This is a genomic window from Peribacillus sp. NPDC097225 (genome assembly GCF_044761955.1).
GTDB lineage: Bacteria > Bacillota > Bacilli > Bacillales > DSM-1321 > Peribacillus.
This window is the reverse complement of sequence record NZ_JBIWDJ010000004.1, coordinates 173,014-230,684: the sequence shown is the minus strand read 5'-3', so window position 1 is coordinate 230,684 and position 57,671 is coordinate 173,014. Positions and strand designations below refer to the sequence as shown.

Genomic DNA, 57,671 nt, shown 5'->3' with positions numbered 1-57,671 from the left:
ATATTTTTGATACTTGGAAGCCTTTTGGCAATATGACTACGGCTGGATGGGTAAGACATTTATGTAATGTCTTCGAACTTAATACTAAGGAAAGACAGGCGTGTATATGTTTCATTTAAATCCAAACGTAAAAACTGCTATTAAAGCGCTAATGATTACACCAAAGGCTTGGGATTTTATTGGACCTTCCCTAAATAGTGCAACAAAAAGGGAAAAAAATACTGTGATGGGATGTTTGAGACTACTCATTGTGGTAGGGGAATTATCACGGTGGTATATGAGAAAGTTAGTAGAACATGACTATTTAGCTGATCTGACTACACAACTTGCGGTACCTGAAGAAAGTGTAAGACTTAGAAGTTTCATACGAGAATACGAAATTGAGAAAACGATAAAAATGACGAAGGATTGAAATAGGGTACCGGAAAACGTGTTCCCGTGGGGCACCCTCTGGAATTAGTGAACAGTAGCTTGATGATAAAAAGTTCTGTCGAGAATAAAAGCTCTGGCTTTTTCTTTATCAATAGAACGTTTCAAGTAGAAAGATAAACTTATATTATATAGGTGAATTGTATGTAATAGAATCTACCAAGCCCTAACTCTTCCATGGAGTTAGGGCTATTTTCATTGAGGAGGAAGTATATGAGAGTTTATGGTATGCAGCCAATTAACCAATCAGAACTATTAGAAGGAGGAGTTGTCATGAAGATACAACCAGCTAAACGAATAGACATTGTTCGGGTCAAGCTAATAAAGGAATCGAGCATATTGTATCGAAATCGAAGGATATCTGCTCCATCGGATGCGTATGAACTTGCAAAAGAGTTTATGGAGGATTTAGATAGAGAATATTTTGTCGTTGTATCCCTGAATACTAAAAATGAGCCTACCTGCATTAATACGTGTCATATGGGAAATATTAATTCGTCGATTGTATCGGTAAGAGAAGTTTTTAAAACGGCTATTCTTTCAAATAGTACCTCCATAATGTGCTTTCATAATCATCCCTCTGGAGATCCAGAACCATCAAGAGAGGATGTGGAGGTGACAAAGAGACTGAGAGAAGCAGGGAGATCATAGGCATTGATTTATTAGATTAACTCATCATTGGGGATGGGCAGTATATTTCTCTTAAAGAAAAGGGTTATCTGTCATGACCAGAGATGAACTGGTTCTGTGAAACCCTTCTACATGAAGATTTCATACAACAATGGATTAGGTAAGCCTTGAAGAATCTTTGAAGCCATTAACGCCTCATCCACTTCCTCATGATAGAGTTCGTACCCTTCGGTGCTTATTTCCTTTAATTCAACTAGTAGGCCGACATATACAAAATTTATATAAAGGAAATAAAATACTTTAGTAAAAATTTTACAAAAAATAAATAAGTTAGTTATAAAGTTTCTTACTAGTTACTTACAAAAAAATGTTTTATATTGGAAATTTTATAATATGAACGAAAAAATGTTTTAACTTCGGAATAGATGGGAAGTACCTGTAATGATGGATATTATTTACACTTTTTTGTAACCGGTGCTATGATGATGGTGTGGGGGTAGGTTTAAAATGTAATAGCGGTAATGAAAACTCTATATAAAAAAAGTAGAATCATTTTTTATTTGTATATGAAATGACTCTTCACAATGAAACCTTCTCTAGAAAACTACCATAATTGTTACAGAATTATGGCTAAGGTTAAGCGATAAAAAATTGGCGAGTTTTTTTATGTTTTGTTGGTGGGTTATCTATTATTCTGTGTATAAAAAAACATCAGAGTCTTAAGGACTACAATGGTTTTTTCAACTTTTTAATAACCAAAAGACACCTTTCATTAGGCCTTAATAAGTACCTTGTTTTCCCAATGTATTATACTAGTAAAATAAATAAAAAATGTAAAATTTAAAGGTAATTAATTCATTTTATGTTACTTAAAATCAAAAAAAGCTAAAAAAGTGGTTACAAATTCTATTTTTAATGTATAATGAAGCTACAAAAGGATAAAGGAGGAAGATAAATTCAAAAATATGGGCATTTAAGCTATGTGCTATTTTATGGTTATTAGTAGGACTTTTATCCTATGTTAGAATAGTATTTTGCGAATTACTTATGACCGATGAATCAGTAGAGTGTTCTGGTAACCATCCTGTACGGATGCCCATTCGATTCTAACAATCTAATTTTACTGATCGCACTTATATAGTTTTAACAACTAAACAACCTACTACAATCTATGATTCCGAAAGGGGAAACATTAATAACATGAAAAAACAAGCAATCAAAATTACAACAGCAGCAGCAATTGCCGCTTCAGCATTCGTAGCAGTAGCACCAACACAATCAGAGGCAGCAACTAGCTCAGTTGACAAAGCCATTACAAAAGCAACGAACCAAATGGCAAAAGCTTATGATACGTACCATAAAGCAGCTAAGAACGAAGGAAAGCTTCCTGCAACTGGAACAATCAGAAACCAAGTGAAATTGGCTAATGAGTACTATGCTGCAGCAACAAAAGAAATCGCTAAAAATGGCGGAAGCAAAACTAAAAAAGCCGCTTACACTAAAACATTAAATGAAAAAAAATACTTCCTTGATCGCGCTGAAGCATATTTAGCAGCTGTTAACACAAACCTTAACCCAGCTAAAAATGCATTCAATGAAGCCGTTGAAGGCGGAAAACAAAAAACTGTTTTAGCTGCACAAAAAGCATATAACGATGCAATCAAAGGATTCGAAGCAAAAGTAGATAAAATCTACGGACCGGATGCTCGTAATCTTTTAAAAGAAAAATATGCTGAACCAGCTCAAAAACTAGCTGACTCTGTAAACGATGAAATGAAAGTTTACAATGCATACAAAGACATTGAACAAAAAGATCTTATTGAAAAAGACCTTGAAGCTGCATACGAAACAATTCAAAGTGTGAAAGATCAAGCAGATAAAATTGCAAAATTAGACACTAAATTAGCTGAAAACATCACAAAAGCAGTTGAGAAAAACAACGCAGCATTCGAAAAAGCTGTTAAGGCTACAGTCGCAATCGAAGGTATCACTGACGGAGAAACAACTGAGGAAGAAACAAAAACAATCACTGTTAAGGCTACAAAAGGCTCTGAAATTAAAGTAACACTTAATGGAAAAGCAGTAGCAGCTAACGAAAACGGATCTTATACTCTTAAACTAGAAGAAGGATCAAACAAAGTTGCAGTTGAATCAACTGTTTACGGTGTGAAAACTGAGTTAAATAAAGAAATCACTTCTAACCAAACGCCAAAGGTTAAGAATGTAAGTGCGGTAAACGCTAAAGAAGTTGAAATTAAATTTAACAAAGCTATTAAAAAATCAACAGTATTGAATGGAAGTAATGAAGTTCAAAATATTTCTTTTAGCCCAGTTGGAAATGCAACTAACCCAAGTACGTTAACTGGTTCTTTATCTGCTGATGGTAAAACATTAACTGTTTCAGCAACTACATCTTTCTCTGGTAGCTATACAGTTGTAGCAACCGACGATATTAAAACGACTGACGAAGTGAAAATTGAAGATTACAAAAAAGTTGTTGATTTAGAAGATTCTGTACGACCAACAGTAGGACAAGCTGTATATAACAGTAATAATATTGCAACATTCTCATTCTCAGAACCAATTGATGTTGCTAGCAATGCAGCTCTTGCTAATGCTTTAACTCTTAAAGATGCTTCAGGTGCAACTTATACACCAACAGTAGTGCTAGCTGCTAATAAAAAGTCATTCACTTTAGATTTAAATGCAGCGACTTTTGAAACTGGTAAAGCATATACTCTTACAGTTACTGGCTTAAAAGACTTTGCTGGCAACTTAATAACTCCAAACCCGCTTTCTGTTAGTGTTGAGAAGAAAGTTGTAGATAACGTGGCTCCTACAGTATCTTCAGTAACTTCTAATCAAGCTGGTTATGTAGTTGTTAAGTTCTCAGAAAAAGTATCTGTCAATGCTAATAAAGAAGTAGCATCAGTTGGTGGAGTTACGGCAGACCTTGATACTAATGCTTCATTAGATGAATCTGGGACTGTCCTTACAGTTCGTGACTCTTCTTTTAACGGTACTAAGGATATTGCAGTGAACACATTCACAGATGTAGCTGGTAATGCGGGTACTGCTAGAACTGTTCTAGTGAATTTCCCTGTCGATTCAGTAAACCCGACTGTATCTTCTAGTGCTGTAAAAGTGATCGATAACAAAAACTACTTAGTTCTTACTTTCTCTGAAGATGTTACTGTAACAAATGATGCTGGAAATATTACTGGAACTTATGTTACGGAAAATGGTGTTGAAAAGAATGTAACTTCAATTGACACTTCTGTAGCTGCAAACGTAAGCCAGGTAGCTGGAACTAAAAACCAAGTTAAAGTCCTTATTGATTCACAAGAAAAGGGTAAATACAGTGTATCTCTACCAGCTGGCTTAGTAACAGATGTTGTTGGTAATGGTAATGCTATTGCTTCCTCAACTTATACTGTTGGAGCTAATACTTCAGAAACTACAAAACCAACAATCGTTGCAACTTCAGTACAAAGTGGAGACAACAATACTATTACAATAGAATTTAGCGAAAAATTAGCTACTTCTTCACTTAACCTTAACAACTTCCTTGTTGAAGGCGCTACGGTAGCTGAAAAAGCTGTATTTACTGATACAGACCAAGATACTATTAAGTTAACACTTAAAGAGGGTGCAATTAAGACTTCTGGAACGTATAACTTTACAGTACAAAATGTAGCTGATATTGCTGGAAATGTAATGGTTCCTGTAACACAAGCAGAAGGATTTATTGATAATGATGTTCCTGCGTTAACTGCAGCTACTCTTACTTCAAATGATGTTACTGGAAATACTTCAGCCATTACATTAACTTTTGACGAAGCTATCCTTCCAGCATCAATCGCTGAAGACACAGCTGTAGCTGACTTTGATATCTTTGTTGATGGTGTAGCTCTTGGCACAGCTAATGTAACGGAAGAAATGGGTTCTACTACAAACAAAGTAACTCTTACTATCGATCGGGCGCTTACAGCTACTGAAGCTGCGAAGACAATTACAATAAAGCCTGCAACTGGTTTTGATGTAACTGATTTAGAAGGAAATAATCTTCCAAATTTCACGTCTGTTACTGTAACTAAGTAATAGAGAAGCTGTTTGAAAAGCTCCGTAGAGAGAAATCTCTACGGTAGCTTTTTTTTCTGTTATATGGAAATGTACTTAGTCATTATCCGAAAGTACACAAGGAAGCACATCTTTCAAACGAATACAGGAACATCAAAGGAAGCTCTGCCGAGAGAAATCTCAGCAGGGCTTTTCTTTTTGCTTCCATATTCCCTTTATATTTCTCTTGCATTTTAGTGTATAAAACTTTTCAAAGTGTTTATCCTAACTACTCATAATGATGTTTTCTTAAGAATAAGTTAACAAGTTTATGAGTTAACATTCTCTGAATCTGTTGATACCGCTGTTGCAGCAGATTTTACAGATGACTTTATAATTAAAACTGGTTCCACTGAAATTGCTTATGCAGTTGCTGCTCCAAGCACAGGTGATACTGCTACAGATAATATTGTAATCTTAAGCTTCTCTAGCGTTTCTATAGCTGCAAGTGGAGTAACTATTGCAACAAACTCTGATTCAACTAAGATTGATCTTGGTGATATCAGCACTTACAATAAAGTAGCTAGTTTCAATGTATCTGCACAATAATTAACTGCCTTAGATAAAATTATTGCGTGAAGGGCCGAGAGACTGGTTCTCTTGTCTCGGTAGATATTAAATAAGGAAAAGGCCCCGTGAGATTTGAAATCTCTACGGGGCTTTTCTTTAGAGTTGTGTACTTGTACTAAAGGGATTATAGAAACTCGTTCAGGAGACTTAGAAGGGCCCTTCTAATTTTGGGCAGCGTCTCACGAAAAGTATGAAATTACGACGAAACTGGGTTATGCAGATTTAAACACGAAACGAGTTTATGAAAGATTCCAATTAAGGGATCTTTCACAAAAACGTATTAATTGTCCCTTAGACGCTTCAAAGCCTCCCAATGTTTTCGAGTATAAATTGCTTGTTACATGCTCTGAATCATATTTCTACAAGATTAGTACAATTAGATAAAAATCACTTTACTTGAAGGTATTTTATTAATATTGTAAGGAGGAAAGCTGATGAACAGTATTATGCAAAGACTACATAGCAATGATTGCTATGCATTAAATTTCTTTTCTAATTAGAAAGTAGTTGTACCAACTTTGGTATTAAAAAGAGGTGTCATTTCATCTCTAATTGAAGGTTTTATAAACAAGAAACTAAAAGCTATATAACTATAGTTACCAATAGAATACAAAAAGATGATCCCGGTTGATTACTGGGATCATCTTTTTAAGTTGTTTAGGGCTAACAAGGGGAACCGTTCTTTGAAAGATTATTCACCAGCGTGTATCGTATACTTTCCATTTTGCTTTTGAACTAGATTTTGAGAAAAAGACTTTTTGTTCGACGTTGCTGTACAATTCATCCGGATAATATTTTTGAGATACCAATAAATATTCTTTGTCTTTTTTCTTATAGTATTTAACTTTCACTGGGTAAGCTCTTTCATAGGCTTTGGCTTCATCCCAAATGAATCCATACATTATATAGTAATATGGAAAATCCGTTGGTATAGGTGCATAGAGTGTGTTTCCAGATTTATCTTTTCCAGATTCCCAAAAATCATATTTAATAAATTTATTAATAAAAGCATCTGTAAAGGATGGTGATAACTTTGCTTTAATCTGTTTTTTTGTATAAGGCTTATCAAGGCTATTCTGTAATCTTATCGCCTTGTCGGTGATCTTTTTAGCTTCTTTTTTTGACAATGTTTTATAGTAGCGTAAGTAGTCATTCGAGGTATAGCGTGACTTCCCTTTGTAGTTGAATTTTGCCCAGCCACTTTTTACGGAAATAACTTTGATTTTATCTTTATCGTACAATTTCCCAATGGACTTGTACTTATTACCTGGACCACTTCTGACATTTAAATACCCTGATTTTATATCAACGTATGCCGTTTTTCCACTAGTTGCTTTTACCTCTGACCAAGGGGCGAGTGTAAACACTGAAGCCAACAATAAGGAGAGTATAATAACGATTTTTAATGATTTATATGTTTTCATTTGTTCCTCCTTGGTAAAAATACCAATTAATATAAGTATATAGTACTACTATATATAGTGGGTGTAAATAACTATTTTAGTATTATTTACATAATAATTCTAGAGTTTAAGGATAAAGGTATTTGAGCGATACAGAATACAAGAAAAAATAGGGAAGGGTAAAGTGCATTACATAGGATTGTATCCTTTGTTGATTTTCAAAAAGATAAAAAAAGAGCACTAATATGGCGTGAGGAATTGAAAATATTATTGAAAGCAATTTCTATCATTTCCCTTGCAGGAGGTTAACTCCAATTAGGCGGTAAATGTCCCATGTAGAAGCCATAAAATATTAGCAAAAGGAAGTACAAAAAGGAATGCTACTTTTGCATCTCCTTTTCCCTGTGTTCTATTTTATTTCACATACCCTTATTTCACACCATTTGCCCGAATCAACTTGAATAATTAAAAGGGATTATCATTCCTTTTTATGAACCTTTGTTGGAGAAATCTCTGCAGGGCTTTTTTTATGGGCAAATTCCTTGAAACTAGTACATTCTGTCTACTGGAAACGACATTTTCTAGAACATCGACTCTTTTAACCCAAATATTTACACATCAAAACCGAAAATCTCATTTTATTGTATAATGAACCTACCTATTTAAATTTAGGGAAATAAGTGTACCTAAGGGGTTAAAAAAATGAAAAAAGTATCGGTCATAATTGCTGTATATAATACGGAAGAGTTTTTAGTGGAATGTTTAGATTCTGTGATGAATCAGACTTATAGGAATCTTGAAATTATATTGATTAATGATGCGTCGACTGACCATTCTGCAACGATTTTGAATGAAGTGGCCGGACGCGATGAGCGGGTTATTTGTATCCAGAATGAAGGGAGAAAAGGTGTAGGGGCAGCCCGGAATCTTGGTTTGGATCAGGCGACGGGGGAGTTTGTCTATTTTCTTGATAGTGATGATTTCATTGCGCTTGATACGATTGGTCGTTTGGTCGAGAATATTGGCGAGTACGAGATGCTTACGGGTAAACGGATTCGTTTGAAGAATAAGGAAGATAGTAAGATTGATAATATGGTCGATGAAGAAGTGGACGATGGCATGGAAATCGAAGAAGGAGAAGAGAAGGTAGAGGATGCTCATGTGCGTTTACGCAGGGGAGTTCAACGGACATTCCGTGGGATGTCTGCACTGCATATCCTTTTCTCTCATGATTTCATCAAAAAGAACCAACTTCGTTTTTCAGAGAAAGTCGATTGCTATTCCGATTTAGCTTTCATTACGCCAGTCATTAAAAAATTGGATACCTTTCCGTTCCTGACGCGTTGTTACTATTTTAAGCGTCGGCGTAATGACCCCATTTCCAATCCTGCTTTGATGCAGTTGGATCGGGAGAAGAAGGTCTCGGACTTTTTGCTGATCTATAATCATCTTCAAGATCTATATGGCACCGATGAACGGGTATCTTCTTATTTAGATTGGCTATTTTTGAATATTTACCGCAAGCAGGTCATCATGATTTTTTCTGATAACAACCGGATTGGTGAATTCTTCAATGAACTGGCAACGGCTGTGGAAAAGGTGGATCTTTCAAAGACAAAGAAACTGAATGTCGTGGTCAAACGAGAGTTGAAGCTGTTGCAGGAAAGAAAAACCGATTCGTATAAAAAGCTGATTGGCTTCCACCATTTTGCGCGCAATACGAAACGGGCCGTGAAAGGCAGACAGAAGTTGTACATTCAATTATACCGTTCTGTCTTCATGAACAAGCCATTAAAAGAAAAGACGATCGTATTTGAAAGTTTCCTAGGAAAAAACTATTCAGACAGTCCGAAGTATATCTACGAATATATGGTGAAGAACAACCTGGATTATGAATATGTATGGATATTTAATGAACCAGGGAAAGAACTGCCTGGAAATGCGAAACAGGTAAAGCGGTTCAGCTTAGCCTATTACTATTACTTGGCGACCTCTAAGTATTGGGTGAGCAATTCCCGTCTGCCGCTTAAATTGAACAAGCGTGAAGGCAATGTCTATTTGCAGACATGGCACGGGACACCATTGAAGAAGCTGGTATTTGATATGAATGATATATATTCGGCGAACCCGAATTATAAGAAGCATTTCTTTAATCAATCTAGACGCTGGGATTATTTAATCTCCCCCAACCAGTATTCGTCTGACATTTTCAGGAGCGCCTTTAAGTATGAGAAAGATATGCTGGAATTTGGCTATCCAAGAAATGATATTCTCTATCAAAATGACAACGAAGAGTATATCTCCGGCTTAAAAGAGAGACTTGATATTCCGCGTGATAAAAAGGTGATTCTCTACGCCCCGACTTGGCGTGACGATGAGTTTTATGAACCGGGAAAATACAAGTTTGCCCTGAAAATGGACCTTAAGAAAATGAGGGAGCAGTTGGGTAATGACTATGTGGTTCTATTGCGGATGCATTACTTTATCGCGGATGAAATCGATACGGAGGGCATGGACGGGTTTGTCTATAACTTCTCGAAATACGATGACATTGCTGAACTCTATTTGATTTCCGATCTATTAATCACGGATTATTCTTCCGTTTTCTTCGATTATGCGAATTTGAAACGGCCGATTTTGTTTTTCACCTATGATTTGGAGAAATACCGGGATACACTGCGAGGCTTCTATATTGATATTGAAACAGAGGTGCCAGGTCCATTAGTGAAAACCACGGATGAAATCATTGATGCCGTGACGAATATCGAACAAGTGAAAGTGCAGTATCAAGATATTTATGATGATTTCTATGCTAAATATTGTGCGTGGGATAATGGTAAAGCTGCTGAGAATGTGGTGAAAACCGTATTTGGTACGGATGTGAAAAAACCTTAATTAAGGTAAATTTGTCGGTTTCCTTTTTCCTCTTAGAATTCTGCCTGAACTGCCGATAGTACTACTATAGGAATCTTTTTTAACTTAGAAACTAGTATAGGGATGAGGCTGAATGAAGATGAGAGGTTTGAAGTATATATGCATGGCTTTCTTTATCATGTTCATTACATTTCCCGCGCATGAAGCAGCGGCAGCGGAAAAGTCTACAGAGATGAAAGTGAAGCTGAAAAATTACTTGGGCAACCAAACCACTGTGACAATAATGGCTACAGGGGACTATCGAATGTCTGATGGAAAAGACTTTATTAAGAGCGGCGAAGAGCTGACTGTTAAGGTGGAGTCAGGCAAGCTAGCAATCTACAAGCTGGCCAAAAAAATCGGGACATATGATTCTTTTACCGCTATACCGGTTAATGATGCGTCTCTTCTTAATGTAAATAACCGCCCCTACCCGGGATCAATGGAGTTCACTATCGAAGGGGGTTATATACGTCCTATCAACTATGTTCATATTGAGGAGTATGTAAAGGGCGTTGTACCAAGGGAAATGCCGGCACTATGGCATATCGAGGCCTTGAAAGCCCAAACGATTGCAGCACGTACCTATGCTCTTCGTTACCAATCTACCGTGATTGATGATACGGTTTCTTATCAGGTATATGGGGGAGCCGACGGTCATCCTCATTCTAATTTGGCGGTAGAACAGACAAAGGGGCTTGTCATCAAGCATGATGGAAAGTTGATCGAAGCGCTATTTTCTTCGAGCAATGGCGGGATGACGGAACTGAATTCTAATGTCTGGACCAGTGGCGAGCCTCTCGATTATCTGGCCATTAAAGAGGATCCTTTTGATTCGAAAACAAAGTGGTCCATTGAGTTGGATAAACAGCAATTCGATCTTTCCAATAAGGATTTATCGAAGCCAGCAGATTGGTGGACAAGCGTGAAAGAGAAGGACACCACGGTTGTCCCGAATTTGAAAAAGTGGCTTCAAAGTCACGGCTATAGCAAAAAGGACATGAAGATCACCGACATCCCCGTTTTATCCTTATCGGATAAAACGAGTGGAGGACGGGTCACGAAAGGTTCCATCCAATTGAATTTCCTTGTGAAGGATATTGTAACGGATACGGGGGAATTGGTGCCTCAAACGCTTACCCTCACGAATATTGAGGCTTCGAAAATCCGTGAGATGGTGGGAACGGACAAGATGAAGAGCTACCTAGCATTGGATTCGAAACAAGGGAATCCTGACAAGATTGTGTTGGAAGGGCTAGGCTTTGGACATGGCGTGGGCATGAGCCAATATGGCGCGAAAAATAGAGCGGAAGCCGGTCAAACCTATCAAGAGATTATCGGGTTTTATTACCCAAACACAACGATAGTGAGGGAATATAGTGATGGTGGTGCCGGACCTGCCGCAGAGCCTGTTGTCAATAAAGATACGGCCGCTCCGAAAATCACAAGCATCCTTACATCAGGGAATTACAGCACCGAAAAGGCGAGCATTTCATATAACCTAAACGAGGCTGCGGTCGTTACGGTCCAAATCGCGGACAGCAAGGGGAAAGTGGTAGCTACCCCGACCAAAGGTAAATCGCTACGAAAAGGTAATCAATCGGCTACGTGGAATTTTGCGAATGTCAAGAACGGTACGTATACAGCAACCATCACCGCGATTGATGGAAGTAATAACAAGAAGTCAGTCTCTACAAAAATCACCGTCAAGAAAACAACGGGAAAAGTGACAGCTACGGTTTTGAACATGCGGGAGAAGACGAACACAACTTCCAAAGTCATCGGCCAGCTGAAGAAAAACCAAACCGTTACGATACTAGCACAACAAGGGAACTGGTATAAGGTGAAACAAGGAAACAAAAGCGGGTATGTTTCCAAGGTCTATATAAAAAAATCATAATATGTGACACCATTCATAAAACTGAATGGTGTCTTTTTGTTCGTTTTTTTAGGATTAAATGGAACATTCATAGTTATATATGCTTATTTCATCAAGAAAAGTGATATTATAGGTAAAGTGTTAAAAAAATACTTTGTTAATCAAAGGGATTTTTAGGGAAAAGGATATAAAAAGGGGAGTTAGCATCATGAGGAAAAAAGTTAGGTTATTTTGTATCGCCGTTATGTTATTAATCAGTGGAGGATTACCGATGCATTCGGCAGTGGCGGCTTCCAAACCGACCTATACCATATCACCGGCCAGTAAAACATATAAGAATAAGATGATGAATTTTTCTACATATAACACGCATACAAAGCATTATTACCTATTGCGTTCATACCTTGAACAGCTAGAGAAAAAGGGCGGCGGAACGCTAGTTCTGAAAAAAGGGACATATACAATCAGTAATACGCTCTATGTTCCTTCGAATGTGACGATCAAGATGAAGGATGGTGTGAAGCTGGTTAAAGGAAATAAAACGGGTACGAGCCAGTTCGTTGCGGCCAAATCCATGTTCCAACTGATAAGGCCATCAAAATCCTCCAAGAAGGGGGTATATGGTAAACACAATGGTGAAAAGAATATCTCATTTATTGGGGAAGGCAATGTAACAATCGATATGAACTATATAAAAGATGGAATCGCCATCATCATGGGGCATAACAAAAACGTCAATGTGGAGAATATCCAATTCAGGAATATGTATTCCGGCCACTTTATTGAGATGGATGCTTCGGATCATGTCATGGTCCGCAAAAATACCTTCATGGATTCCAAGGCTTCCCAGAATGTAAATAAAGAAGCCATTAACCTTGATACGCCTGACAAAAGTACACAAGGCTGGAGCCAAACTTGGAGTAAGTTTGATAAAACGGCCAATAAGAACGTGACCATTGAACATAATACATTCAAAAACCTGGATCGTGCAGTGGGAACCCATAAATATTCCGAAGCCAAATACCATGATAAAGTAGTGATTCAAAACAATAAAATTGAGAAAACGCGTAGCGATGCGATTCGCGTGATGAATTGGTCGAATGCCCAGATTAGGAATAATACCATCAAGAATGTGGAAAATGGCAAGGAGGACACCCGAGGTATTTTAGTCAGTGGGGCAATCAACCCAACCATTAAGAATAATACCTTTCAAAAGGTAGGGAGGACCGTCCAGTTAATGGCTTGGAAGAATTCGGGACCCGGTTCGGAATATCGGGTGACGTATAATGAACTGAATCAACAAAATAAACTAGACCTAACGAACAATGTAGCGAAGGACACAGCTGAAATGTTTATCCGGATCAATTACCAATACAATGAATTCCTTTTAAGTACCGAAAGGATTTTCCTTGTAACCAAATAGACTTTACACGAAAAACCGCCAGTGAAGGGAACTGACGGTTTTTGGTGATTACAATTCTTTTGATTTGGTTCGTTCTATGCTTGCTTGTGAATGAAAAAGACGTTTAGTAATCGTTAAGGGAGGCACGACTTTGTAAACAATAAAGGATACGACCATACTGATTAGTGCACCGACAGTGATATCAGCAGGATAATGGACACCTACCCCTACCCGGGAAAGTGCGACTAGTACGGCTACGACCAACCATAGAAAACGGTATCGACTTTTACTGAATAACCAGAAGGTCATACAAAAGGAAAAGAAGAGGATGGTGTGATCGCTAGGAAAAGAATTATTGATATCTTTCTCTATCAATTTATTTACATCATCCAATACGGCAAATGGTTGGTAATTTGTATGAAGCTTGCTCACTAACTTGCCGACTACCTCGGCAAGAATGAATGTAAGCCCTGCACAAACGACCATGACCCGATTTCTCCCGTTTCTTGTAAAAAAGAAAAGAATAACAGCCATGGCTAAGAAGTACATGGAGTATTCTGCGAAAAATATGAATAGAGGATTCAGGAAAGCATGCTCTTTGCCTAAATCATTAATCATCCTAAATAACGTGATATTCAATTCCAAAATGGTCTTTTCCTTTCTATGTAAAACTTGATATATGAATCATTATAATACATGTTCGATCCCTTTTGGCTAAAGCATGAAATATAAAAAAACTAGGGCTGACTATGTATCAACCCTAGTTTTGGGATAATTGTTGGCCTGGGGTAAAGGGTACGCCAGCCACTTTGGCAATGATTTGTGAGATGTCCGTATTGTCGAGTACGCCGTCGAATGCCTCACTTCCAGGTCCGGTTGCAAAGACAGGTACCATATTGGCGGTGTGCCCTCCTGTCGAACTGGCTGCACGTATACTTCTGTCCGCTACTCCAGCTTTATAATGCTTGGCGATGGTACTGCCAATTTCCCAATCGATGCTGTGCTGCGGGTAGACAAGCGTTCTATTGCTTCTTACGTGATCGATGAATTGTTGAGCCTCTTCAGGTGTAAGAGAGATATGGGCATAGTTCTTGAATGCGGAAATAACGCTTTTTGGTTCAATCTTATTGTCTTTATCAAAGGTAAGCTGCTTGGCCATATACTGAGTGGATACTTTGATTTTTTTCAATGCAGCGATATCCATCGTTTCCGAAGCGGAGATTCCCATCGTTTCATGGTCAGCCAACACGACTATCAAGGTATCCTTCCTTATTTTTGCCCACTCCACAGCCTTCTTTACCGTCTGGTCAAATTCAATCGTTTCGTTCCAAATTCCTGTATAGTCTGCGGCATGTTCCGTGGAATCGATACGCGCCCCTTCCGCCATTAAAAAGAATCCGTTGTCACTTTGAGATAAGACATCAAGCGCTTTTGCCGTCATTTCGGAGAGCGTGGGCTCCTGTGAGTGGACTACTTCTCTATCCAGCTTGAAGTTCATATAGGTAGGGTGGAATAGTCCTAGCAGTTTTTTAGGGTGTTGAACGGAAGCAAGTTCTTCCTTATTTGCCGTAAACGCATAACCAGCTTCTTTAAATTTGGAGACCAGGTCGACGCCATTTTGCCGTTCCTCTTCGAAATAGGAAGCTCCACCGCCAAGAATGACATCAATCCGGTGATCAAAGAGCTGCCGGGCAATCTGGGAACCACCTGTCCAGCGATTTTTTACGCTGGCCCCGAAAGCCGCAGGGGTGGCATCGACGACCATATTAGTGGAAATGAGCCCAACCTTTTTTCCATGTGCTTGAAAGGCATCAAGAATGCTATCCACCTCTGTACCAGCCGAGTCAACCCCGATTGATTCGTTATTGGTCTTGATGCCAGTGGCGATGGCTGACCCTCCGGCTGCTGAATCGGTCACATAATTATTAGCGGAGTAGGTGCGCATCAGGGCGACATGTTCTAACTTTTCCATATGAAGCACCCCGGATTTACCATATTCGAATTGGCGCGCAATTTCGATGGCCCCTACACCCATGCCATCGCCAATGAGCAGGATTACATTTTTGGGAGGCTTTTGAGCTTGTCCATGAATCGGGTTAGCCAGGCAAATGAGGAGGAGGGATAGTAGTGCTAGACCATACGGGCATATGAATAGTTGAATGCTTCTGATTTTTTTAGTCATGTGGAATCCTCCATTAGATGTATGTTTTTCTATTATCTGTAGAAACCCATAAAAAAACCTTCCTGAATTTCAGGAAGGTAAAAACTTTTATGCTGCAACATCTGCACGTTCTGAATTTCTACCGGACTTGAACCAAATAACAGCCAGGGAAAGGGCAGCGAACAAGACAAGGAATATGGCAAGAACGCTGACGCTTGACCAGAATAAATCATAGTTATTAAGAGTGATGATAGATTTAAAGCCGTTAATCGAGTACGTAAGTGGTAAGAAATTACTTAATGTTTGCAATCCTTCTGGAAGCATATGAACTGGTAAGCTTGAACCTGTTGTGGATAGCTGTAAAACCAAGAATGCAAAAGCGATGAAGCGCCCGATATTTCCAGCTAAAGCCACTAGGAAGAACACGATGGCCAAGAAGGTTAAGCTGATGAATACCGAGAATAAGATTAACATGATCCCGTTTGTAAAGGTTGATTTTAAATAGAAGGAAGCGAAAACAGATGCGATGAGCGCCTGGGCTATCGCAAGCACTGCCATGTTTCTGAATTGGATCGCGTACCATCTAAATGCGGAGCCCTCTGTCACCGCTGGCAATTGTAAGTTGAAGAGACAAGCCATGACCAAAACCCCTACGAATAATGCTAACGAAAGGATATATGGAGCATTAGCATAACGATATCCAGGGAATGTATTGATGGACTTTCCACTTAATTCCACTGGTGCCGCAAACATGGCAATGTTCTTTTCATCCGTGTTAATGGCACTTAATTTATCAGCACCGCCAGATAAGCCGGTTGTCAATGTCTTACTGCCATCTTTGATTTGTCCGACACCACCGTCTACTTGTTGGACACCATCGGATAAAGTGCCCCAACCTGTTTTCACGGTTTTCGTGCCGTCACTCACTTGCGTCATTCCGTTATCCAGTTTGTTTGCACCAATTGTAAGGTCGTTCCATCCCGCTTTCACAGTTTGGTTACCTGCAGCAAGCGTGCCCGTTCCAGCGGCAAGCTTACCGGCACCTTCCGCTAGAGTACTTGTTCCAGAAGCAAGGGTCTTTGTACCGTTAGCAAGCGTGCCAGCCCCGGCTACAAGATCCTTACTGCCTTTAGCGAGAGTTCCGGTTCCAGCTGCAAGGTCTTTACTTCCTTTTGCAAGTGTTCCGGTTCCAGTCACAAGGTCTTTAGTGCCGTTAGCAAGCGTTCCGGTTCCGGCTGCAAGATCTTTACTTCCTTTAGCGAGCGTGCCAGTGCCAGCTACGAGGTCTTTACTGCCAGAAGCCAATGTTCCAGCCCCGGTAGCTAATTCTTTACTACCGGATGCCAAGCTTGCTGTGCCGGCCGCAAGAGTGGAGGTGCCTTGTGCCAATGAACCCGTTCCTGTTGCTAGCTGACTAGCCCCAGCAGATAGGTCTCCTGCACCTTTAGCTAAGTTCTGTGTTCCTGCGTACACTTGTTTTTGTCCTGCTACTAAGGTATTTAACCCAGCTTCTAAAGTGTTGGCACCTGTTGAAGCATCGGCTAGACCACCTTTTATTTGAGCAGCTCCCGATACTAAACCAGGCGTTTGGTTAGCTAATTGCCCCAATCCGCCGGCGACCTGTTGACTTCCTGCTAATAGCTTTTGGAAATCCGGACTTGCCTTAAGCTCAGGTACTTGCTCAGCAAGTTGGGCCAAGCCTGTTGCAACACTACTAGCGGCTGGAGATAATTGTTTCACCGCAGAGTTCACGCCATCAGCACCTGTAGAAAGCCCTTTGCTACCTTCAGCAAGAGTGGCAATACCAGCCTTCAACGAATTACTTCCTGTCTCGGCACTTGTTAAACCATCTAATACTTGCTTCGCGCCACCTTGCAAAGTAGTGGCTCCAGTTACTAATTCTTTTGTTCCACTATTCAATTTTTGAGCGCCGTTATTCACTTCACTTGCGCCACCTTGCAGAGAAGCAGCACCAGCATTTAGAGAAGTGGCCCCCTCATTTAATTTCTGGGCTCCAACATTGACTTGGTTGGCCCCGCCATTAAGCTTTTGGGCCCCATCATTGACTTGAGTAACCCCACCGTTTAATTGCTGAGCCCCGGCATTTAGAGTAGTAGCGCCCGTATTCAATTTTTGAGCGCCATCGTTAACCTGACTAATACCGCCATCGAGTTTTTGGGCCCCATCATTGACTTGGTTCGCACCGCTATTCAGTGCTTGAGCCCCATTATTAAGCTTGCCTGCTCCGGCGTTTAACTCAGTGGCCCCAGCATTTAATTTTCTAGCCCCACCATTTAAGGTCTGAGCTCCATTGTCTACCTGTTTGGCTCCATCCGCTAATTTGCCGATGTCTCCCTGTTTACCAGAAAGAGAGCTGTACATGACGCTCGTTCCAGCTTTTAATTCTGCCGCTCCACTTGCAAGTCTTGCGATGTCTGGTGCCTTTTGTTTCAAGGAATCAAGGATTTGAGCGGTACCATTTTTCAGTTCTCCGGCTCCATCATTGATTTTTTGAGAACCATTCGCCCCATCTGTGAAACCGTTTTCAATATCACCCAGTTGATTGAGCAAGCTCGTTGTATAAGTGGCGGTCACCTTATCAGCCAAGCTTTCCCGAATACGTTCTGTAGCACTTTTGGTTACTTGGGCAGCCATGAAGTGCAACCCTTCATTCTGAGTATAGATCAGTTCGGGTTTTACCGGATTTGCATCCAAGACCGTTGTTACATTCTGTGAGAAATTTTCCGGAATTTCAATGACCATGTAGTAATCGGTATTCTCTAACCCTTTTTTAGCGGTCTTTTCATCAACGAATTCCCATCCGAGGGTATCGCCAGACCGCAACTCAGCCACTAAATCATTGCCGACATTAATGGGCTTCCCGCCTGAAGTGCCACCTACATCCTTATTGACGACAGCGACAGGTAATTTGGATAAATTGTCATATGGCCCCCATTTTGCAGTTAGAATGATTGCTGCATAGATGAATGGGATTAATAAGACAGCAATGATGGCAATAATCCATCCCGTCCTATTTTGGGAGCCACCAAACTGAAATCCTGAATCTTTCATACATAACCCCCTACCTATAAAATTTTATAAAAGCTGATTGGGAGCCGTCCAATCAACTTTTATAAGTATATTCTGACTATTTATTCTAATTCCTTCTTATTAATGACAACTAAAAAAGGGATTTTGGGTAGTTTTTAGGATAAAAGTATCATAAAATAGTAATATTTATCATGGATACTAGAACCTAAAGTCTGATTTATCTTAGATTTTCGCTAAAAAGTGAGTAGTGAATGGACATTCATTCATTTTCTAGGAACGCTCAGTTTGTCAAAATAGGTGCTTATTTTACAAAGTGCAAAGAAACATTACTGTAAAAAAGTAAAAAAAATAAAAAATATTTCTATAGAAAGCGTATCAAATCGTATTAATGTAAGGAAACTGCACTTCAAAAATGATTAAGGGAGGTAGGGCGGAATGAGTCGATTGATAGGACATAACATCTATTTAAGTATATTTATGGTAAATTTGAACACGGAGTATATTATAATAGGAGAAGAAGAAAGGATTGAAGGGGGTTAAAAGATGCATAGTCAATCAAAACGCAGGCACAGGTTAACTTTACTTATGACCATCATGCTTCTGGCAAGTTCATTATTCCCGATTGAAACCTTAGCGAAGAAAACTCCGACGCCAATAGCAAAGGAAAACTGGAAGGTTTCCCTTAATGGGGGGGCATTATTTGAGCCAATCGTTCAAAAGGATGGGTCGCTGTTAGTTGGGAGTTATCAAAAGGTAGATGGTAAATACAAAGAAAATATCCTATCACTATCGAAAACGGGAAAGAAAAGTGGGAAATGGAAACTGACTGCCGAGAAGATTGATCTGGGTGGTACTTCGACCGCCCCGACTATCCTAGCCTTGAATTACTCAAAGGGTAAGATTACGGGTTATAACCCAAAAGGGCAAAAGCTGTGGACTCATAACATCGGTCAAGAATTGCAGATTCATCAGGTAGATGAAAAGGGAAATATCTATGTAAAGTCAACTAAGGGGACATTATATAAGATTTCTACAAAAGGAAAGCAACAATTCAAGCTGGAGGCCGGAGAAGGAGAGTTTCATATTTTCAGTGGATCCGTCTATCATCTTCACTCAAGTGGGATAAACACAACGGTAACGATGTACACGAGTAAAGGGAAAGTGAAGTATAAGATATATCCTTTGGCAAAAGAGGATAATGAGGTCAATTTAGTGAACGTTTCACTAATCGGTTCAGGAAACCATGCCTTTATGAAAGCCACTTATTGGGATGGGGCGACAGAAGATATCTATCATATCCTTTCCGTTTTTGATGAGAACGGAAAACGAATCCGTACAGTCAAAATGGGTGGTGAGCTGGTCAATAAGGTTTTTGAATATAAGAATGATAGCATCTTCTTGGATACGCGCTATTATTACAAAATGAATGCTAAGGGAAAACTTATTAAGAAAACAAAAATGCCTAGTATGGACGATACTACAATCCAACATGCCATGATGACGGACAATGGGGAAGTCTATGTCGAAAGAGGGAAGAAGCTGTTTAAGTTCAAAGCCAATGGTTCAATCGCTTGGTATAAATCGATTACGGGGTCCCTTATGAATGGTTTGGTCATGAACGGCAAGGTTTATGTGAACAATTATCATGCTGAAGGGAAAAGAGATCGGACAGATGGATATGTCACGGTTCTTGATAGCAAAGGAAACGTCATCTCAAAAATTTCGGTAGCTCGTCATATATTCGGAGAGTATGGAGAGACCTTCATTACCGGGGACTTGAAAAGGAAAACTATTTATATCACCAATCATCGCTTTGATTATAAAAAAGACGACTTTAGCAAAATGGTCATCACTTCGGTCAAGCAATAGTATTGTTCAATAGATGGAAAAACGAAAGCTGGCACTCATGGACGGAGAGCCAGCTTTCGTTTTTTTATAGGGTTTTTGACCCGAGATATTTCGGCTTCCAATAGGAGTTATCCATACTTGCTATGCTGACTCCTTTTGAAGTGGCCGAATGAATGAATTGATTATCACCTATGTATATCCCAACGTGTGATACACGTTTACCGCTTTTGAAGAATACAAGATCGCCGGGTTCAGGTTTGGATGTTTTCAAGCCGACTTGGGAATATAATTGCGCTGCCGTACGTGGCATCGTTATATCCTGTGATTCTTGAAAGACATAATAGATGAAACCGGAACAGTCGAACCCTTTCGGAGAGGTCCCACCCCATTTATAACGGACACCCTTGTATTTCTTTGCTGTTTCTAGTAACGCTTCATTATCTATGTTATATACACCAAGAGCATTGAAGGTAGAGCGGTTGGTTATACCACTTTTCTTTATCTTATGGTCTTTTTGAAAGTCCTTTACTGCTTTGGTCGTTGATTCATTGTAATGATTGGAATATGAACCAGAAGGTTTAAAATATCCTTTGAACTTCAGAAGCTTTTGAAGCTGGCGGACGTCGGAATGTTTCATTTCAGGTTCAAGAGTTTGGTCCCCTATGTTAGCGGAAGCTTGATGCTGTAATGGCGATATCAATATGGCGGCAGCGACGACAAGGCAACTTAACATTTTCTTCAATGGATTTTTCCTCCTGAAACTAATATAAATTGGTAGTTATATAGTATTATAGTCATGTTACAATAAACGACATTTTATATTACATTTCTGTTACAAAGGTCGAAAGAAGGAAGAAATCAGCTAAAAAAACCTTTTATTCTAGTTATTACTTATTGTAGGTAATTAATGCTAAGTCTCCAATATATAACTATATATGATATAATTACACTAGTTTTTAATTGAAAAAATAGGAGAGAGAACCCCATGCTAACTAGTATGAAAAAGTTCTTTAATGAGAGTTCTAAAGACTTAAAGCGGATTTATAAGCTTGTAGATAATGTGAATGAATTAGAGAATAAATATGAAAAATACTCAGATCAAGAATTAAAGGGAATGAAGGACCATTTCAAGGATTTACTAGCTTCTGGAAAGTCCTTGATGGATATCCAGGCTGAAGCCTTTGCTGTAGTCCGGGAAGCTTCTAAACGCGTGTTAGGTCTTAGACACTATGACGTTCAGCTTATAGGTGGTTTTGTTCTGAATGAAGGGGCCATCGCCCAAATGAATACGGGTGAGGGGAAAACCCTTGTAGCGACCTTGCCAAGTTATTTGCATGCATTGGAAGGAAAAGGCGTCCATATCATCACGGCCAATGAATATTTGGCAAGCCGGGATAAAGACCTGATGGGCGAGGTCCATGAGTTTTTGGGCATGACAGTCGGTTTGAATATTTCTCAGATGCTTCCAAGTGATAAGCGGGAAGCCTATGCAGCCGATATTACGTATGGGACGGGAACGGAATTCGGTTTCGATTACTTGCGTGATAATATGGTTTTCCGAAAAGAGGAAAAGGTGCAAAGAGGTCATCATTTTGCGATTGTCGACGAGGTTGACAGTATTTTAATTGATGAAGCTAGGACCCCTTTAATTATTGCCGGACAATCAAGCGAAGGCGCTGAGTTGTTCCATATCACAGCGCAAATCATGAAGACATTTAAAGAAAAGGTAGATTACGAGATTTCTAACGAATCGAAGGCAACCTTTTTAACAGATGAGGGTGCAACAAAGATTGAAAAGGCATTTGGAATCGATAACCTATACGATATAGAACATCAAGACCTTCTGCACAATGTAACGCAAGCGCTTAAAGCGCATGCCATCTTGAAATTGGATGTGGATTATATCGTCAAGGATGGAGAGATCTCCTTAATAGATAAGTTCACAGGCAGGGTGATGGAAGGCCGTAGCTTTAGTGAAGGACTGCATCAAGCCATCGAGGCGAAAGAGGGCTTGGAGATTTCCGCAGAAAATGAAACGCAAGCAACGATTACGATTCAAAACTATTTCCGTTTATATCATTCGCTTTCGGGGATGACTGGGAGTGCCATGCCTTCGAAAGGGGAGTTCTGGGAGACATATCAACTGCCTGTTATCGAAATTCCAACCAATAAACCGATACAGCGTGTGGATGAACCGGATCTAATCTTTAAAGATGAGTCAAGTAAGCATAAAAAGATCGTTGCAGAAGTGAAACGGATCCATGCACAAGGTAGACCGATCCTAATCGGTACTACATCGATAGAACAGTCAGAAAAGCTTTCTATCCATTTGGAGCGGGAAAAGGTTCATCATCAAATTCTTAACGCGAAGACGGAAGCGGATGAGGCAAAAATCATCACCAAAGCCGGGCAAAAAGGACAAGTAATGATTGCAACTAACATGGCAGGAAGAGGAACGGATATCTTGCTGGATGAAGATGTGAAGGAATTGGGCGGGCTCCAAATCATTGGGACGGAGCGTCATGAAAGCAATCGAATCGATATGCAGTTACGGGGCCGTTCAGGACGTCAAGGGGACCCGGGTTCTACCCAATTTATCATTTCCTTGGAAGATGATCTGTTCTCCTACTATGATGAAGAAGAAACTGAAAAGTACATGAAGAAGGTCAAGACGGATGATACTGGATTGGTATTAAGTCCGTCTCCGGAGAAGTTTGTGAAAATGGTCCAGGAAACGATTGAGCAAACTCACCAATCAAGCCGTACCCATTTATTGAAATTAGAGCATCCTTTGAATGAGCAAAGCCAGATTATTTATTCGATGAGAGATCGGATTTTAGATATGGAACCTGATCAGATGTTTACAATCTTAAAGGAATATATCCAAAATTATATCCACCAAATTGTCATGATGCATTATTCCACAGAGATAGAAGAACCGGATGTACAAGCTGTTATTGATGAACTTTCTCTTGTGATCTTATCATTAGATTGGCAGGAAAGTGATTTGCAGAATTTAAATGGTTCTGAAATTGAAGAGAAAGCACTTGCTGCACTTGCCGAGATGGAACCTATATTGTTAACGTTACAGGAAGATGCGGAGTGGGGGAGCCAATTACGTGCCTACATGTTACAACAGATCGACACGAACTGGATGAGTCATCTAGACGAGATGAATAGGGTGAAGGAAGGAATCGGTTTAAGTGGCTATGGCCAACAGGATCCTTATATGCTGTTTGACAAAGAAGCGCTGAGCCAGTTCAATAACCTATTAAATAAAATCCAATCAGAGATTAGTATTCACTTTATGGAATATGTAAAAAGTTCGCAGGATGAGGACGAAATGGAGGAGAATCATTAATGGGTCTATTCGGGAAAAAAGATAAATTGAAAGTAACGGAGAAAACAGTTAATACAGCCTCAGCTGAAGAGGCTATCTCGACTGAGGAGGATGCGGTATATACTTCACTGGTATTCCATGAGGATTGGGAATCTTCCAAACAAGAAGAATATGTTTTCAAATTTCACCATCAACAATTACCTTCATTAAAACCAAACCAGATTTCAATTTCTGGCGTCAAATTAACGAGGGTTGAAGATGATGTAGTCATCTTGGCTTTTCTACGTAATACATTAGAAAGAGCTGTTAGCTTCGAGGTCATTGATTTGCTATTGCTCGATGAGAATGGAAAAACATTGGCCAGGAAGGCGTTCGATTTATCAACGATGGGAGAAATCCCGGCGCTTTCAAGTGTGCCATGGCGCTTCCTGTTCGAAGAGCCTGATATCTTGGATAGGGCTATACCTGATGAAGGTTGGAAAATCGCTTTTGAGCTGAAGAACCAGAAGAGAGAGCATGAGCTAGACTTGGCCCCCCTTTGGAAAGAACAGCTTCCAGAGGCTCAACAAGAGAACTTGAGAAAGCTAGTTGCAGGACTTCCGAAGCTTAACGAGGGCGAAGTGAACTTCATGGGTCTGGAAGCTAAGTTCAAGGATAACGAACAGTTGGCTGTAACGGTTTTGATCCGAAACGGTAGTGAAAAACAAATTAAGATTGAGAAGCTTCCTCTGGTTGTAGAGGATGGCAATGGAGATCAAGTGTGCCAAGGTGGGTTCTCTCTCGATGATTTCGAAGTGAAGGCCAATACGAGTAAGCCATGGACTTTCATTTTCCCAGGAGAGCTTGTGAAAAAGAAAAACCCTGACCTATCCCGTTGGAAAGTATATCCGCCAAGTTCTGTGTGACGTATACGGAATATAGGGCTTGATTGAATGTTTTTGAATGACTCCGCTATGATAAGTGGGGTCATTTCTTTTACTTCATAAGAAAAACCCGAAATAGGATACTCTCATGGAGAGTGTCTTGTTTCGGGTTTGCTTACTTTATAAGAGTTTTATAGAGATATTTTTAAAGGAATTAAGAAAAATCAGGCCAATTTTTTTGACTTTGATCTCCATCAATTTGAACGAGGGTACGATAAGTAAAGGGTAGAAGTTCACTTTCTTCTTTCCCAGTATACGGAAGGGCTAATTCAAAAGGAATTAACTCGAACTCTTCTTCAGTTTCGGAGATAAGATAAGCACCTATAATTTGGCCGTTATTTTCCATATTCAACGTCAAGAATGCTGGATAGTAAGTCTCATCACTTGCCTTCAATACGGATTTAGCAGTAACCAGATTATTTTCTTCTTCCTCGACATCAGGATTACTCGTTTTCTCTAAAGTTTTTACAGCCCAACCTTGCTTTTTGTAACCGCCAATAATTTTAGGAGGATTCTCCTGCAATTTCTGTAAAAGATTATTCGTTTCTTCTTGATTAGTCATTTATTACTTGTTCCCTCCAGTGAAAGTTCAATGTTATACCAATACTATAAATATACTTCTAATAATTCAATCATTTCTTATTATACCTATCTTTTCCTAATTGGTAAAATACCAATTAGGAAGAACTTCTAATATTCTTCTGGTTTTTTACTACCAAATTCTTTTATATGGAAAAACATCAATAATTTGATAGAATTTTTCGGTGTTTTTTCATAGGAGTCAGAAAATTTTAGAGATTTATATGGAATAAAAATCACGTACCTTCATAAAAAAGAGGAAGAAGTTTTCCAGATAGTGAGCGGATTTGGTGACTCCAATTACAGTGGAAAAGATGTTAATCAAACGATTGATTAATAGAATGAAAGGGATTTAGCATCCATGGTGGAATGAGAAAAAGGGCGAACTGGTAAAGTTCCGCCCTTTCTTCATTAGATTCCAAGATGTGCTTTTATACGATTTTGAGCTTCTAGTTTTGTTTCGTCGGAAACGATATTGTACCAAAGACCATCGATTCGTTGGTCGTCACCCGCTAATGTGAATTGATCTATTTTATTGAGAGAAGATTTGTAGTTCTTCTGGATGCTTAACATTTCATTAAAGGTCAAATTGGTCTCTACGTTTTTGCCGATTGCGTCAAGGATATCATCGTAATTGGTCAGTGTGGACAAACTTGCGCCTTTTTTGATGACGGCTTGGATAACTTGTCGCTGTCTCATTTGGCGTCCATAATCACCTCGTGGGTCTTCCTTGCGAATCCGGGAATAAATTAACGCTTCTTTTCCATTCAAATCAATGTTTCCCTTTGCAAAGCTGTACTTTTTGTAGACGAGGGCCATATCATTATTGACTGTGATGCCGCCAACTGAATTGACGATGTCCTGAAACCCTTGCATATTCATCTTGACATAATAATCAATCGGTATATCCAAATAGGATTCAACGGTGTTAATGGCCATGGTAATGCCACCATACGCATAGGCATGGTTCATTTTCTCTGTCGTGCCTCTTCCGATGATTTCCGTACGTGTATCACGAGGGAGGCTCAACATTTGAATCGATTCTTTCTTGGGATTTACGGTCATGACGATCATGGTATCCGAACGTCCGCTATCATTTTTCCTTTCATCTACCCCAAGTATGAGTAATGAAAAGGGATCCTGCTTTTTAAACGTTATATCTTCCACGCGTTTATCCGTTTTATGTTCTGTTCCCTTCATGGTGTTAACCGCTCCTAACAAGGATTGGTATACGGATGCTGCATAAGCACCGCCACCGATGAAAAGGATAAGAAGGATGAACCCGAATATTTTTAGTGATTTCCGTTTCTTTTTCTTCTTATTGCGATCGGATCTCATGTTTGTTCCTCCTTGTTCTGTTTCCGCTACTCGATGGAAAGGTGAAAAAAGGCCTAATTAGTATATCTAATATACCTTTTTTTAGTAAAAAAAAGAATAGTATCTTTTTGTATTCGCAGATAATTTTTACCTATATTCATCTGGAAAAGCGAAGGGATCAAGGTAGAACAAGATTCCCTTCGCCATTTTCCCATGAATTTATTTAGGCAACTTATCTTTTTCGGTTTCTTCCACAGATTGTTCTTGTTGCACTCGTAATAGTTCATTTTCAATCGCTTGTACCATGCTAGCCAATTTGGTCTCCGTTTTTTCGAAAGAATGAGTGGAAGGCAATGTCTCGTATTTCATGAGATTCTCTTTGGCCATATCGTAGTGCCCTTCGTTTAACTGATTTTCCGTTTCTACTAATAACTCATATCGGGCAAGATCATAACCGATATCCTTATTGTTACTTTTTGCAGGCGTGACAAATTTGGCCGTGGCCAGTTTTCGAACAGTCTTTCCGAACAATTTATTGATCTGATTTTCGGTAGTATCGGTCTGTTTGACCAATTTGTCATGAGCAGTAAACGTTGTGCTATTCAGAGTACCTGCTGTTAGGTATCTTGTTAGTTTCTTATTTGTTTGAATAAGGTCGTCTCCAGCATGAATAGCATTCATGTAGGCCAGAGAGTTATCACGATAGGATTTAGTCGTTTTTAAGGCTGCATTTGGCTTTGTACGGTATTTTGCGGGAAGCTTGGCGATGGCCTTTTCTTGCTTTTTAATTTCTTTATTCGTTTTATCGTACAGGGACTTATGGGCGCTGGTCACTTTCAATTTGCTTTCGCTTTTAATGTCGGTAGAGTAATAGTTTTTCAGTTTTGCGGCTGTCTTATTGTATGTTTTGATTTGCTTGGTCACTTTATCACTGGCTGTAGCCTTGCGGGAATCGAAAAGCTTGTACCCTTCTTGTGCGGTATATAGGCCGATACTTGCATTTTGACTCCAGATTTTGGCGTAATTCCTAAGAGGGACATGTGTTTCCCCGACAGCAGGAGACACCTCGATGGTGAAGGCTGGTTTCTTTTCCACAGTAGAGAACCAGTCACTGAAACCACCGCCGAATGATTTTGATTTAACCAGGCTATAGCCGGTGATTTTACTCAGTTTGCTTGCATAATGGGCGTCTTGTGTATAGCGACTTCCCGTTTGCTGATACTTCCAGAAGATGATTTGTCCACTCGAATGGTAGGAAATCGCGATTTCTGGATCAATTTTATCTACAAAGGAAAGGATGGCTTTCGTTTCGGATGCGGCAGCCACCTTTGGTCCATTATAATTTTTATAAGAGGGACTCTTAGGACCGCCAAGGTTTTTCCAGTTCGGACTATATTGACGGTTTAAATCGACGCCTTTTCCGTTGGCTTTCCAGCGTTTGAAGTTCTTGCTGCCACCATTCATTTTAATGATTTTTGCATGGTCCTTGGCTGCAAAGCTTTTCAGGCCAGATTGCTGTAAGGTCACTCCATCCGGGTTGACCATTGGTACGAACCAAATCGTTGTATCGTTCAGGAGTTTTTTGACATTGTAGCCGTTGACGCCGGTGTTGTTTTTATAGGCTAATGCATATTTATCTATCATATTCATATTAAGATTGGTTGTAATCCACTCACGGGCATGGTGGGACCCATTGAGGAAGACCGTGGATTCCCCTTTTCCGAGAGAGACTGCATAAATGTTCCGGCCATACTCGGATTTCCCGATGATTTCTTGTTTGATGAGGCCAGGATACGCCTTTTCTAGTTTCTTGATATCCTTTTGCATGTTGGCATAAGAGTAGGTTTGGTTAGGGTTAACAATGGATGATGATTGCGCGTAAGTAGATTCGGAAAATACGAAAGTCCCAAACAGTAAGAGGAGAGATAGTAGAAATATATGAAATTTGGTCATGGTGCGCCACCTTTTCTAGTTAATATTAACCATATTACCATAAAAAATATGTAAAAAAGCATAAAAATACCAGACTACCAAAATTGTAGTCTGGTAAAAAGAGATTATAAACTTCTATAGCCTACGATTTTGCTTTTGTAATAAGTGTGGGAAACGTTGTTAATTTCTATTCCGTTACTTGATGAAGCATGGATGAATTGTCCACTCCCTAAATAGATGCCCATATGATTGACGACGGATTTACTAGATCCGGTTGCAAAGAAAATGAGGTCGCCGGCTTTTGGCGATGACACTTTTTTGCCCATATCATAATAGGTGGAAGAGGATAGTCTTGATACTTCATAACCTGCTTTTTTAAACGTATAGTAGATGAATCCGCTACAGTCAAATCCTGAAGGGGAAGCTCCTGCCCAAGAATAAGGGGTACCGATTAACTTTTTCGCCTCGGAAATGAGGGTATCCACTTTATTGCCTGAATCTGTTACTTTTTCAGGAGTTTCCACTGTTGAAGCTGGGTTTGCCGATTTAACCAAGGATAATTTTTGACCGATTCTAATGATGTCGGAGGTTAAGGAATTGAATGATTTAAGGTCAGCTACTGTTATGTTTGCCTGCTTAGCGATCTTTGATAGAGTGTCGCCCTTTACAACGATATATGTATTCGAAGTGACGTCGGCTTTAGGTGTTGAAACGTTCGCTGGTTTGGCATTGCTCGGTAAATCGATGGTCGTGGTTGTTTTCGTGCTGGATACGATCAGTTTATCACCGGCATAAATCGTATCGGAGTTAAGGTTGTTCAATTTCTTTAACTCAGCAAGCGTAAGATTATGTTTGTTGGCGATTTTTGTTAGTGTATCTCCAGGCACGATGGTATAGGTGGAGTTTTTTGTCTTTTCTACGGAAACAGAAGCTGTTGATGCTTTTGTTTTGGTTGTGGTTGTTTGGGATTTAGATGTAATTATTTTTTGATTAATCTTTATCATGTCTGATTGTAAGTTATTAAGTAGTTTTAGCTCTTTTACGGTCGTTTTGTGTTTTTGGGCGATTTTGCTTAAGGTATCACCGCTTTTTACTGTATACGAATTGGCAAGGGCTGGAGAAACAAAAGTCGAAGATAGGACGGCTAATGTCGAAATTGCAACGATACTCTTTTTCACGTAATTCCACCTCTAACATGTCTTTTTCCCTATTCTAACAAACTAAATGGAAAAAATTATATTACATTTGTGTTACATGGATAAAATGGGATAAATTCACTGGTTTATTTTGTTGGAAAATGGTAATTATCCTCCTGTGATTTTCTCCTATAATATGAGTTCTTTTTCATTTACATAAAAAGGGGGACCTGTCTCGGTCCCCGTCATTTTCTTTTGTCGACTACTGTAAAAGGGTTGCTTTTTATGGTGCGGGTATTTCCAGCTTCATCAGCAAGCTTCACCTGGAAGCGGTAGTTTCCTTCCTTGGCAAAGGAATTATTGGTGACCCGCCCATTCCATGCAACTGTATGATTACCCTTTTGATAGGGTTGCTTCGTTGCAAGCTTTTTCACGGTGACACCCTTTGAGTCAATGATGGAAGTGGAAGAAACCGCCGCTTCCTTTATCTTTATTTTCGTACGGATGGAAGACGTCCCCGTCATATTGAAAGTGGTGCCTGAGTTTTCCAAGGTAGCATTCGGGGCTTTGCTATCCACCATGATCGTGAACGACTCTTCTTTTCCCATTCGCTTATTGACATCGGCCAGGGATATAACAAGGGAGTAGGTTCCATCCTTTACTTGCTTGTTGCTGGTGTTTTCCCCATTCCATATAAGTGAATTGTCTCCACCTTTAAATGTTTTGGATTTTGAAAGGGTATCTATCTTTTGCTTGTTCCTATCCACGATGAAGGCTGTTACTACTGCACTTTTATTAAGAAAAAAAGGGATTTTCACCTGTTTGCCAACCACAGGCGAGTAGATGAGGGACTTTTTGCCGAAAGCAAGGCCAGGCGTTACCTCATCTTTTACCGTGACATACGTGCTCTTGGAAACACTATGTTTCTTGTTGGAAATCTTCACAGTGACTTTCACTTTCCCGGAAGGAGCATAGGAACCATTATCCAATTTCCCGTCCCACTTCGTTGAAAAGACCTGCCCGTCCGACTTTTTATTCGTCACAAGTTTCCGGATGGGTTTATTGTTGGCATCATGAATGAAAACGGATATACTCGTTCCCTTTTTTGCCTTGAACGAAAGGGAAAGGGAATTCGTTCCGTCTTCGATCAGTGTTTGGCTTGATGTCGTCAGCTTTGATAAGGGTCCTGGAGTATGGGTCAATGCGTTATAGGCATCGACACGGCCATATCCATAGAAATCATCTCGGCCCATTACTCCAAGGTCCTTACTGGATGTTTGTAAGATATCTGTCACTTCTACTGGAGTAAGGAATGGGTTCTTCGATAAAACCAATGCGGACACGCCGCTGACTACTGGAGCTGCCATGGAAGTCCCACTCATGACATCATAGGAATTCCAAGGAACGGTGGAGTAGATATCCAGACCAGGTGCAGCTAAATCGATAGATGTACCATAGTTGGAGAAATCAGCTTTCTTATCTTGTTTTGTTGTGGCGCTGACGCCTAATACATGATCTAACGCCGCCGGGTACTGTTCAGTCTTTGTATCTTCATTTCCGGCTGCAGCTACGATGAGTATCCCTTTCTTCCACGCACTTTGTATGGAGTAATCCAATACCTCTGTATAATCTTCCATTGTCAGGCTTAGATTGATGATATCGGCCCCAGATTTAACGGCATAATCGATTCCGTCGATAATCGTAAAAATATCCGCCTCATTTTCACTGAATACGTTGACCGGAATAATCTTGACGTTTGGGGCAATCCCAGCGATTCCCTTTCCATTTAGGGAAGCACCGATAATGCCGGCAACATGGGTACCGTGGTCACTCGAAGGTAGCGTTTTGTTGCTCCCGGTAACAGCATTGAATGGCATGATGATGTGGTCCTTCAGTTCGGGATGAGTGGCTTGGATGCCAGCATCAATGACGGCCACTTTAATGTCTGGCGAGCCTTTGGTTAGGTCCCAAGCTGTATCCATATTGATTTTCTTTGCGTACCATTGTTTGGAGTAACCCGAATCTGTAGGAATATAGCTCGTCCTCACTTTATAGTTGGGCTCTACCGCCTCTACCTCATCCCACTTTTTAAGAGAGGTGATAGCCTCTTGCCTATCCATTCCTTCATGGAGGGAAATGAGGGTGAAGTTTCCGTTTTGGATGGTTTGGAGTTCTTTTGCTTGAATGCTCTGTAATATGGATTCTTTAACGTTATAAGTAGTCTCCCTATCGAACTTAATGATTAGTTGTTCAGTTTGATAGATTGTGGTGGAAGGAAACGTTTCATTTTGATTATCATTCGGCTTCGAATTCATTTCGGAACCATAGGCATGTGACCAGTCCGTCGAAAAGAATAGAAGGATAAAGAGCATGGGAATGCATTTTTTCATTAACATATTCCTCCTGAGTTGTTCTAGAAGATTCATAACTAAATAGTATCATGGATTGAAGCGTAACCTAGTATTTTCCTTTTGAGAAGTATGTCGAATCACCTCTAAAAATGTCTATGAGTGATTCAACCTAGGTGGTTAGTACCCTATTTATGCTAAAATTACTCATTTTTCTTAACAATTTATGTATATATACGATATTATTAACAGTATATCGATAAAATTGGACTAGGAGTGAGTTAATTATCAAAACAAAGTGGTTAATGGTTGGCGTAGTTACCTTAGGATTGGTGTTATTTTCAAGCGGAGGATTTTCAGGGACGACTGCTGAGGCAAGCAGTGGTAAATGGAGCGTAACGTATTATCCGAAACTTAACTTCAAAGGAACCGCCGTCAAGAAGACGGTAAGTGATATCAATTTTGCCTGGGGCACTAAATCCCCGGCAGCAAAGATTCCGGTCAATAAATTTTCCGCTAAGTTGACGAAAACGCTTACGGTCAAAGAGGGCGCGAAATACCGTATTTCCGGAAAAGCGAATGACGGTGTCAGAGTCTATGTAAATGGTAAGAAGAAAGTAGACTATTGGAAAGACGGTTCTCATTCATTTAAGAAGGACCTTATGTTGGCAAAGGGAGATCATAAGGTGGAAGTGCAATATTATGATCAAAAGGGCAATGCCTACTTGAATGCCGACGTTGAAAAGGTACCGGAGACCATCCCAACAGACAAATGGACGGGCTTGTTTTTCCCAAGTTCTAACTTCACGGGAACGCCAGTAAGTACCACGGCTAGCAATCTGAAATTTTCTTGGGGTTCAAAAGCCCCCGTTGATAAAATAGCAAAAGGTACATATTCGGCCATCTATCAAAAGAAAGTGGTCGTGAAAAAAGATACGAAATACGTGTTAATGGGGAAAGCGAACGATGGCGTCCGCATTTATGTGGATGGCGTAAGGAAAGTAAACGAGTGGAAGGATGGCACGCGTAACTTCGAAAAGAACCTCACGTTGAAAAAAGGGACTCATACGATAAAAGTAGAATACTATAATAAAAGTGGAAGTGCGCAATTACAAGTCGATCTTAAGGAATCGGAAAAGGTTACACCGTTAGAAAGATGGGCAGTGACCTTATATGGTAACCAGGATTTGACGGGGAACAAGGTCTATCAAAGTGCCGCTACATTGGACTATGATTGGGGCACGAAAAAGCCAGCCACTGGAATCCCGACCAATCATTTTTCAGCAATATTCGAGAAACGGACAAAGCTGACAAGCTCGGGTACGTATATCTTATCAGGCGGTGCTAATGATGGGATACGGGTATATGTAGATGGAACGAAAAAAGTAGATCAATGGAAAAATGGAACACATCCTTTTAACATAGAGATGAAATTGGATGCAGGCATTCATGTCATCAAAGTGGAGTACTATGACAATACGGGGTTTGCTAAAGTTAAGGTTGATTTAAAAGAGAAATCGAATATAACCAGGGCAGCAAAGTCCGGGTATAATGTGACGTTGGATTCCGCCCTGTCGAAGCAAATGTCGACTAACCCGCAAACGGATAAAAAATATGAAGCCTTCATCCCTGCAAGCAGCGTGAAACTTGCCTCGACGAAGACGAGCGGGACAACGAAGGAAAAGGTCAACATCATTACAACGGACTCCAGGAAATTAGGTTCGTTATCGAAGAACGCGAAGGTGACGATCCAAGATAATAAAACGATCGATAAGAAGAAGTATTATAAAATTGCAACGGGATGGGTTAGTGCTTCCAAAGCTGATACGAAGTATTATATGGATCCGAGTAACTTTACGAAATCGGATACGTCCTATTATCAATTTGCTAAACTATCAATGTTCTCCGCACTGAATGAAAGTGAAATCAATCAAAAAATCCTCCATGATAAGGGGATCTTGAAAGATCAAGCAAGTTCATTCTTAGAGGCTGGGTTCAAGTATGGCGTGAACGAAATCTATCTCATTTCCCATGCTAATCTTGAAACGGGCAGAGGGTCCTCAAGGCTGGCTAAGGGAATCAAAGTGAAAACGAAAAAAGACAGCAAAGGCAACATCGTTTATGCAGCCAATAAGGAAAAAGAGATAGTTGTATTGGCGGATGATGCGAAGGATTATGAAGCCAAGGTTTACAATATGTACGGAATCGGTGCCTATGATAGCTGCGCTTTGGAGTGTGGTGCAAGAAGGGCGTTCAATGAAGGCTGGACAACCCCAAGCAAGGCCATCGTGGAAGGTGCGCAATTCGCGGCGGAAAACTATATTTATGCCGGTCAGGATACGCTTTATAAAATGAGATGGAATCCAGATCAGTTGGTGGAGAAAGGGTATGCCACCCATCAATATGCCAGTGATATTGGCTGGGCCGTTAAGCAGACCAAAAATTATGTAGAGCTTTATTCTCTACTCAATAGCTATACGGTCGTGTATGATGTTCCGAGTTATAAATAAACGAAAAAAAGGTACCACTCGGGTACCTTTTTTTTCGTTATTGAACATTGGAAGAGGCGATATACCAAGTCGTTTTCGAACCTGATACTTGGATCTTGTACCAATTGAACAAGTTGGCGGCATTATTGTCTTCGATGGAGCTTTCTACAATTTTGAATGTCGTTCCCTTTTTAAATGTTTGCTTTTTGGAACTGGTTGTCGAAGGCTCATTTCTAAATAGCGTATCCTTCTTTAACGTGAATGAAGCTCCTTTTTTATGGAGCTGGGTGGATTTTGTTTGTTTAGGTGTTTGATAAGACAGCTTATTTTGGAAATTCAGGATGCTGTCGCTAACCTTGATATCCACATCATCTTTGGTGAAGATATACGGATTTACAAAGGCTTGTTGATTAATCAAATGATAGACCTTTGCCTGATAAGGAGCCTTTGCAGCCGGGTGGTTCCGTTCGGATAGACCGTTATAGGCCATGATGGCAAAGTACCAGTTTTCAAGAATGTCTGTTTTATAGCGATTGACCTTAGGCAAAACAGGCCTCTTCGCATTAGCATAGTCCCATTTTTTTAGTAGGATTTCCACGCCGGCCTGAATATTATACTCCGTATCATACTTTACTTTATCCCAATCATAGCTTTTGTCTTCTTTGGATTGGGGCGTGATCTGCATGATTCCGTACCCATTATCCGAACTTGTGAACACGTCGCCGGCATTCGTGAATTGGTGCCACTTTCCATTCTCCGTTTTGGCAATGGCTTTAACAACCTCAGGTGGAATGTTCTTTTCGATTGCCTTCTTCGTTAGCAAGGTTTTTAATTCTTTCGTGCTTAGAAACATGTCGGACATGATGGTCGTTAGTTTTTGCTCCAATAAGTTTCTTTCAGAAGGAAGAGCTTTTATCTTTTTCATAATGGAATCATGAATTTGCGGGACCTTTGCATCTGACTTTCCTCGGGAGATAAGGCCATCTACCTTATCATAGTCAGATTGGAGGGCAACCCATTCGCCAAGTTGATCTTTCTTCGGGAATTTCTTCTTGGCAAGGCCGTTCTGAATTGCGCTGAATTCCTTCTTTAGCTGTGCTTTTTGTTTTGCATTGGAAATCGTATCGATATGGAGAATGACCTTTTTATAATATGGCAGGATCTTTGCGCTAGTGGCATTCATATTTTTCTTGGTATCGTTAATGGCCTGTTTCACGGTCGAAACCGTTTGTAGCGCACTTTTATGCTTTTCGACAGGCTTGATATACAGTGATTTCATTTTTTCTTTTGTTTTGGTTCCTTTTACCTGAGTGACCTTAATGGATTGCTTATCAAAGGTGGCTATAAGGGAAAGGTATGCCGTATGAGCGGATTGCGTGTAGGGCCCGGTTTTCAAAGCCTTTTCTAGTTTCATCCGTTTTTTGTCTATTTCTTTTCCGGCTTTAACCGCGGCGATATAAACCTTTCCGGTGTCCACTTTTGTCTTCACTTTCTTGAGGCGGTTGTTATACTTTGTTTTCGCCTTGCCGTTGGATAGCTTATTGACTTCCTTTAGAGCTGTCGCATACTTGGTGTTTGCCGATTTATATTCTTTCTCAGGCAGGTTTTTCCCGGTCGCTTTACCAGGGAGATAACTCAACGTATATAAAGTGGACGCTGCCTTTTCCGCATTGGCGACTGCGGTCTCTGTTTTGGAAACGGCATGCGTTGAACTTGGCTGTACAATGGCAACGAAGAGAAAAAGGGTACAGAGGGTAAGGAAAAGTTTTTTAGCTTGTATCAAGAAATGTAACCTCCTAGTAAAATAGTCTATGTTACTAGTATTCTACCAGAAAATATATGAATTTACATAAAAAACCACCCTTGTATTTAGGGTGGTTGAAATAGTCTATTTTTTAGGAAAAAGGAAGTCGACCAGATTTCTGCTCGAATCCCCGTTTGAATACTGATTCCATTTTTGCTTGAAGGGTTCGACTTTTTCTAACTGGTAATCAGCTGTACGAATTTTCTCGAGAAGTTCTTCTGTTGTTGTGACGATGGGCCCTGGCATCGAGGACTCGTAATCTTCCCAAAACCCACGCTCTTCTTCGTATTCTTGCAAGTCATAGGCAAAGAAAATTATGGGCTTTTGTAAAATGGAAAACTCAAACGGAATCGATGAGTAGTCCGTTATGAGAAGGTCGGTGCTTACGAGAAGCTCGTTTACGTGAAAATCGCCGGTAACGGGATACACGAATCCAGGAAATTGATGCATGACATCATGTTCAGCTGTTACAGCTGGATGAAGCTTGAGTAGTACCGCATAGTTCTCTTTTTGTAGTTCTCTGTAGAGCAATGCTAAATCGAGAGCAACCTTTCCCGAGTTTAAGTCGGCATTCCGAAAAGTGGGGGCATACAAGATGATTTTCTTATTCTCAAGTTCGGGATATTTGGTCAACAGTGCCCGTCTTGCATCCTGTTTTGCACGTTCATTAAAAAAGAAGTCGGTACGCGGAATTCCTGTTCTGATTATATGGGAATCCGGCAACTGAAAACTTTCCTGATAAATCCCGGCCATTTTATCTGAACCGGTCGTGACATAATCGAATTGTTGATAGACGCTTAAAAATCGTTTTCTGGCCCTGGGGGAACGATCTACAATCGAAGGGTCCTTGGCACCGAATTTCTTGACGGCACCGGCCGCATGCCAGACTTGTACACGGCTTACGGGCTTTTTGAATGTTACCGCCGAAAGAAAACCAAAATAGTTATCCATGATGATCCATTTGGATGTGGCCAGGTGATAAATGGATCGAATCATGGCTGGGATATGTTTCGTTTCAAACGGAAGGACGATGGTTTTCCCATCGTCCTTTACGTGTATATGGCTACTTGATTTAATTAATAAGACTTTTTGAATGGGAAGGTCCTGCCTGTCCATTTCTTCAGCAATATGTTGACAGTTATCTCCGAAAGAAGTGACAAAGGTCGTTTTCTCTCTTAATGGAAATAGCTTGAAAATGGAGAATAGGACTTTGAAGCCTAATAAATAAATCTCTATTGCGATCTCCCTAGCCATTGGTAACTTTTAAAAGGTCATCTTTGATTTGGGAAGTGGATATTCCGATTGTTCTTGGAAGGTATACGACTTCACAAACTTCAGCCAATTCATCGAATTTGCCTTTCCAGTCATCTCCCATGACAAAAACATCTACGCCTTCACGAATGATATCTTCTTTCTTTTGTTCCCATGTGTTTTCCGGGATGACTTCATCCACGTAACGAATGGATTCTAGGATCATTTTTCTGTTTTCAAAGCTATGGTAGGATTTTTTATCTTTTAATGCATTGAATTCATCCGTAGAAATTGCAACGATTAGATAATCTCCTAAGTCTTTAGCTCTCTTTAGTAGATTAATATGTCCCCAGTGAAGTAAATCAAAGGTTCCGTAAGTAATAACTTTCTTCATGTTTGTTCCTCCTATTTAACGAAAATTTATATATTTACTCTGAATGGTCGATATTAAGAATATAGTGAAAAAGTAGCTTATCATTTATGGGCCATTTGATGGTCGATTTAATTATACCGCATTAAATTTACAATTGGACCACAAAATTTTTACAATCCTGTTGAATTTATAATATCCTTGGTCAATTTGGATATCATTTTACAGTTAAATCGGATGTTATTCAAGGATTACTATTTATTTCACGACTGATCAACCGATGATGATGGTACAGTATGTATACTTTTCCTATAATATTATATTTTCTTTCTTGTGGAATGATAAAAGTGACTAAACTTGTGTAATGTATGTTTGAATTTGGGTTAGTGAAATCCTATAATAATAATACTTAATGCTGGCATGTAATTGAGAGGGGAAATTCTTCCGTATGGAGAGTAATGTTTTGAAGAATAGAAAGACGATGAGTGTGCACTTGGATAATGGCGTGTATTACCTGGAAGTGGCCATTGAGCATACTTTTTTGGAAGGTATAGAAGATTTCTCATTTATTTTAACGAATCGGTATAACGAAGATGATATCATCAACTTGGAATTTGTGAAAAAGGAACAAACACATGAGTATCATATATTTGAGGTGACGGTGCCGTTCAGCTCACATACGGATAAATTTCTTGATGGTGAAATGTGGGATCTTCATATCGTTAGGAAGATAGAGGAAGATGCGGTCAAATCTAGAATAAGCTCTCAAAATCGGCAATTAAATATGCATTCCATCGTTCTTGAGGATCGTAAGAAAATGTTTTATCCTTTCTCGACTAAAAAGGGGAACCTTTCCTTTTATGCGAATGACTATAAACTCTTTTCCATGTTCGATGCACTGAACCTGCAGAAGGACGGTACCCTGGAGTTTTCCGGTTTTTTTAACTATCCACCTTTATTTCAATTGAAGAAGTACGAGTTCAGTCAGATTAACATGCTTGTTCGGAATAATAGAACCGAAGAGGAAACGGTGGTCCCTTTGCAAAATGTGGACCGTATAGATTTGGTTGAAAAGTACAGTGGAAGTCATCTACCGAAGAATATCGGTTTTAAAGGCTCCGTTAATCTCCTTGATCAGATAGACTATGACGAGGCCAAGTATTTCTCTTTTTACGTAGTGCTTGATTATCAAATCGATGGCATTCATGATCAGCTAACCAGTTTAAGGATGAAATGTAGCTCGCTTGAAAATCTTCCGAGCAGAAGCATCCTGACACAGGATGGGAAAAAGGTTCAAGTTAAAATAAAAGCAACAAAAATTTCGAAATATTTCTCTCTATCCGTTTCACGGTATAACTTCAAAACCGAGGTCGTCCAAGGATTGAGAAACAAATGGGTGAGGACCCGCCGAAGCAAGCGCATTAAAAAATGGTACAAAGCTGCGTTTGCCGTCGTCAGCCGGCTCATACCGGCCAATAAAAAGTTGGTGGTCTTCGAAAGCTACCATGGTAAGCAGTATAGCGATAGTCCAAGGGCGATATATGAATACATGAAGGAACATCATCCGGATTATACAATGATCTGGAGTGTGGACCGGGCTTCTATGAAGTATTTTGCTCAAAAAGACGTCGAGTATGTCAGACGATTTTCGATGCGTTGGCTTTTCATCATGACAAGGGCAAAGTATTGGGTCAATAATGTCCGGTTCCCGCTTTGGATCCCAAAGCCCAAGCATACGGTTTACGTCCAAACCTGGCATGGTACGCCGCTTAAACGACTGGCGATGGACATGGAAGAAGTGCATATGCCTGGAACGAATACGAATAAATATAAAGCGAATTTCCTGAAGGAAGCGAGCAATTGGGATTACTTGGTTTCCCCGAATGCTTATTCAACGGAAATATTCAAACGGGCGTTTCAGTTCGATAAGGAAATCATCGAGTCGGGTTACCCACGTAATGATTTTCTTCATACCTGTAATGATGAGGAAACAATCACGGAACTGAAAAGGAAATTCAATCTTCCGCTTGATAAGAAACTTATTCTGTATGCCCCGACTTGGAGGGACAATCAGTTTTTCCAGAAAGGGAAGTACAAATTCAATCTGGAACTGGATTTGGCAAGAATGCGGGAAGAACTTGGTGACTCATATATCGTCATTATGCGTATGCACTATTTAGTCGCCCAAAATATGGACCTCACTGAATTTGATGGCTTTGCGTATGATTTCTCTCACCTAGAAGATATTCGGGAGCTTTATTTGATATCTGATATACTGGTAACCGATTATTCCTCCGTATTTTTCGATTATGCGAATTTAAGAAGACCGATGATTTTCTTTACGTACGACATTGAGGATTATCGTGATAATTTACGGGGCTTTTATTTTGATTTTGAAGAAAAGGCGCCCGGTCTTTTAACGAAAACGACCGAAGAGCTTATCGCAGAGGTTAAACATATGGAAAGCAATCAATTTAAGTTAAGCGAAAGATTTGAAGAGTTTTATCAGAAATTCTGTTATTTGGAATCCGGGCAATCTGCTAAACGTGTTGTAGAAGAAGTGTTTGAAAAGGGCACGAAACGAAACGGATAGTATATCGAAGGAAGAACGTGAATAAACCGGCTGTCTACCAGCCGGCTCTTTTTATGAAAGGAGAAGGGTATGTCATCGATAGTAAGAAAGGTGAAGGGGTTACTCACCAACGCATATAAATTGGCTTTCACTCTGGCGGGGAAAGTGCTGCCGGTCGATCAAAAGCTTGTTATTTTCGAAAGCTTTTTAGGAAAACAATACAGCTGTAATCCACGTGCAATATATGAATACTTGCAGAGTAACCATCCTGAATATAAAATGTATTGGAGTGTCGATAAAAGGTATACGGCACTGTTTGAAGAGGCGGGCATTCCCCACCTCAAACGGTTTTCGGTAGGATGGTTGCTTAAGATGACGCGTGCCCATTATTGGGTGACGAATAGCAGGATGCCGCTATGGATTCCCAAGCCGAAGCATACCGTATATTTGCAAACCTGGCATGGTACGCCATTGAAGAAACTTGCGTCAGATATGAAGGAAGTCCATATGCCTGGGACGACGACGGAGAGCTATAAAGAGAATTTCCATGCTGAATCAAGCAAATGGGATTATCTGATTTCTCCGAATGCCTATTCCAGCGAGATTTTTGCGCGCGCTTTTAATGTCGACACCTCTAAAATTCTGGAAACCGGTTATCCACGCAATGATTTACTGTATAATGGGAATAATCGTGTTACAATCGACTCATTGAAACAGAAAATAGGGGTACCGGTGGAGAAAAAGGTCATTTTATATGCCCCCACTTGGAGAGACGATGAGTTTTATAGCAAAGGAAAATATAAGTTTGAAATAAAGCTGAATTTGGATCAAATGAGACAGGAATTAGGGGATGAGTATGTCATTTTACTCCGTCTTCATTATTTGATTTCCGAGAACTTGGATTTGTCGGCTTATCAAGGCTTTGCTTACGATGCATCGAGTTATGAGGATATTAGCCATTTGTATCTCATTTCAGATTTATTAATAACGGATTATTCATCGGTTTTCTTTGATTACGCAAATTTACAGCGACCGATGTTGTTCTATGTATATGATATTGAAAAATACAGGGACAAGCTTCGCGGGTTTTATTTCGATTTTGAAGGGACCGCACCAGGTCCGTTAGTAAGGTCGTCGGATGCTGTCATTGAAAGCATCAAGGCGATGAAATTGGAGAAGCCCGTAGAGTTGGATCAGTTCCATGAGAAGTTTTGTGCACTCGAGGATGGTCAGGCTTCACGCCGTATCGTAGAAAAAGTGTTTTTAGGAAGGTCTGTGTAATATATGAGTTCAGCTTTGACCGTTTTAAAAGAACAAATCAATAATTTTTATTTGGTTAGACGCTTGTCAGCCTATGAAATGAAAAGTGCCAACAGCAATAACTACCTGGGAATCCTCTGGGAAATCATCAATCCGATGATTCAGATTGCGATTTATTGGTTCGTGTTCGGATTCGGGATCTTCAATCGTCAAGATGTGGATGGCCATCCGTTCTTACCATGGCTGATGGCGGGAATCGTTGTCTGGTTCTTCGTGAACCCAGCCACGACCCAGGCGTCCAAATCGATCTATTCGAGATTGAATATGGTGTCCAAGATGAACTTTCCCATGAGTGTCATTCCTTCTTATGTTATTTTTGCGAAGTTGTATCAGCACTTTATGTTACTGGTAGTCATCATCATCCTTTTAGCGTTCACGGGATATGTCCCGACGTTTTACATCATTCAACTGCCATATTACATCGTTGCGACGGTAGCGTTGCTGTTTTCGTTCGGATTGATCACCTCGACGTTATCAACTGTCATCCGTGATGTACACAATATGATCCAGTCATTGATGAAAATCTTGTTTTATTTAACACCCATCCTTTGGATACTAGATGCCACCCAGCATCCGACAATCGTCAGTATTATGAAGCTGAATCCCCTATACTATATAGTAGAAGGGTATCGCGCTTCGTTGTTGGGGGAATCATGGTACTTCATCGGTCATTGGGAATACACACTTTATTTCTGGGCAGTCGTACTCGTCTTCTTTTTGATAGGTTCCTCGCTGCATGTTAGATTTAGAGATCGCTTTGTTGACTTTAAGTAAACTGGAAGTGAGATATTGGAAAAATCGGTAATTGTCAAAAACGTAACGAAGAAATATAAATTATATAATAAAAACTCGGAAAAGCTTCTCGACCTCCTTTTGCCCAAAAGCTATGGGGAAGAGTATTATGCGCTGAGAAACGTTAGCTTTGAAGCGGAAAAAGGTGACGTCATCGGATTTGTCGGGGTCAATGGCTCAGGGAAATCCACGTTATCGAATATCATTGCCGGAATCGTACCGGCAACGGATGGAAACGTCGTGACGAATGGTAAGACGGCGTTGATCGCCGTTTCATCCGGTCTTAATAATCAATTGACCGGGAGAGAAAACATCGAATTGAAAATGCTGATGCTCGGATTCGATAAAAAGCAAATCCGTGAGCTGGAGCCTGAAATCATCGAGTTTTCGGAACTGGGTAAGTTCATCAATCAACCGGTAAAATCCTACTCAAGCGGGATGAAGTCGCGACTTGGATTCTCCATTTCGGTCCATATCGACCCGGATATCATGATCATTGACGAGGCTTTATCGGTCGGCGATAAAAACTTCGCTGAAAAGTGCTTGGAAAAGATGAATGAATTCAAGGAAAAAGGCAAAACGATGTTCTTCGTCAGCCATTCAATCGGTCAGATGAAGAAGTTCTGTTCGAAGGCATTGTGGCTGGAATATGGGGAAGTTAAAGCATATGGCACGATGAAAGAAGTCATGCCACAATATGAAACGTTCTTGAAGGAATATAAAGCGATGTCCAAAAAGGAACAAAAAAAATATCGCGAAGAGCAAATGGAAAAACGCAGTCAAGCAACAGTATAAAAAACAGGCAGGCTCAAAACTTGGGTCTGCCTGTTTTTGTGTCGAGCACTTCTTGATACACGTCCATAAAATGCTTGGCGGCTGTTAGATGAGAGTATTCCAGCTCGATTTTTTCTCTGGCTTTTATGGCGAGCCTCTCGCCTTGGGAGGAATCGTTAAGCAGCATTGTAATGGCTTGAGCGAGTTCCACGGGATTCTTTTCTTCCACTAGCAGTCCGTCTTCCCCATCTGTAATGATTTCTTTAAGTCCGCCGATCATGCTGGCAATGACGGGTGACCCGGAGCCCATTGCTTCTAAGGCTGAAATGGAGGTGGCTTCTTCCACTCCGTGTGAATGGACACTCGGGATGAGGACGATATCAGAAGCGCCATACACGTTATTCATATTCTCATAGGGAACAGAACCGAGGAAGAGCACGGACTCTTGCAGACAAAGCTTTGTTGCCGTTTCTTCAAGCTTGCTTTGTTGCTCCCCTGTCCCGGCATAGACTAACACCGTATCAGGATGCTTTTTCAGCACTTCTGGAAGAGCGAGGAGGGGGTAGATGACACCGTTTTTTTTCGTCATCCGCCTTGGGACGAGAAGCACCTTTTTATGTGAAGGAATTCGAAATCGTTTTTGCGTGTCTTCCAGGTTGGTGGTTTCGGGTTTGAAAGCAGTGACATCAATGAAGTTTTTGATCGTGGTGGCCTCGACATGTGCAGCATGGCCGATGTATTCCTTGATGCGCCGGTCGACCGTCACGACTTTTGCCGCTGAACGATAGGCTTTTCTTTCATACTCTTGAAGCAGTAAGTCCTCCTCGCTGTTCTCGAAAATGGCGCCCCTGCTAATTGCCTCAAATGAATAATATCCATGCACCGTTTGGATCGTCGGGATTCCGGCTTCAATGGAAGCAAGGGTCGCAAAGATATCCTGGGCATGGATGATGTCGTACCTTTTCGTTGATTTTTTAATGGTTGCAGTCAATAATTTCATCCGTTGCCGGTCGTTAAACAGCTGTCCGCTCCCTTTTTTCATTGAATTCAATAGAAAGCCAGGGGCTTTTGCAAAGAGCGTTTTCCTGAATGCCGGCAAGTGCGAGAAGGATAAAATATCCACCGTATGTCCCATCGATTCTAAGCCGCTTTTCAACGTCGTGATGTGACTGGACAGGCCTCCCTCATGGGGATAGGAAAATATCGTTGTCATCAAAATGTTCATACGATGATCCTTTCTTTTGAATGGTGAGTATCCAAATTCTTTAATTTCTTGAACGGATGTTTCTTAAAATCTGGAGGCTGCTGCTTTTAAAAAGGAAGGATAGAAGGAGATAACCTCCGAATACGAGAGCGGTGATCATACTCAATTCAAGGAAAATCGGAAACTCTATACTATATGGATGAAGCCATGAAGCGATTCCATAGAGGATGCTACCCATGACCAAAAGCTTGCCCATCTCTTGAAGAATGTCAGTGAATAAGGATGCATCCGCTTTTGTCGTGTTCACGTGTAGCAAGCTGAACAGGAAGATACATTGGAGGAGCATCGAAAGGCCTGTTGCAAGGGCGATTCCTCCGACACCGAGAAAACGCGATAGCACCCAGCTGAGCAGGATATTCAGTAAAACGGCACTCAAGCAGGAATACATCGCCATTTTCGTTTTTTTCAAGGCGTAAAAGGCATTCATCAAATAATCCCTCGCTGCAAAAAAGGGAAGGGCTGCCGCATAAAAGAAGAAAGCGGCATAGGTGGTGTCTGTTGCGGACGCATCAAAGGCACCACGTTGAAAGGCAAGTGCGATCAAGCTTTTCCCACTGACCAACATGACGACCATAAAGGGGACTGATAAAAAGGCAAGTGCCTTCAGCCCTTTTAAGGTAAGAGTGAGAAAAGCACGATAACTTTCAAGGGCACGACCGACGATGGAAGGATACAGTACGGTAATGATGGGTGTAAGGACAATGCTCAGTGGCAGCCAAAGCAGCCGGTTTGCATAGTTAAGGGCCGACACGCTTCCTGACTCAAGTGAGGTCGCGATGATCCGGTCGACGACACTATTCAGCTGGAGTGCCAATGCCGCGATGATGATCGGGTAAAACATCGACAATGCCTCAATGATTTCCCGTTTATGTGATTTGAAAGAAAACACCAAGTGAAAATGGTCCTTTTTTAATGCCGGGAATTGAATCAAGAATTGACTGGCGGCCCCGATTAAAAATCCCCAGGCCAATCCTTTCACACCAAAGAGTGCTGCGAATAAGACCGTGGCTACAATGATCACCGTATTGTGAGCCGTTGACGTGAAGGCGGGAAGCAGGAAACGCTGATTGGCTTGCAGGATTCCTGTTGCCATGTAGGCAAGTGTGAAAAACAGTAAACTTGGCAGCATGATCCTAGTCAATACTTCCGTTAATTCGAGTGCAGAACCCGTGAACCCTGGGGCTACCATCCAGACGAGCGGCTTTGTGAAGAGAAGGCAGAGGAGGGTCAGGATGATGGCAACCATCACGAAAAAGGAGCCCAAAACACTGATGAACTCATCGGCTTTTCTTGGGTTTCTCTCTTTTTTCTCCAAATAGATGGGGATGACACCCGCTTGAAGGCCACTGCCGAGTGCGGTAAATAGTATGGTCGGAATAAGGCTTGCGACAAAGAAGATGTCGGCCGTCGATGATGCACCGAAGTACGCAGCGATGATGGATTCCCGCCCAAAGCCCAGGACTTTTCCAATGGCACCGATGATGGTGACGATTCCTACCGATTTAACAACATGTGAAAGTGCAGGCATAGGTTCAATCCTTTGAAAAGATGTCCTTTTGTAAACAAAAGCCTAAACAACTATAAAAGAAGAGCGTAAATGTCTTATCTTCAAGGATATTATAAAAAAGTCCGGCTATAAGCGCTGCCAGCAATAGGCAGATGGTGAAAGTGGCCGCCGACCGGTTGCTGCTGTGAAGTAGTGTGCGATAGGTTAAAAAAACAAATCCGAAAACGGCCGCCAAGCCGAGCAGGCCGGTCTGGACCAGAACCTGGATGTATTGGTTATCTGTATACATGTTTTCGCCAATTCCGTATTCCTGATAAATCGGCGATGAAAAGGAAAGGGTGGCGGAATCTCCGAAAGTCGCAAGCCCTGTACCGATTACAGGATGGTCCATGAAAATTTCCAGTCCTTTGATCACCACATATAACCGACCCCACTCTGCACTCTGGCTTAAGCTCTCATCAGAATAAATCTCCGAAAACCGCTTGGAGAGGGCCTGATCATCTTCGGGAGGCAAGCTCCCTATCATCATGGTGTCGACAGGAACGGAAGCGGACAGCTCATCATTGCTTGATGTGAATGAAATGGGAAAGTAGATGAGAAGCAGGCCGCAAAGGAATGAACCCAACCCATATAGAAAAAACGGTTTGTTTTTTGTCAGGATGATATACAGGAGAGAGGCCATTCCGAATGCAATCATCGTACCCCTGGAATAGGTGAATAATAAGGTCCCGAATATCAGGGCGGACGAAAGAAAAATCCAGACTCTATTTTTTTTGGCAGCTTGGAAGAGAAAGAAACTAAAAAAGAACTGAATCCCTAAAAATAAGGCAAATACATTGGGATTGGCTGCTGGTCCATAAATTCTCATGTTGTTTATCGGAGGGAGATCCCATGCGCCCCAACTGTCAGGAATGAGAATCGTGCGCGAGAAACCTTTCTCGATTAAACCGTGAATGGAAAGTGCGACCGCAAATAGGAGCATCCCCTTTAAAAAGAGTAAGATATCCTTTCTTTCTAGATGTAGTTCACCGATAATGTAGAGGAGCAAGAAGGTCACGAGCAATGCCCGTAGTTCAAATAGAATCGGAATGAGATCCACACCGGTAATGAATGCGGCGATCACACCGACTAAGCAGAACAACAAAAATGGAACTGTAAAATGATAGTTTGCGGTTGACCACTTTTTATTCTTCACTCTTTCAATCAGCGTAGAAAGAAATAAGATGAGGATGATGAGGTCACCGGTATAGGTTAATCCGTTGTTTAGTTCCATGAATAAGGGTCGGGCAGGGAAGTACATGAATAGAATGAATAGCAGATGTTTTTTATGGATGAATGCGAAAACGACCAGCGTTGCGGTTGCGGCGTAGCCGACAATCGGATTAGGCATGGCTAAAGGGAAGAGTAGGCACGCGATCAGAATGGGCAGTGAATATTTTTCAAGAAGCTTCAATGACGATAAACCACCTTTGCATGAAGGTTCCGTTATAAGATGTGTATGAGAAAAACATTGAATAATTCCTGACCCTCTAAATATATAGTACATATGAAAGGCTGAAAAAATATGAGCGAGAAGTTTGTGGAAATCTTAACGATTCCCTTTATAGATACGAATATGGATGAATTTATAAATCAGATGCTTTATCCAAGAATGAGAAATCAAGAAAAAACGTTTGTCGTAACGGCAAATCCCGAAATTGTGGAGTATGCAAATGAACATCAGGATTATAAGGACATCATTACGAACGCGGATTACATTACCCCGGATGGCATAGGTATCATTATGGCGTCCAAATGGCTGGATCAACCACTACAGGAGCGAATTACAGGGTTCGACCTGATGAATGAACTTTTCTCCATTGCCAATGAACAAGCACTTAAGGTGTATTTATTGGGGGCGGAGGAATCCGTGATCGAAAAAGCGGCCGCCAAAGTCCAACAGCAGTATCCTGGACTAAACCTGGTAGGCCATCATCACGGTTATATTGATATTGAGGATGAAACCTTGGCGAAATCGATAGCGGATCTTGAACCGGACATCGTTTTGACGGCCTTAGGCTTTCCACGGCAGGAAAAGTGGACATCGCTCCACTATCCCTTGTTTAAGAAAGGGCTTTTCATGGGAGTCGGCGGAAGCTTCGATGTTCTCGCAGGGAAGGTGAACCGGGCTCCCGTTGTGTGGCAAAAAATGCGTCTTGAATGGATGTACCGGCTGATTCAGGAGCCTTCCCGATGGAAGCGGATGCTGGTGTTGCCACAATTCGTATGGAAGGTCAGGCGGATAAGGAGAAAGGTACAGCGTTCCTAAACAATAAGGAGTGGACTGGATGAAAATCTTGCACCTAAACGCTGGAAATGAAACCGGCGGTGGTATGTTTCATATTCTGTCCTTGCTGAATCAACTAAATAAAGAAGAGTGCCTGCTTGGCGTGTTTGAAGAAGGGGAATTGTATCGTCAGGCAGTGGCTTCTGGCATTCAAACCGAAATTTTCAGGCAACGATCCAAATTTGATTTGACCATATTGAAACCTTTACGGAACTTTATCCGTCTACATCATATAGACATCATTCATACACATGGACCACGGGCTAATATTTACGGTGTGCTTTTAAAGCGGTTGGTAAAATGTCCGTGGGTCCTTACTGTACACAGCTCCCCTGCTTATGATTTTTTAGGGATGGGGCTAAAAGGGAAGCTCTATACAAGCTTGCATCTATTGTCATTAAAGCAAGCGGATCATCTATTGGCGATTTCCAATGAATTTAAAGATGAATTGACTGGTCAGGGAATATCACCCACCAGAATCACGAAAATCATGAATGGCATGAATTTTGAACAGAACATAGACGAACCTTATCAAAGGGCGGAGTTCGGTTTGGAAGCGGATGATTTCGTCATGATCATGACAGCCAGGCTAGAACCGGTGAAGGGGCATGAATTCGCCTTGGAAGCAGTAGCTGACTTGGTTTTGGAATTTCCTCATATAAGGTTGTTGATTGTTGGAGATGGCAGAAGAAGGCGTGCATTAGAACAGGTGGTTTTGGATAAGGGATTATCTGACCATGTGTTCTTTTTAGGGTACCGTGAGGATATGGAAAGGCTCTATCCTTTGGCAGATATGACCTTGCTGACTTCGATAAGTGAGAGTTTTCCGCTTGTTCTATTGGAAGGGGCGAGAGCTGGATTGCCGGCCCTTACAAGTGATGTCGGTGGAGTGAAGGAACTCATACCCGATAGAGAACATGGTTGGATTACCCAGGTGGGCAATGTCCAGGAAATCACGGAAAGCATCCGCGAGGCCATCATCCTGAAAAAAGACGGAAAGTTGACAAAGATAGGAATTAATTTACAAAAATTTGCAAAAAACAACTTTCCTATAGAGATTTTAGCTGAAAACATATATAATATTTATTTGAGGATGAATAAAAATTAAGTAATGACATATATAGTTTGTTTTATAGATTATTAGGGTATTAGATTTTAAGTTGAATAGAGGTGGTTCTTGATGTTAATAGGGGCCTTATTTGTAGCATTCTTTTTATCTCTTCTTTTGACTCCATTTGTCGGGAAACTCGCCTTTAAACTTGGAGCAACCGATAAACCGAATGAGCGGAAAGTTCACGTAAAAATTATGCCACGCATGGGTGGTTTGGCGATATTCTTGAGTTTTTTAATTACTGTACTGGTTTTCACGGATGATTTTTTAGGGCAGTTGCCACTGTTGGTCGGCGCCCTTGTCATCATTTTGATTGGTATTGCGGATGATATATATGAATTAAGGGCTGCGCCTAAGTTTTTAGGCCAGATTTTAGCTGCTCTCATCATCGTGTTATGGGGCGGCCTTGAAGTGGAATTTATTAATCTTCCATTTTTCACGGATAAGCTTGAGTTTGGGATCTTCAGTATCCCCATCACGATTTTATGGATTGTCGGCATCATCAATGCCATCAATTTGATTGATGGCCTAGACGGACTTGCAGGTGGGGTCTCGACGATCGCTTTGGTGACCATCGCGACGATGGCCCTTATCAAAGGAGATTTATTTGTTGCGACGATTGCCTTGATTGTCATTGGTAGCACACTCGGGTTCTTGAAATACAATTTTCACCCGGCAAAGATTTTCATGGGGGATACAGGTGCCCTGTTCCTCGGGTATATCATCGCGGTACTTTCCTTGCTTGGATTCAAAAACGTCACGATGATTTCCTTGATTGTCCCGATCATCATCTTGGGTGTTCCCATTTCGGATACATTCTTTGCGATCATTCGCCGGCTTGTCAATAAGCAACCGATTTCGGCAGCTGACAAATCGCATCTACATCATTGCTTATTGAACTTAGGTTTCACTCATAAGCAGACGGTTATACTCATTTATGCATTAGCAGCATGCTTTGGACTCGCTGCGATCATCTTCTCCTTTGCGACATTATGGGGAGCGTTGATACTTGTAGCCGGTATCCTCGTGCTCATTGAGATATTGGTCGAGAAAATCGGGCTGGTCGGTTCCGATTATCAGCCGCTGTTAAAAATGCTTAACTTTAAAAATAAATCATAACTTTTTATGTGCCACTGAATATGGAGAATAAGTTTGATGGATGAATAGAAAAGGCCTCCATAACGTATCTGCAAATACGTTTGCTTGGAGGCCTTTTGTTATTTTAGGAAAATCATAACTGACGTGAACGATATGCGTTCAATCATATATAATAAAACAAAGGGGGTTTTTTCTGTGCTTAATTCATATATACAGAAGATCAAAGGGAAACTATCAAGAGCGAATATGCCTGACAATCCACCGGTTGCCAATTTGGCTAAAGTCATCGACCATCCGAGCGAAGTGGAATTCTATGTCGAAATAACTAATGAGTCTGTGCCAAAGCCAAAGAAAGCGACCGTTTCACTTGACCTACATAATCGAAAAAAAGTGAAGGTCCATCAACAAGTAGGCCAGCTGGTGGAAACTGCTGCTGATTTTTATACATATGCTTTCACGATAAAAAAAGAAGAACTTCAACTAGAAAAGAAAAAGCGGAACTATGATTTGTTTATTAATGTAGAAGGAAAGTCATCGCGCCTTCAATTGAAAAGAGATTATCAAGAGCAAAAAGTGAACTCATTCTTTGAATCAAATAAGTACATGTTCGTCTTGAATGTAAGTAAAGAAAACGAAGTCTTTTTGAGAGTCGGATTTAAAGACAAAATCCATGCCATTTATGATATACCGAATGTCGTTCATTCCGTGAATTATAACGGGAAGGAAATCCTTGTGGACGGGGAAATCCACCACCAGTTCTTCAAAGGGAACTTCCCTGATGCCGATTATTTCTTTGCATTCAAGAAAAAGAATGGGATGTATCTTAAAGCGCCTTTAACTATTGAAGGAAATGACTTCAATGCGAAAATCAATATGGATTTATATCCGATGTTCCCAAAAGGCAAGTGGGATTTATCGATTATGGTTGTACATGAAAACGATGAGTATTTTTATCCTTGCTATGTGAGTGATTTACAGGAGAAAAATGAGCTTTGTACATTCCAAGTCCCACGTTATAAAGATGCCGTGCTTGTTAAAGTGGAATCGAAGAAAGGGAAACTTTCAGCAAAGACCTCCCTTATCAATATAATGGCCAGTAAGATTGTAGCTGATTTCCAGGATAAGGTAGTAGAGCTGTCCTTTGAGTTCAAACAATCGGTATTCCAGGAGATTTTTGCTGGGAAAGAGAACGATTTCTACTTTCGCTTACGGGAAAGACAATCGAATGAATTCTTGGATGTCCCCGTTACGCTTTCCAACAAAGGTGGAATCGTATTCATACATACGTCTATCGAGTTAGAAAGGTTCCATGATGGTTCCCTTGAGTGGTCTCAGAAGTTGGATGCCTACTTGAGTCATAAATTGGAGGATTCTTCGTTTTATAATATTAGGGTCAAACTGGATGAGGAAGAAACAGCATTGGAATTGGATAGCCAATACAAAACGCATTTTCTGGATGAGTATTATTTCGGGGAATTCTACCCGACCATGTACGGTAACCTTTCCTTTAGGTTCGCCAAAATGCCCTTTCACCGGGATGCCCACACATTCTATGTGGATCATGATCAACTTGTCATTGAAGGAAACGCCCTATTCGATATTCCAAACAGTACGGAAACCTGCGACTTTAACCTTTGCTTGACGAACCGTCATTCCGAAGAATACTTCGAGTTGCCATTAGAGATGGTTGGCGGCGACGACCCAGAAAACAACGGGTTTATATGTAAGGTTCCCGTTATGGAATTGGGTAAACTTGTATCGGAATTCAAGGGGATCATCGATTTCTTCATCGTTTTAAAAGGGGAAGAGTTTTATCGTAAAGTTAAACTCGGTTTAAAGGAGTTTGATTACTTTAAAGATCATGTCCTATTGACCTTACAAGGGGAACAGGATCAGGATCAGGATCATGTAGTTGAATATCATTTAACGACCACCCCTAAAGGGAATTTGAAGCTAGAAAGCTTCTTATATGAAAAAGAGATGTATAATCAGATTCAAGAATTCCAGATGAAAGAAACGGACGAAGAGATCTGGATCGTCGGCGAACGGCCGGATACGGCTCAAGATAATGGGTACCAATTCTTCAAATTCATGAGAGATAACTATCCTGAAAGAGAAGTCTATTATGCCATCGATCCTAAGGCGAAGGATAAAGAACGTCTGGAAGACCTCGACCATGTTCTTGATATCGGTAGCCGGGAGCATATAGAAAAGTGCTTACGGGCCACTAAATTGATTGGAACACATGATCTGGAATACTTCCTTCCCTTTAAAGGAATCAAAATGAAGAATTATCAAAAAGCGCATAAGGTCTTTCTTCAGCATGGAGTGTTGGGTAGGAAAAACGTGGAATACCATAAGAAATACTATAAATACCCATTCGACTTGTTCGTCGTTTCATCAGAGCATGAGAAGAAAATGGTCGTAAAAGAATTCGGGTACCTAGAGGATGAAGTCATCGTCACAGGTCTGTCCCGCTTTGATAAGTTACAGGAAAATCACCATCCTAAACGGGAAATCCTTTTGATTCCAACGTGGCGTGAATGGATCACGACGGAAAATAAGCTCATGAATTCCCTTTATTTCCATAAATATATTGGATTTTTGCAATCTGAAAAGTTGCAATCATTGCTTGAGGAACATGATTTAAAGCTTAATTTCTATCCTCATTATCGGATGCAGGAATTCATGGCCGACAATGTGCAATTCGAAACATCCAGAATTCAATTGGTGGAACTAGGAACGAGGACTGTACAGGATCTATTGAAAGAAAATAGCGTCATGATTACGGACTTCTCATCTGTTTCATTTGATTTTACCTTGTTGGGAAAACCGGTGATCTATTATCACTTCGATCAAGATGTATTCTTCGCGAATGGCATTTTGAGACCGATAGAAGAGACGTTCTTAGGGGATGTCGTCTATACGGAGGAAGACCTGTTAATCAAGCTGGAAGAAATCATTAAAAACGGATTGAAGGAAAGAAATGATGTAGCTTTACGAAAAGAGTTAATCTTTACGTATATCGATACGAATAATAATGAACGAATCCTGAAACGGATCTTGGAAACCCCGATTAAAAGGGAAAGAAAACAATTATCCGGTAAATAAAATAACCCCCACATCCATGGATGTGGGGGTTATTTTATTCAATCTGTGATTCAGTGGCATTCGCTTGACTGCTAGCCTTCGTTGGTCCCAAGTTCAAGTGGGATTGTAACAGCGTTTTAATGTTTTCAACGGAGGTTTCGTTCAATTGGTAGTAGTACGTTCCGTTAATGGTTGAATCGGTACCCTCGAGCTTGACCGTTTCTAGATTAAGGCCATTGTCGCCCGTCACATATTTGATGAAGCCTTTAATTTGTGAAAATTTAAGGTTGGTTGTCATGTTGTCGCCTACAGCTTCCATTACATTGGTGTATTTCGTCAAGGCACCGACCGTAGTAGCTTTGGAGATGATGGCTTTCAGGACTTCCTGCTGACGTTCGCCACGTTGGATATCGCTATCCTTCTTCCGTGTCCGGGCAAAGGCCAATGCTTCTTCCCCATCAACAGTCTGTAATCCTTCTTTTAGATGAATGGCATTCTTCTTGTCATGTGAATCCATTTCATACATTTCATAAGGTACATCGACTTGGATGCCATCTAGCGAATCGACGACATCAATGAAGGCTTTGAAGTTCATTCTGACATAGTAATCAACCGGAATATCAAACAAATTCTCAACTGTTGCCATCGTGGCTTTTGGACCGCCTGCCGCGTGGGCCGCATTGATTTTCGTGGTCACGCCTTTTTCCGGTACGTACACATATGAATCACGTGGGATGCTCATAAGCTTAATCGACTTCTGATCTTTGTTGAATGTAGCCAAGATCAAGGCATCCGAGCGGGAATTTCCTTGATAGTCACGTTCTTCGCTGTCATCGATTCCAATGAACAGGATCGAGAAATTATCTTCGAGCGGGTCTACCACTTCATCCCGCTTCGCTGAAGCCTCGACAGGGTCGTAGGAGCCATCGAACACGTTTTGCGCCTTCACATATAAACTGGCGGCATACGTAGTGGCACCTAAAGCGAGAACCAATAGGGGGACGAGAAATAGCCAAAGCCTTTTTCTTCGTTTTTTCTTCGTTTTTTTAATTTTATAAACACGTCTAGTAGTAGACATCTTTTCTTCTCCTTTTAAATAGCAGGTACAAATCGCTATTCTTCGAATCCTTCAATATATCGTCAAGCATTACAGTTAATTTTACATGGATTTCATGAATTCGTAAAATAAATATTTCTTTTTCACGTGAAAAATAGTAAAAAAAGGAAATGTCTTGTCCTACATGAGTTCCTCTTCCAAGTATAGAATTTCGCCTTCGGCTATACGTCCCTGGCCATTCGTCAGCTCAGTCATCCAATCTATATACGCCTGCTTCTGCCCTTCCTCCACATAAACGTGGAGAATGACTTGATCAAGGTATTGGATATCTTTCATTTGATAAATAGAGGAGCGTAGTGCATTTTCCACTTTTCCGAGCCATGTATATTCGACGCTTGTGGACATCACACGCATTAGTTTCCGTGCGACCACACCTGTTGTATTGATTCCTTCTGAAGTGGATTTGCTATAAGCACGGATGAGACCGCCCGCACCGAGCTTGATGCCTCCGAAATAACGCGTGACCACGACGGCTGTATCTTTGAGGTCTTTCTTCTTAAGGACTTCAAGGATGGGTACGCCTGCCGTTCCGCTTGGTTCGCCGTCATCGAGGGCTTTTTGGATTTGATTTTGTTCGCCTATCATATAAGCTGAACAATTATGGGTTGCATCTTTGTGTCTTTTCTTTATTTCCTGAATAAAGGCCTGTGCTGCTTCTTCTGTTTCGACTCGGGCGACATGGGAAATGAACCGGGATTTTTCAATGACGATTTCGTGTTCCCCTCGTCCTTTTACCGTTAAATAATGAGGGAGCATGACTTTTTCACCTTCGTTCTTTCTATATAATCGATTAATTATAAGTCTTAGCTCGAATTGTGGCAACGAAGTTTGACGTAAATTAAACATGTGTAAAGAAACTTTAATATAAGAAAAATTTGTACGTGTTATAATTAATTTTATTGACTGTAAATCTTTCGTAGTTGTATTTTTATGCTTAAAAGAATATCTTTATGGCTAAATCAATGCGTTTTGGACGATATTCTGGACTCTTCCTGATAGAGTTCATGCATATAAGGAATTAGGCCATTTTAGTAATTTTCTGTTTCGTATAATAATTAAGGGTGTAGAATATTCAATTTTATTTGATTAGGATAAGTTGTATGGGATAATGAGATTTCTTATCTTTACAAGTGGGCCGTTCATCCTCAATTCTGTATCAGCCCAATGAGCTCGAAGTATGCTAAATATGTATATTTTGTGTAAATCCATTATTGAAAGTAACGTATTTTTCTTCTTTTTTTGGTACAATATGTTCATGAAGGTTTCTTCTTATATGTTTCCTGCTGTAATATAAACATTCATGAATTAGGAAAATGAATCGTTTTCCGTATACATAGTCTAAATGACAACAACATGGTTAAAGTGTGTTGATTTAAGTGGAGGGATCTTGATGTCCATACACAAGGTTGATGCTAAAGCATTGGACAAGATCTTAGAAACAATGGTAAGCACGGTCAGTGAAAGCCGGAATGAAGTATTTGATATTGAAGAGCAATGTCGCAAAGATTTCGAATCACTGACAAAAGAGCTTGAAGATGTGAAAGTAAGAGTTGCGATAATGATAAATGACAGCGATTCACTGGATTCTAAAGCAAGGTTTGCTCGAAAAAGGCTTTCTGAAGTCAGTATGCACTTCAACCATTTTTCTGAGGAACAGGTGCGCGATGCGTATGAAAGGGCTCATAAGTTGCAAGTCGATTTACAAATGAACAGGCAACTTGAAAAAGAGCTTCGTAATAGACGGGATGAACTTGAACTCAGAATAAAAGGATTGCAACAGACGATTGATAAAGCCGCACATCTTGTCTCGCAAATCTCTGTTGTACAGAATTATTTAACCCAGGACTTGAAATTTGTAGGGGAAGCCCTGCAAGAAGCTAAGCGTAAGCAAGACTTCGGCTTGAAGATCATCGAAGCCCAGGAGCAGGAGCGCAAAAAGCTCTCGCGGGAAATTCATGACGGTCCGGCACAAATGCTCGCCAACGTCATGATGCGTTCGGATTTAATTGAACGTGTCCAACGGGAGAGAGGTCCTGATGAAGCACTTGTGGAAATCCGCAGCTTAAAAGTCATGGTGCGTAATGCATTATATGAGGTGCGCAGAATCATTTATGATCTTCGTCCTATGGCGCTTGATGATTTAGGACTAGTTCCTACCCTCAGAAAATATCTACAAACAACCGAAGACTATAATATCAATAGCGGCGTGCGTCTGAATTTTGCCAATATGGGCCAAGTCATAAGGCTTCCCTCCGATATGGAGGTCGCTTTGTTCCGGCTGGTGCAAGAGGCCGTGCAGAATTCATTAAAACATGCTCAGCCCAAACATATTAGTGTCAAACTATCCATTTCCAAAGAGCTAGTAACCGTCGTCATTAAAGATGATGGAAAAGGGTTCGATGCGGCCATCCAAAAAGAGGGTTCTTTCGGCTTAGTCGGAATGAGGGAAAGAGTCGAGCTCCTCGAAGGAAGTATGACGATAGACTCGCAGCCGGGGGCAGGAACGTTGGTATTGATTCAAGTCCCTTATCAATTAAAATAAACATCCAAATGCAGAGGCATTTAAATAGAAATTAGGAGGAAGAAGCCGTTGAAGACAAGTATCATCATTATCGATGACCATCAGCTTTTCCGCGAAGGCGTTAAGCGTATTTTAGATTTTGAATCATCCTTTGACGTTGTCGCCGAGGGCGATGACGGAAGCGAGGCTATGGACCTCGTAGAAGAGCACAAGCCAGACGTTGTTATCATGGATATCAACATGCCGAATATGAACGGGGTAGAAGCAACGAAGATGCTGGTACAA

The 57,671-nt window shown here is 40.7% G+C and carries 37 protein-coding genes and 1 pseudogene (1 of these 38 running past the window's edge); 20 read left to right on the top strand and 18 right to left on the bottom strand.

The window, feature by feature from the left end:
• The first annotated feature begins 100 nt into the window (after window positions 1-100).
• The 3 genes from ACIQXH_RS13840 (at window position 101) to ACIQXH_RS13830 (ending at window position 5,160) form a co-directional block, all read left to right on the top strand.
• Window positions 101-412, top strand: coding sequence for a hypothetical protein (locus tag ACIQXH_RS13840; protein ID WP_403124106.1), 312 nt, complete (start codon window positions 101-103; stop codon window positions 410-412).
• 290 nt (window positions 413-702) lie between these two features.
• Entirely contained in the window at window positions 703-1,080 is a 378-nt protein-coding gene (locus tag ACIQXH_RS13835; protein ID WP_403124103.1) for a JAB domain-containing protein, read from the top strand.
• A 1,179-nt stretch (window positions 1,081-2,259) separates the two neighbouring features.
• Window positions 2,260-5,160: an Ig-like domain-containing protein gene (locus tag ACIQXH_RS13830; protein ID WP_403124101.1), complete on the top strand. Its 2,901-nt coding sequence runs from the start codon at window positions 2,260-2,262 to the stop codon at window positions 5,158-5,160.
• A gap of 1,283 nt (window positions 5,161-6,443) precedes the next feature.
• On the opposite strand, the gene ACIQXH_RS13825 is transcribed toward ACIQXH_RS13830, so the two are convergent.
• A complete protein-coding gene (locus ACIQXH_RS13825) occupies window positions 6,444-7,172 on the bottom strand; it encodes a DUF3993 domain-containing protein (RefSeq protein ID WP_403124098.1) in 729 nt (242 codons plus the stop codon).
• Window positions 7,173-7,853: 681 nt separating this feature from the next.
• On the opposite strand from ACIQXH_RS13825, the gene ACIQXH_RS13820 reads away from it, so the two are divergent.
• The 3 genes from ACIQXH_RS13820 to ACIQXH_RS13810 all read left to right on the top strand — a co-directional run bounded on the left by ACIQXH_RS13820 (window position 7,854) and on the right by ACIQXH_RS13810 (window position 13,366).
• Complete coding sequence (locus tag ACIQXH_RS13820; RefSeq protein ID WP_403124096.1) at window positions 7,854-10,046, top strand: bifunctional glycosyltransferase/CDP-glycerol:glycerophosphate glycerophosphotransferase; 2,193 nt, start codon at window positions 7,854-7,856, stop codon at window positions 10,044-10,046.
• 112 nt (window positions 10,047-10,158) lie between these two features.
• Window positions 10,159-11,964: a SpoIID/LytB domain-containing protein gene (locus tag ACIQXH_RS13815; RefSeq protein ID WP_403124093.1), complete on the top strand. Its 1,806-nt coding sequence runs from the start codon at window positions 10,159-10,161 to the stop codon at window positions 11,962-11,964.
• Window positions 11,965-12,151: 187 nt separating this feature from the next.
• Window positions 12,152-13,366: a right-handed parallel beta-helix repeat-containing protein gene (locus ACIQXH_RS13810; protein WP_403124090.1), complete on the top strand. Its 1,215-nt coding sequence runs from the start codon at window positions 12,152-12,154 to the stop codon at window positions 13,364-13,366.
• Window positions 13,367-13,414: 48 nt separating this feature from the next.
• Here ACIQXH_RS13810 and ACIQXH_RS13805 read toward each other — a convergent pair whose 3' ends face one another.
• From ACIQXH_RS13805 to ACIQXH_RS13795, 3 genes are all read right to left on the bottom strand, one after another.
• Entirely contained in the window at window positions 13,415-13,990 is a 576-nt protein-coding gene (locus tag ACIQXH_RS13805; RefSeq protein ID WP_403124088.1) for an undecaprenyl-diphosphatase, read from the bottom strand.
• A gap of 115 nt (window positions 13,991-14,105) precedes the next feature.
• Entirely contained in the window at window positions 14,106-15,527 is a 1,422-nt protein-coding gene (locus ACIQXH_RS13800; protein ID WP_403124085.1) for an alkaline phosphatase, read from the bottom strand.
• A gap of 87 nt (window positions 15,528-15,614) precedes the next feature.
• Window positions 15,615-18,578: a YhgE/Pip family protein gene (locus ACIQXH_RS13795; protein WP_403124082.1), complete on the bottom strand. Its 2,964-nt coding sequence runs from the start codon at window positions 18,576-18,578 to the stop codon at window positions 15,615-15,617.
• Window positions 18,579-19,100: 522 nt separating this feature from the next.
• On the opposite strand from ACIQXH_RS13795, the gene ACIQXH_RS13790 reads away from it, so the two are divergent.
• Window positions 19,101-20,426 (top strand): hypothetical protein, encoded by a 1,326-nt coding sequence (locus ACIQXH_RS13790; RefSeq protein ID WP_403124080.1) that lies wholly within the window; start codon window positions 19,101-19,103, stop codon window positions 20,424-20,426.
• A gap of 64 nt (window positions 20,427-20,490) precedes the next feature.
• Here the strand turns inward: ACIQXH_RS13790 and ACIQXH_RS13785 are convergent, their stop codons facing one another.
• Entirely contained in the window at window positions 20,491-21,138 is a 648-nt protein-coding gene (locus ACIQXH_RS13785; protein WP_403124281.1) for a C40 family peptidase, read from the bottom strand.
• A 252-nt stretch (window positions 21,139-21,390) separates the two neighbouring features.
• On the opposite strand from ACIQXH_RS13785, the gene secA2 reads away from it, so the two are divergent.
• Both secA2 and ACIQXH_RS13775 read left to right on the top strand, forming a co-directional pair.
• Window positions 21,391-23,766: an accessory Sec system translocase SecA2 gene (gene secA2, locus ACIQXH_RS13780; RefSeq protein WP_403124077.1), complete on the top strand. Its 2,376-nt coding sequence runs from the start codon at window positions 21,391-21,393 to the stop codon at window positions 23,764-23,766.
• Window positions 23,766-24,650 (top strand): accessory Sec system S-layer assembly protein, encoded by an 885-nt coding sequence (locus ACIQXH_RS13775; protein ID WP_403124074.1) that lies wholly within the window; start codon window positions 23,766-23,768, stop codon window positions 24,648-24,650. The genes secA2 and ACIQXH_RS13775 overlap by 1 nt, the downstream gene beginning before the upstream one ends.
• A 172-nt stretch (window positions 24,651-24,822) precedes the next feature.
• Here ACIQXH_RS13775 and ACIQXH_RS13770 read toward each other — a convergent pair whose 3' ends face one another.
• The 5 genes from ACIQXH_RS13770 to ACIQXH_RS13750 form a co-directional block, all read right to left on the bottom strand.
• Window positions 24,823-25,230, bottom strand: coding sequence for a hypothetical protein (locus tag ACIQXH_RS13770; protein WP_403079652.1), 408 nt, complete (start codon window positions 25,228-25,230; stop codon window positions 24,823-24,825).
• Between the two features lie 428 nt (window positions 25,231-25,658).
• Window positions 25,659-26,585 (bottom strand): LCP family glycopolymer transferase, encoded by a 927-nt coding sequence (locus tag ACIQXH_RS13765; RefSeq protein ID WP_403079650.1) that lies wholly within the window; start codon window positions 26,583-26,585, stop codon window positions 25,659-25,661.
• 198 nt (window positions 26,586-26,783) lie between these two features.
• Window positions 26,784-28,517, bottom strand: a complete 1,734-nt coding sequence (locus tag ACIQXH_RS13760) for a M14 family zinc carboxypeptidase (protein WP_403124068.1) — start codon at window positions 28,515-28,517, stop codon at window positions 26,784-26,786.
• Between the two features lie 104 nt (window positions 28,518-28,621).
• Window positions 28,622-29,674, bottom strand: coding sequence for a C40 family peptidase (locus ACIQXH_RS13755; protein ID WP_403124066.1), 1,053 nt, complete (start codon window positions 29,672-29,674; stop codon window positions 28,622-28,624).
• Window positions 29,675-29,877: 203 nt separating this feature from the next.
• Complete coding sequence (locus ACIQXH_RS13750; RefSeq protein WP_403124063.1) at window positions 29,878-32,022, bottom strand: S8 family serine peptidase; 2,145 nt, start codon at window positions 32,020-32,022, stop codon at window positions 29,878-29,880.
• Between the two features lie 263 nt (window positions 32,023-32,285).
• Here ACIQXH_RS13750 and ACIQXH_RS13745 point away from each other — a divergent pair, with 263 nt between their 5' ends.
• Window positions 32,286-34,490 (top strand): PA14 domain-containing protein, encoded by a 2,205-nt coding sequence (locus ACIQXH_RS13745; RefSeq protein WP_403124060.1) that lies wholly within the window; start codon window positions 32,286-32,288, stop codon window positions 34,488-34,490.
• A gap of 37 nt (window positions 34,491-34,527) precedes the next feature.
• Here ACIQXH_RS13745 and ACIQXH_RS13740 read toward each other — a convergent pair whose 3' ends face one another.
• The 3 genes from ACIQXH_RS13740 to tagD all read right to left on the bottom strand — a co-directional run bounded on the left by ACIQXH_RS13740 (window position 34,528) and on the right by tagD (window position 37,918).
• Window positions 34,528-36,252, bottom strand: coding sequence for a transglycosylase SLT domain-containing protein (locus ACIQXH_RS13740; protein ID WP_403124058.1), 1,725 nt, complete (start codon window positions 36,250-36,252; stop codon window positions 34,528-34,530).
• 105 nt (window positions 36,253-36,357) lie between these two features.
• On the bottom strand, window positions 36,358-37,527 hold the full coding sequence (locus ACIQXH_RS13735) for a CDP-glycerol glycerophosphotransferase family protein (protein WP_403124055.1): 1,170 nt from the start codon (window positions 37,525-37,527) through the stop codon (window positions 36,358-36,360).
• Window positions 37,520-37,918, bottom strand: a complete 399-nt coding sequence (gene tagD, locus ACIQXH_RS13730) for a glycerol-3-phosphate cytidylyltransferase (protein WP_402870538.1) — start codon at window positions 37,916-37,918, stop codon at window positions 37,520-37,522. Before tagD ends, ACIQXH_RS13735 begins: the two co-directional genes overlap by 8 nt.
• 424 nt (window positions 37,919-38,342) lie before the next feature.
• Between tagD and ACIQXH_RS13725 the strand changes: the two genes are divergently transcribed.
• From ACIQXH_RS13725 to tagH, 4 genes and pseudogenes are all read left to right on the top strand, one after another.
• Complete coding sequence (locus ACIQXH_RS13725; protein WP_483878332.1) at window positions 38,343-40,487, top strand: CDP-glycerol glycerophosphotransferase family protein; 2,145 nt, start codon at window positions 38,343-38,345, stop codon at window positions 40,485-40,487.
• A gap of 57 nt (window positions 40,488-40,544) precedes the next feature.
• Window positions 40,545-41,747 (top strand): annotated as a pseudogene (locus ACIQXH_RS13720) (CDP-glycerol glycerophosphotransferase family protein); the annotation flags it as partial.
• Window positions 41,748-41,750: 3 nt separating this feature from the next.
• Window positions 41,751-42,560: an ABC transporter permease gene (locus ACIQXH_RS13715; RefSeq protein WP_402870544.1), complete on the top strand. Its 810-nt coding sequence runs from the start codon at window positions 41,751-41,753 to the stop codon at window positions 42,558-42,560.
• Window positions 42,561-42,575: 15 nt separating this feature from the next.
• Complete coding sequence (tagH, locus tag ACIQXH_RS13710) at window positions 42,576-43,373, top strand: teichoic acids export ABC transporter ATP-binding subunit TagH (RefSeq protein ID WP_403124049.1); 798 nt, start codon at window positions 42,576-42,578, stop codon at window positions 43,371-43,373.
• Window positions 43,374-43,386: 13 nt separating this feature from the next.
• Here the strand turns inward: tagH and ACIQXH_RS13705 are convergent, their stop codons facing one another.
• The 3 genes from ACIQXH_RS13705 to ACIQXH_RS13695 are packed head-to-tail and all read right to left on the bottom strand — an operon-like array spanning window position 43,387 to window position 47,576.
• Complete coding sequence (locus ACIQXH_RS13705) at window positions 43,387-44,577, bottom strand: glycosyltransferase family 4 protein (protein ID WP_403124046.1); 1,191 nt, start codon at window positions 44,575-44,577, stop codon at window positions 43,387-43,389.
• A 40-nt stretch (window positions 44,578-44,617) separates the two neighbouring features.
• Window positions 44,618-46,144, bottom strand: coding sequence for a murein biosynthesis integral membrane protein MurJ (murJ, locus tag ACIQXH_RS13700; protein ID WP_403124043.1), 1,527 nt, complete (start codon window positions 46,142-46,144; stop codon window positions 44,618-44,620).
• 4 nt (window positions 46,145-46,148) lie between these two features.
• Window positions 46,149-47,576: an O-antigen ligase family protein gene (locus ACIQXH_RS13695; RefSeq protein WP_403124040.1), complete on the bottom strand. Its 1,428-nt coding sequence runs from the start codon at window positions 47,574-47,576 to the stop codon at window positions 46,149-46,151.
• A 111-nt stretch (window positions 47,577-47,687) separates the two neighbouring features.
• Here ACIQXH_RS13695 and ACIQXH_RS13690 point away from each other — a divergent pair, with 111 nt between their 5' ends.
• The 4 genes from ACIQXH_RS13690 (at window position 47,688) to ACIQXH_RS13675 (ending at window position 53,769) form a co-directional block, all read left to right on the top strand.
• On the top strand, window positions 47,688-48,431 hold the full coding sequence (locus ACIQXH_RS13690; protein ID WP_402992086.1) for a WecB/TagA/CpsF family glycosyltransferase: 744 nt from the start codon (window positions 47,688-47,690) through the stop codon (window positions 48,429-48,431).
• Between the two features lie 19 nt (window positions 48,432-48,450).
• Window positions 48,451-49,557: a glycosyltransferase family 4 protein gene (locus tag ACIQXH_RS13685; protein ID WP_403124035.1), complete on the top strand. Its 1,107-nt coding sequence runs from the start codon at window positions 48,451-48,453 to the stop codon at window positions 49,555-49,557.
• A 72-nt stretch (window positions 49,558-49,629) separates the two neighbouring features.
• Window positions 49,630-50,679, top strand: coding sequence for a glycosyltransferase family 4 protein (locus ACIQXH_RS13680; RefSeq protein ID WP_402870561.1), 1,050 nt, complete (start codon window positions 49,630-49,632; stop codon window positions 50,677-50,679).
• 174 nt (window positions 50,680-50,853) lie between these two features.
• On the top strand, window positions 50,854-53,769 hold the full coding sequence (locus ACIQXH_RS13675; protein ID WP_403124032.1) for a CDP-glycerol glycerophosphotransferase family protein: 2,916 nt from the start codon (window positions 50,854-50,856) through the stop codon (window positions 53,767-53,769).
• 34 nt (window positions 53,770-53,803) lie between these two features.
• On the opposite strand, the gene ACIQXH_RS13670 is transcribed toward ACIQXH_RS13675, so the two are convergent.
• Both ACIQXH_RS13670 and ACIQXH_RS13665 read right to left on the bottom strand, forming a co-directional pair.
• Entirely contained in the window at window positions 53,804-54,826 is a 1,023-nt protein-coding gene (locus ACIQXH_RS13670; protein ID WP_402870567.1) for an LCP family protein, read from the bottom strand.
• A gap of 159 nt (window positions 54,827-54,985) precedes the next feature.
• Entirely contained in the window at window positions 54,986-55,621 is a 636-nt protein-coding gene (locus ACIQXH_RS13665; RefSeq protein ID WP_403124028.1) for a YigZ family protein, read from the bottom strand.
• Window positions 55,622-56,255: 634 nt separating this feature from the next.
• Between ACIQXH_RS13665 and ACIQXH_RS13660 the strand changes: the two genes are divergently transcribed.
• Both ACIQXH_RS13660 and ACIQXH_RS13655 read left to right on the top strand, forming a co-directional pair.
• On the top strand, window positions 56,256-57,407 hold the full coding sequence (locus ACIQXH_RS13660) for a sensor histidine kinase (RefSeq protein WP_402870570.1): 1,152 nt from the start codon (window positions 56,256-56,258) through the stop codon (window positions 57,405-57,407).
• 48 nt (window positions 57,408-57,455) lie between these two features.
• A protein-coding gene (locus ACIQXH_RS13655) for a response regulator (protein ID WP_402870571.1) crosses the window boundary here: on the top strand, window positions 57,456-57,671 show its beginning. Its footprint extends 468 nt past the window's final position; the window shows 216 of its 684 coding nt (coding positions 1-216); the start codon lies at window positions 57,456-57,458; the stop codon falls past the right edge of the window.

What these genes read in the sequence shown, in the direction of transcription:
- ACIQXH_RS13745 (WP_403124060.1), top strand. Translation starts at nt 32,286, where the DNA reads ATGGTTGGCGTAGTTACCTTAGGATTGGTGTTATTTTCAAGCGGAGGA.
- ACIQXH_RS13680 (WP_402870561.1), top strand. Translation starts at nt 49,630, where the DNA reads ATGTTAATAGGGGCCTTATTTGTAGCATTCTTTTTATCTCTTCTTTTG.
- ACIQXH_RS13735 (WP_403124055.1), bottom strand. Translation starts at nt 37,527, where the DNA reads ATGGCTAGGGAGATCGCAATAGAGATTTATTTATTAGGCTTCAAAGTC.
- ACIQXH_RS13815 (WP_403124093.1), top strand. Translation starts at nt 10,159, where the DNA reads ATGAAGATGAGAGGTTTGAAGTATATATGCATGGCTTTCTTTATCATG.
- ACIQXH_RS13765 (WP_403079650.1), bottom strand. Translation starts at nt 26,585, where the DNA reads ATGAGATCCGATCGCAATAAGAAGAAAAAGAAACGGAAATCACTAAAA.
- ACIQXH_RS13785 (WP_403124281.1), bottom strand. Translation starts at nt 21,138, where the DNA reads ATGTTAAGTTGCCTTGTCGTCGCTGCCGCCATATTGATATCGCCATTA.
- ACIQXH_RS13760 (WP_403124068.1), bottom strand. Translation starts at nt 28,517, where the DNA reads ATGACCAAATTTCATATATTTCTACTATCTCTCCTCTTACTGTTTGGG.
- secA2 (WP_403124077.1), top strand. Translation starts at nt 21,391, where the DNA reads ATGCTAACTAGTATGAAAAAGTTCTTTAATGAGAGTTCTAAAGACTTA.
- ACIQXH_RS13705 (WP_403124046.1), bottom strand. Translation starts at nt 44,577, where the DNA reads ATGAACATTTTGATGACAACGATATTTTCCTATCCCCATGAGGGAGGC.
- ACIQXH_RS13770 (WP_403079652.1), bottom strand. Translation starts at nt 25,230, where the DNA reads ATGACTAATCAAGAAGAAACGAATAATCTTTTACAGAAATTGCAGGAG.
- ACIQXH_RS13830 (WP_403124101.1), top strand. Translation starts at nt 2,260, where the DNA reads ATGAAAAAACAAGCAATCAAAATTACAACAGCAGCAGCAATTGCCGCT.
- ACIQXH_RS13800 (WP_403124085.1), bottom strand. Translation starts at nt 15,527, where the DNA reads ATGACTAAAAAAATCAGAAGCATTCAACTATTCATATGCCCGTATGGT.
- ACIQXH_RS13835 (WP_403124103.1), top strand. Translation starts at nt 703, where the DNA reads ATGAAGATACAACCAGCTAAACGAATAGACATTGTTCGGGTCAAGCTA.
- ACIQXH_RS13825 (WP_403124098.1), bottom strand. Translation starts at nt 7,172, where the DNA reads ATGAAAACATATAAATCATTAAAAATCGTTATTATACTCTCCTTATTG.
- tagD (WP_402870538.1), bottom strand. Translation starts at nt 37,918, where the DNA reads ATGAAGAAAGTTATTACTTACGGAACCTTTGATTTACTTCACTGGGGA.
- ACIQXH_RS13810 (WP_403124090.1), top strand. Translation starts at nt 12,152, where the DNA reads ATGAGGAAAAAAGTTAGGTTATTTTGTATCGCCGTTATGTTATTAATC.
- ACIQXH_RS13660 (WP_402870570.1), top strand. Translation starts at nt 56,256, where the DNA reads ATGTCCATACACAAGGTTGATGCTAAAGCATTGGACAAGATCTTAGAA.
- ACIQXH_RS13820 (WP_403124096.1), top strand. Translation starts at nt 7,854, where the DNA reads ATGAAAAAAGTATCGGTCATAATTGCTGTATATAATACGGAAGAGTTT.
- ACIQXH_RS13715 (WP_402870544.1), top strand. Translation starts at nt 41,751, where the DNA reads ATGAGTTCAGCTTTGACCGTTTTAAAAGAACAAATCAATAATTTTTAT.
- ACIQXH_RS13775 (WP_403124074.1), top strand. Translation starts at nt 23,766, where the DNA reads ATGGGTCTATTCGGGAAAAAAGATAAATTGAAAGTAACGGAGAAAACA.
- ACIQXH_RS13685 (WP_403124035.1), top strand. Translation starts at nt 48,451, where the DNA reads ATGAAAATCTTGCACCTAAACGCTGGAAATGAAACCGGCGGTGGTATG.
- murJ (WP_403124043.1), bottom strand. Translation starts at nt 46,144, where the DNA reads ATGCCTGCACTTTCACATGTTGTTAAATCGGTAGGAATCGTCACCATC.
- ACIQXH_RS13665 (WP_403124028.1), bottom strand. Translation starts at nt 55,621, where the DNA reads ATGCTCCCTCATTATTTAACGGTAAAAGGACGAGGGGAACACGAAATC.
- ACIQXH_RS13690 (WP_402992086.1), top strand. Translation starts at nt 47,688, where the DNA reads ATGAGCGAGAAGTTTGTGGAAATCTTAACGATTCCCTTTATAGATACG.
- ACIQXH_RS13670 (WP_402870567.1), bottom strand. Translation starts at nt 54,826, where the DNA reads ATGTCTACTACTAGACGTGTTTATAAAATTAAAAAAACGAAGAAAAAA.
- ACIQXH_RS13790 (WP_403124080.1), top strand. Translation starts at nt 19,101, where the DNA reads ATGCATAGTCAATCAAAACGCAGGCACAGGTTAACTTTACTTATGACC.
- ACIQXH_RS13750 (WP_403124063.1), bottom strand. Translation starts at nt 32,022, where the DNA reads ATGAAAAAATGCATTCCCATGCTCTTTATCCTTCTATTCTTTTCGACG.
- ACIQXH_RS13795 (WP_403124082.1), bottom strand. Translation starts at nt 18,578, where the DNA reads ATGAAAGATTCAGGATTTCAGTTTGGTGGCTCCCAAAATAGGACGGGA.
- ACIQXH_RS13725 (WP_483878332.1), top strand. Translation starts at nt 38,343, where the DNA reads ATGGAGAGTAATGTTTTGAAGAATAGAAAGACGATGAGTGTGCACTTG.